General features: G+C 42.5%; 51 protein-coding genes, 2 tRNA genes and 2 pseudogenes (1 of these 55 cut by a window edge). 51 read left to right on the forward strand and 4 right to left on the reverse strand.

Features of this window, described 5'->3' with window-relative positions:
* The 19 genes and pseudogenes from FKX92_RS06690 to FKX92_RS06775 form a co-directional block, all read left to right on the forward strand.
* Positions 1-260: the end of a TIGR01440 family protein gene (locus tag FKX92_RS06690; RefSeq protein ID WP_149565874.1), read on the forward strand. The gene continues 304 nt to the left of window position 1, outside the view; the window shows 260 of its 564 coding nt (coding positions 305-564); its start codon lies off the left edge, out of view; it ends in the stop codon at positions 258-260.
* A 79-nt stretch (positions 261-339) separates the two neighbouring features.
* Positions 340-1,623: a trigger factor gene (tig, locus tag FKX92_RS06695; RefSeq protein WP_149565875.1), complete on the forward strand. Its 1,284-nt coding sequence runs from the start codon at positions 340-342 to the stop codon at positions 1,621-1,623.
* A 185-nt stretch (positions 1,624-1,808) separates the two neighbouring features.
* The gene (gene rpoE / locus FKX92_RS06700) at positions 1,809-2,399 is read left to right on the forward strand and encodes a DNA-directed RNA polymerase subunit delta (protein ID WP_002893700.1); all 591 of its coding nucleotides are present in this window, start codon (positions 1,809-1,811) and stop codon (positions 2,397-2,399) included.
* A 120-nt stretch (positions 2,400-2,519) separates the two neighbouring features.
* Positions 2,520-3,203, forward strand: coding sequence for a B3/B4 domain-containing protein (locus tag FKX92_RS06705; protein WP_149565876.1), 684 nt, complete (start codon positions 2,520-2,522; stop codon positions 3,201-3,203).
* 205 nt (positions 3,204-3,408) lie between these two features.
* Positions 3,409-4,110, forward strand: coding sequence for an ABC transporter ATP-binding protein (locus tag FKX92_RS06710; protein ID WP_149565877.1), 702 nt, complete (start codon positions 3,409-3,411; stop codon positions 4,108-4,110).
* Between the two features lies 1 nt (position 4,111).
* Positions 4,112-5,818: an FtsX-like permease family protein gene (locus tag FKX92_RS06715; protein WP_149565878.1), complete on the forward strand. Its 1,707-nt coding sequence runs from the start codon at positions 4,112-4,114 to the stop codon at positions 5,816-5,818.
* Positions 5,819-5,852: 34 nt separating this feature from the next.
* A pseudogene (locus FKX92_RS12275) lies at positions 5,853-5,945 on the forward strand (B3/B4 domain-containing protein); the annotation flags it as partial.
* Between the two features lie 198 nt (positions 5,946-6,143).
* Entirely contained in the window at positions 6,144-7,757 is a 1,614-nt protein-coding gene (locus tag FKX92_RS06720; protein WP_149565879.1) for a CTP synthase, read from the forward strand.
* A gap of 70 nt (positions 7,758-7,827) precedes the next feature.
* Positions 7,828-8,238, forward strand: a complete 411-nt coding sequence (locus FKX92_RS06725; RefSeq protein ID WP_149565880.1) for a GyrI-like domain-containing protein — start codon at positions 7,828-7,830, stop codon at positions 8,236-8,238.
* Positions 8,239-8,382: 144 nt separating this feature from the next.
* Positions 8,383-8,468: transfer RNA gene (locus FKX92_RS06730), tRNA-Leu, on the forward strand.
* A 177-nt stretch (positions 8,469-8,645) separates the two neighbouring features.
* Positions 8,646-9,527, forward strand: a complete 882-nt coding sequence (locus tag FKX92_RS06735; protein WP_002893690.1) for a class II fructose-bisphosphate aldolase — start codon at positions 8,646-8,648, stop codon at positions 9,525-9,527.
* Positions 9,528-9,765: 238 nt separating this feature from the next.
* Positions 9,766-10,572, forward strand: coding sequence for a hypothetical protein (locus FKX92_RS06740; RefSeq protein ID WP_262405251.1), 807 nt, complete (start codon positions 9,766-9,768; stop codon positions 10,570-10,572).
* 127 nt (positions 10,573-10,699) lie between these two features.
* A pseudogene (locus FKX92_RS06745) lies at positions 10,700-11,068 on the forward strand (inorganic diphosphatase).
* 62 nt (positions 11,069-11,130) lie between these two features.
* Positions 11,131-11,352, forward strand: a complete 222-nt coding sequence (locus tag FKX92_RS06750; protein ID WP_149565881.1) for a hypothetical protein — start codon at positions 11,131-11,133, stop codon at positions 11,350-11,352.
* 203 nt (positions 11,353-11,555) lie between these two features.
* Positions 11,556-12,548 (forward strand): ABC transporter ATP-binding protein, encoded by a 993-nt coding sequence (locus tag FKX92_RS06755; RefSeq protein WP_149565882.1) that lies wholly within the window; start codon positions 11,556-11,558, stop codon positions 12,546-12,548.
* A gap of 1 nt (position 12,549) precedes the next feature.
* Entirely contained in the window at positions 12,550-13,368 is an 819-nt protein-coding gene (locus FKX92_RS06760; RefSeq protein ID WP_149565883.1) for an ABC transporter permease, read from the forward strand.
* 1 nt (position 13,369) lies between these two features.
* Positions 13,370-14,155: an ABC transporter permease gene (locus tag FKX92_RS06765; RefSeq protein ID WP_002905302.1), complete on the forward strand. Its 786-nt coding sequence runs from the start codon at positions 13,370-13,372 to the stop codon at positions 14,153-14,155.
* A gap of 50 nt (positions 14,156-14,205) precedes the next feature.
* Complete coding sequence (locus FKX92_RS06770; RefSeq protein ID WP_002902392.1) at positions 14,206-14,664, forward strand: GNAT family N-acetyltransferase; 459 nt, start codon at positions 14,206-14,208, stop codon at positions 14,662-14,664.
* 51 nt (positions 14,665-14,715) lie between these two features.
* Positions 14,716-14,788 (forward strand) — tRNA-Thr (locus FKX92_RS06775).
* Between the two features lie 52 nt (positions 14,789-14,840).
* Here the strand turns inward: FKX92_RS06775 and FKX92_RS06780 are convergent.
* Positions 14,841-15,104, reverse strand: coding sequence for a SemiSWEET family transporter (locus FKX92_RS06780; protein ID WP_002902394.1), 264 nt, complete (start codon positions 15,102-15,104; stop codon positions 14,841-14,843).
* A gap of 272 nt (positions 15,105-15,376) precedes the next feature.
* Between FKX92_RS06780 and FKX92_RS06785 the strand changes: the two genes are divergently transcribed.
* The 16 genes from FKX92_RS06785 (at position 15,377) to FKX92_RS06860 (ending at position 29,618) form a co-directional block, all read left to right on the forward strand.
* Entirely contained in the window at positions 15,377-15,823 is a 447-nt protein-coding gene (locus FKX92_RS06785) for a LytTR family DNA-binding domain-containing protein (protein WP_023917202.1), read from the forward strand.
* 5 nt (positions 15,824-15,828) lie between these two features.
* Positions 15,829-16,491: a LiaF transmembrane domain-containing protein gene (locus FKX92_RS06790; protein ID WP_002905297.1), complete on the forward strand. Its 663-nt coding sequence runs from the start codon at positions 15,829-15,831 to the stop codon at positions 16,489-16,491.
* A 126-nt stretch (positions 16,492-16,617) separates the two neighbouring features.
* The gene (gene rpmB / locus FKX92_RS06795; protein WP_001140948.1) at positions 16,618-16,806 is read left to right on the forward strand and encodes a 50S ribosomal protein L28; all 189 of its coding nucleotides are present in this window, start codon (positions 16,618-16,620) and stop codon (positions 16,804-16,806) included.
* 141 nt (positions 16,807-16,947) lie between these two features.
* Positions 16,948-17,313, forward strand: coding sequence for an Asp23/Gls24 family envelope stress response protein (locus tag FKX92_RS06800; protein WP_002893676.1), 366 nt, complete (start codon positions 16,948-16,950; stop codon positions 17,311-17,313).
* Between the two features lie 2 nt (positions 17,314-17,315).
* Entirely contained in the window at positions 17,316-18,980 is a 1,665-nt protein-coding gene (locus FKX92_RS06805; RefSeq protein ID WP_125353296.1) for a DAK2 domain-containing protein, read from the forward strand.
* Positions 18,981-19,090: 110 nt separating this feature from the next.
* A complete protein-coding gene (locus FKX92_RS06810) occupies positions 19,091-19,699 on the forward strand; it encodes an SP0191 family lipoprotein (RefSeq protein WP_125445625.1) in 609 nt (202 codons plus the stop codon).
* Positions 19,700-20,116: 417 nt separating this feature from the next.
* On the forward strand, positions 20,117-20,992 hold the full coding sequence (locus FKX92_RS06815) for an ABC transporter ATP-binding protein (RefSeq protein ID WP_002902403.1): 876 nt from the start codon (positions 20,117-20,119) through the stop codon (positions 20,990-20,992).
* Positions 20,993-21,002: 10 nt separating this feature from the next.
* Positions 21,003-21,737, forward strand: coding sequence for an ABC transporter permease (locus FKX92_RS06820; protein WP_149565884.1), 735 nt, complete (start codon positions 21,003-21,005; stop codon positions 21,735-21,737).
* A 4-nt stretch (positions 21,738-21,741) separates the two neighbouring features.
* Entirely contained in the window at positions 21,742-22,842 is a 1,101-nt protein-coding gene (locus FKX92_RS06825) for a sensor histidine kinase (RefSeq protein ID WP_149565885.1), read from the forward strand.
* Positions 22,839-23,438 carry a response regulator transcription factor gene (locus FKX92_RS06830; protein ID WP_002911756.1) on the forward strand — a complete coding sequence of 200 codons (600 nt, stop codon included), beginning with the start codon at positions 22,839-22,841 and terminating at the stop codon, positions 23,436-23,438. The genes FKX92_RS06825 and FKX92_RS06830 overlap by 4 nt, the downstream gene beginning before the upstream one ends.
* Positions 23,439-23,698: 260 nt before the next feature.
* Positions 23,699-25,399 (forward strand): acetolactate synthase large subunit, encoded by a 1,701-nt coding sequence (locus tag FKX92_RS06835; RefSeq protein WP_149565886.1) that lies wholly within the window; start codon positions 23,699-23,701, stop codon positions 25,397-25,399.
* A complete protein-coding gene (ilvN, locus tag FKX92_RS06840; RefSeq protein WP_002893659.1) occupies positions 25,392-25,868 on the forward strand; it encodes an acetolactate synthase small subunit in 477 nt (158 codons plus the stop codon). Before FKX92_RS06835 ends, ilvN begins: the two co-directional genes overlap by 8 nt.
* A gap of 64 nt (positions 25,869-25,932) precedes the next feature.
* Positions 25,933-26,955, forward strand: coding sequence for a ketol-acid reductoisomerase (gene ilvC, locus FKX92_RS06845; RefSeq protein WP_002905287.1), 1,023 nt, complete (start codon positions 25,933-25,935; stop codon positions 26,953-26,955).
* A 99-nt stretch (positions 26,956-27,054) separates the two neighbouring features.
* Positions 27,055-28,305 carry a threonine ammonia-lyase IlvA gene (gene ilvA, locus FKX92_RS06850; protein ID WP_149565887.1) on the forward strand — a complete coding sequence of 417 codons (1,251 nt, stop codon included), beginning with the start codon at positions 27,055-27,057 and terminating at the stop codon, positions 28,303-28,305.
* A 56-nt stretch (positions 28,306-28,361) separates the two neighbouring features.
* On the forward strand, positions 28,362-29,294 hold the full coding sequence (locus tag FKX92_RS06855) for an SPFH domain-containing protein (protein ID WP_002898882.1): 933 nt from the start codon (positions 28,362-28,364) through the stop codon (positions 29,292-29,294).
* 108 nt (positions 29,295-29,402) lie between these two features.
* A complete protein-coding gene (locus tag FKX92_RS06860; RefSeq protein WP_002893653.1) occupies positions 29,403-29,618 on the forward strand; it encodes a capsule biosynthesis transcriptional regulator in 216 nt (71 codons plus the stop codon).
* Between the two features lie 93 nt (positions 29,619-29,711).
* Here FKX92_RS06860 and FKX92_RS06865 read toward each other — a convergent pair whose 3' ends face one another.
* Together FKX92_RS06865 and FKX92_RS06870 are read right to left on the reverse strand one after the other, a co-directional pair.
* Entirely contained in the window at positions 29,712-30,452 is a 741-nt protein-coding gene (locus FKX92_RS06865; protein WP_002893646.1) for an amino acid ABC transporter ATP-binding protein, read from the reverse strand.
* Positions 30,449-32,014 (reverse strand): ABC transporter substrate-binding protein/permease, encoded by a 1,566-nt coding sequence (locus FKX92_RS06870; RefSeq protein ID WP_149565888.1) that lies wholly within the window; start codon positions 32,012-32,014, stop codon positions 30,449-30,451. Before FKX92_RS06870 ends, FKX92_RS06865 begins: the two co-directional genes overlap by 4 nt.
* A 131-nt stretch (positions 32,015-32,145) precedes the next feature.
* Here FKX92_RS06870 and FKX92_RS06875 point away from each other — a divergent pair, with 131 nt between their 5' ends.
* The 9 genes from FKX92_RS06875 (at position 32,146) to sufB (ending at position 42,397) form a co-directional block, all read left to right on the forward strand.
* Positions 32,146-34,041, forward strand: coding sequence for a DUF2207 domain-containing protein (locus tag FKX92_RS06875; RefSeq protein WP_149565889.1), 1,896 nt, complete (start codon positions 32,146-32,148; stop codon positions 34,039-34,041).
* A 139-nt stretch (positions 34,042-34,180) separates the two neighbouring features.
* Complete coding sequence (locus FKX92_RS06880; RefSeq protein WP_149565890.1) at positions 34,181-35,023, forward strand: undecaprenyl-diphosphate phosphatase; 843 nt, start codon at positions 34,181-34,183, stop codon at positions 35,021-35,023.
* A gap of 173 nt (positions 35,024-35,196) precedes the next feature.
* Positions 35,197-35,949, forward strand: a complete 753-nt coding sequence (mecA, locus tag FKX92_RS06885) for an adaptor protein MecA (RefSeq protein WP_002911767.1) — start codon at positions 35,197-35,199, stop codon at positions 35,947-35,949.
* The gene (locus FKX92_RS06890; RefSeq protein WP_149565891.1) at positions 35,940-37,106 is read left to right on the forward strand and encodes a glycosyltransferase family 4 protein; all 1,167 of its coding nucleotides are present in this window, start codon (positions 35,940-35,942) and stop codon (positions 37,104-37,106) included. Before mecA ends, FKX92_RS06890 begins: the two co-directional genes overlap by 10 nt.
* 89 nt (positions 37,107-37,195) lie before the next feature.
* Positions 37,196-37,966, forward strand: coding sequence for a Fe-S cluster assembly ATPase SufC (sufC, locus tag FKX92_RS06895; RefSeq protein WP_002893635.1), 771 nt, complete (start codon positions 37,196-37,198; stop codon positions 37,964-37,966).
* A 41-nt stretch (positions 37,967-38,007) separates the two neighbouring features.
* A complete protein-coding gene (gene sufD / locus FKX92_RS06900) occupies positions 38,008-39,270 on the forward strand; it encodes a Fe-S cluster assembly protein SufD (protein WP_149565892.1) in 1,263 nt (420 codons plus the stop codon).
* Positions 39,271-39,310: 40 nt separating this feature from the next.
* The gene (locus FKX92_RS06905; protein ID WP_149565893.1) at positions 39,311-40,543 is read left to right on the forward strand and encodes a cysteine desulfurase; all 1,233 of its coding nucleotides are present in this window, start codon (positions 39,311-39,313) and stop codon (positions 40,541-40,543) included.
* Positions 40,530-40,967 (forward strand): Fe-S cluster assembly sulfur transfer protein SufU, encoded by a 438-nt coding sequence (sufU, locus tag FKX92_RS06910; RefSeq protein WP_149565894.1) that lies wholly within the window; start codon positions 40,530-40,532, stop codon positions 40,965-40,967. The genes FKX92_RS06905 and sufU overlap by 14 nt, the downstream gene beginning before the upstream one ends.
* Before the next feature lie 17 nt (positions 40,968-40,984).
* Entirely contained in the window at positions 40,985-42,397 is a 1,413-nt protein-coding gene (gene sufB, locus FKX92_RS06915) for a Fe-S cluster assembly protein SufB (RefSeq protein ID WP_002920147.1), read from the forward strand.
* 138 nt (positions 42,398-42,535) lie between these two features.
* On the opposite strand, the gene pbp3 is transcribed toward sufB, so the two are convergent.
* Complete coding sequence (gene pbp3, locus FKX92_RS06920; protein WP_149565895.1) at positions 42,536-43,804, reverse strand: D-alanyl-D-alanine carboxypeptidase PBP3; 1,269 nt, start codon at positions 43,802-43,804, stop codon at positions 42,536-42,538.
* Between the two features lie 292 nt (positions 43,805-44,096).
* On the opposite strand from pbp3, the gene FKX92_RS06925 reads away from it, so the two are divergent.
* From FKX92_RS06925 to FKX92_RS06960, 7 genes are all read left to right on the forward strand, one after another.
* On the forward strand, positions 44,097-46,052 hold the full coding sequence (locus FKX92_RS06925) for a peptide ABC transporter substrate-binding protein (protein WP_187759402.1): 1,956 nt from the start codon (positions 44,097-44,099) through the stop codon (positions 46,050-46,052).
* A gap of 174 nt (positions 46,053-46,226) precedes the next feature.
* Positions 46,227-48,197 carry a peptide ABC transporter substrate-binding protein gene (locus tag FKX92_RS06930; RefSeq protein ID WP_149565897.1) on the forward strand — a complete coding sequence of 657 codons (1,971 nt, stop codon included), beginning with the start codon at positions 46,227-46,229 and terminating at the stop codon, positions 48,195-48,197.
* A gap of 232 nt (positions 48,198-48,429) precedes the next feature.
* A complete protein-coding gene (locus tag FKX92_RS06940) occupies positions 48,430-50,406 on the forward strand; it encodes a peptide ABC transporter substrate-binding protein (protein WP_149565898.1) in 1,977 nt (658 codons plus the stop codon).
* A gap of 64 nt (positions 50,407-50,470) precedes the next feature.
* A complete protein-coding gene (locus FKX92_RS06945) occupies positions 50,471-51,967 on the forward strand; it encodes an ABC transporter permease (protein WP_004185477.1) in 1,497 nt (498 codons plus the stop codon).
* Positions 51,967-52,893: an oligopeptide ABC transporter permease OppC gene (oppC, locus tag FKX92_RS06950; protein ID WP_002920135.1), complete on the forward strand. Its 927-nt coding sequence runs from the start codon at positions 51,967-51,969 to the stop codon at positions 52,891-52,893. Before FKX92_RS06945 ends, oppC begins: the two co-directional genes overlap by 1 nt.
* Before the next feature lie 8 nt (positions 52,894-52,901).
* The gene (locus FKX92_RS06955) at positions 52,902-53,969 is read left to right on the forward strand and encodes an ABC transporter ATP-binding protein (protein ID WP_002902455.1); all 1,068 of its coding nucleotides are present in this window, start codon (positions 52,902-52,904) and stop codon (positions 53,967-53,969) included.
* 10 nt (positions 53,970-53,979) lie between these two features.
* On the forward strand, positions 53,980-54,906 hold the full coding sequence (locus tag FKX92_RS06960; RefSeq protein WP_002916385.1) for an ATP-binding cassette domain-containing protein: 927 nt from the start codon (positions 53,980-53,982) through the stop codon (positions 54,904-54,906).
* The last annotated feature ends 191 nt before the right edge of the window (positions 54,907-55,097 follow it).

Here is a 55,097-nt window from a genome sequence, read left to right on the forward strand (position 1 = left end):
CTCTTCATGCTGGAGGCAGCGGTCAGCTAGCGGCTTTCCAATACATGAAAGATCCTGTCGAGGTAGAGTTTATTGTCGCTCAGGCGGGGCTGGATATTGGCGATACTGCTATCGGCATGCATGTCAAGCATGTGCAGATTCCTATTCGACCGATTCTCAAGGAATTGGGAGCTGCCCATGTCACAGCTTTAGCCAGCCGTCCCAAGCTAATTGGCGGCGCCAGAGCGGCCTATATAGAGGATAAAATCAGGAAGGGATAAAAGGAAAAATAATTTTGAAAAAAACTCTAATTATGCTATAATGGGTTGTATTCAATAAATTTTAAGGAGAAATGACAGAATGTCTGTATCATTTGAAAACAAAGAAACAAATCGCGGTCTTTTGACTTTTAGCATCAGTCAAGAGAAAATCAAGCCTGCCTTGGACCGTGTATTTAACTCAGTAAAAAAAGATATTGCTGTACCAGGTTTCCGTAAAGGTCGCCTTCCACGTGCTATCTTCAACCAACGTTTTGGTGAAGAAGCCCTCTACCAAGATGCTTTGAACGCTCTTCTTCCAGAAGCATATGAAGCTGCTGTTAAAGAAGCAGGTATCGAAGTAGTTGCTCAGCCTCAGTTTGATGTAGAGTCTATGGAAAAAGGCCAAGACTGGGTCATCAAAGCTGAAGTAGTCACTAAGCCAGAAGTTAAGCTGGGTGCTTACAAAGACTTGGAAGTAACTGTTGAAGCTAGCAAAGAAGTGACTGACGCCGAAGTAGATGAGCGCATTGAGCGTGAGCGTAACAACTTGGCTGAGTTGGTTCTCAAAGAAGGTCCAGCAGCTGACGGTGATACAGTTGTGATTGACTTTGTTGGATCTGTTGACGGCGTTGAATTTGACGGCGGCAAGGGCGATAACTTCTCACTTGGACTGGGTAGCGGTCAATTCATCCCAGGATTTGAAGAGCAGTTGGTTGGCCACAGTGCAGGTGAAACAGTGGATGTTGTCGTAACCTTCCCAGAAGACTACCAAGCAGAAGACTTGGCAGGCAAGGAAGCTAAGTTTGTGACAACTATTCACGAAGTTAAAGAAAAAGAAGTTCCAGCATTGGACGACGAACTTGCAAAAGATATCGACGAAGAAGTGGAAACTCTTGACGAGCTGAAAGAAAAGTACCGCAAAGAATTGTCAGAAGCTAAGGAAACAGCTTATAAGGATGCGGTAGAAGCAGCAGCTATTGATCAAGCAGTAGCAAACGCGGAAATCGTTGACTTGCCAGCAGAAATGGTCCACGAAGAAGTGCACCGCGCTGTTAATGAATTCTTGGGCAACATGCAACGCCAAGGAATCTCACCTGACATGTACTTCCAAATCACTGGCACTACTCAGGAAGACCTGCACAAGCAATACGAAGCAGATGCTGAGTCACGGACTAAGACAAACCTTGTCGTAGAAGCTGTTGCTAAGGCAGAAGGTTTTGAAGCTAGCGCAGAAGAAATCGAAGCAGAAGTAACTTCATTGGCTACAGACTACAACATGGAAGTGGAACGTGTTCGCCAATTGCTTTCAGAAGATATGCTGAAACACGACATCGCTATCAAGAAAGCTGTTGAAGTGATTACAAGCACTGCGAAAGTGAAATAAGCTTCATCATTCAAAATGAGATCATTTGAAACTAGTGTATAAATGCACTAGTTTCTTTTTGTACTTGTTCCATGATTTTTCCTGGATTTTCTTTTGACGAAAATAGAAATTTATCGTACAATAGAAAGTAGCGAAAAATTGCAAGAGGGCGACAAGCCTTTACTTAATCTTAAAGGAGATCAACTTTGGAATTAGAAGTATTTGCTGGACAGGAAAAAAGTGAGCTTTCTATGATTGAAGTGGCGCGTGCCATTTTGGAAGCCCGCGGCCGCGACCATGAGATGTATTTTAATGATCTGGTCAATGAAATTCAAAACTATCTGGAAAAATCAAACAGTGAGATTCGTGATGCTCTGCCTTTATTCTACACAGAACTCAATGTAGACGGCAGCTTTATTCCGCTGGGAGATAATAAATGGGGCCTGCGTTCATGGTATGCTATCGACGAAGTGGATGAAGAAATCATCGCCTTGGAAGAGACTGATGAGGACGACGCACCTAAGAAACGCAAGAAGAAACGCGTCAACGCCTTTATGGATGGCGACGAGGATGCCATTGACTACAGCGATGACGATCCAGAAGATGAGGACGGCTACGAAGCAGATCCAGCTCTCTCATACGATGAGGAAAATCCAGACGATGAGAAGAATGAAGTGGAAGCTTATGATGCAGAAATCAACGAAATCGCTCCAGATGATCTAGGTGAAGAAGTCGAACTCAACGAAGAAGATGACGACTACTCTGACGAAGACTCGGAGACTGAAGAGGAAGAATAAATCAACCAAAAGAAACAAGGGACGAAATCCCTTGTTTCTTTTAATATTCCTTGAAATATAAGTTCGGAAGGTGTAGAATACTAATAAAATTTAATAAAGAATAGATGGAGGAAGACTGCTATGAAATTTGTCATTGATAAGAGTCTGGGTGAACTAGGCATAAAAAGTGTTGCTATCGGGATTGCCAAGAATGTTAATCCGCATGCAGAACTGTCACCCTCATTTCTAAAAAAGAAAAAGGAAATGGAAGACTGGGCTCTGGAATGTGACTTGGATGAGGTGCTTGAGTCGTCAGTGGTTCAAGGTTATGTGGAAATACTGCAGCGCGTAGGTCGCAGTGTCAAGAAAAATCCTCCGACGGTTCCTGCTCTGATTCGCAATATCCAGCACCGAGGCTCGCTCCCTCGTATTAATAGCATTATTGATATTTATAATGTCGAAGCCCTACATTCTCTACTGGCTATTGGTGGGCATGATTTTGATAAGATTGATGGTCAGATAGAATTCACTGTAAGCCAGAAGGAAGATGTTTTTCTGCCTATTTTGTCCAAGGAGAAGCATGTTGCCAAGACGGACTATGTCTATCGGGATGCCAAAGGCATTTTGGCTTGGCTGGATGTCCGTGACAGCGAGTATTATAAGTTTGATGAGGAGACCAAGGATGCCATTTTCATCATTCAGGGGAATGCCAATACCTCTGTCGAAATGCGTCTGGAAGCCTTGGAACGAATCCGACACGATTTAGCAGAGTGTATGCCTGATGTAGAATTTGAAACACATGTCATTAGTATTGAGGAAAATTAACTGGAAGAGGCTTTCCAATTTTGATTTTCGCTGACTAGCTGCTTCCTGTTTTTAGGGAGCTTTTTTAAATGCTTTTCGATTTCTTTTGTCAGAGTCGTGGTTGAAAAAATGAGAACGGTGGAAAATGATCTCACTTAGCTTTTCTGAAAATAGGAGACATTACTCAATAAAAAATGGTATAATAAACAAAGAAAAGGAGTGTGCCATGACAGAAGCGCTATTAGAATCTAAATCAATCAGTAAAAAATATGAGGACAAGTATGTCCTGCAGAATACGGACCTAAAAATTGATCATCAGCAGTTTGTAGCAATCTTGGGTCACAGTGGATCAGGAAAGTCAACGATGCTGAATATCCTATCTTCTCTACTGAAACCAAGTTCTGGACAGGTCTTATATAAAGGAAAGGAGATAGGTCAGCTGAGTAAATCGGCAGTGGCCAAGTTTAGGAGAGAAGACATTGGTTTGGTCTTTCAGCACTACATGCTAATTCCTAATCTGACAGTTGAGGAGAATATTCAGCTGGGCAGCAAGTATGCCGCAGAGGCAGCGGATCTAGAAGAATTGGCTTCACTACTGGGAATTGAGAAGCTTTTAAACAAATATCCTCATCAGCTGTCGGGAGGTGAGCAGCAGAGGGTCTGCATTGCCAGAGCTGTGATTAAGAAACCAACTATTTTGTTTTGTGATGAGGCGACAGGCGCTCTGGACAGCGAAAATAGTAAGAACATTATTGTTTTATTGCATACTATCAAGCAAACCTACGGAACCAGTATCCTTTTTACGACACATAATCGAGAAATTGCCAGAACAGCTGACCGAATACTGCTCTTAGAAGATGGCCGTATTGTTAGGGACGACATGAATATGGAGAAGCTGTCGCCGAATCAAATGAGTTGGGAGATTTAATATGGATTTGCTATTTAAATATCTATCCAGAGACTTTTTGGCCAAGAGGACTATGGTGTCTATTCTATCTCTGATTATAATCTTCACTTCCTTTATGTACTTCTTCGTTCATTTCGCGATTGATGCTAATTTACTTCGTTTAGGTGGAGAGCAATTATCGGGCAATGAGGCTAATTATTTCACAGCTTTGAAAAGTAATCAGGCCTTGATTCGAAACATTACTGTCTCCATGGTAGCCATTTTCTCTCTCATTTTATCCTTATTCATCAGAGGAACGCTCCAAAGAAATCAAGTACAGCTAGCCCAGCTGATGTCCCTTGGCTTTTCCTTCTCCAGTATGCTGGCAATCTATGCGCTATTAATCAGCGGGTTATCCTTGATCAGTTCCTTGATTAGCTTAGTCTTGGGTTTCTGGGGATCCGATATCCTACTTTCTGCTAATAGCCAGACCTATCTCGTTCAAGGGTTGAGTAAAGGACTTTCTCTGCAGTCGGTTATGACGGGAACCCTCTTCCTAAGTCTTTTCTTAGGAGCTCTTACTTATTTGGCAGGACTGACAGTGAGAAAGACAGACCTTGCTCTAATGATGAAACAGACTGACGGAAAAAGCATACGTCCTGGTTTGATGGAGAAGCTGATTCAAAAGCTGCCGATGAAGCATAAATTCAAATTTAAGCTAACTCTAAATCATTTCAGCACCTTAGGTCTCTTGTTGATTGCTATCGTTACGTTTAGCATCATGTTTGTCTTAAGCCTGTCTCTTACTTTTAGCTCCTCTAAAATCCTTGAATCTCAGAAGGCCGGCCGGCACTATTCTTATGATATCAGCTATGATAACTACCGAAAGGAGGAGGCTGAGTCAGCTTCAGATTCTGTAACCTATCTGAGATACGATGTTGATCTAATGATAAAAGGCGAAACTATAGCCTATCAGGCCCTTTCGCTTACAAGCCAAAATGACTTGTTTCAGCTGATTGGCAGTAAGGGAGAAATTCTAGATCCCACACAAGGTGTCTTTGTAAATCCTGAATTGCGAGAGAATTATGGTCTTAAAGTTGGGGATACTCTAGAGTTAAGAGTAAAGGGAAAGCGGCATCAGATAAAGATAGCTGGATTTGCGGAGAATGCTGATTTAAAGACGATATATATTCCAAGAGACCAAGCATCCGCTATGGTAAATGAAGCTGATGATCGTTTTAATGGCAGATTGACCAATAACGTTCAAGAAAAAGGTAGGGGAAAAACTCGCTCCCTAGAGGAAAAATTATCAGCTGTACAAAGAAGTCAGACTTCTAACAAAGCAAGCGCTATTATCAACCAAAGTATCGGTGTCATAACGGGATGTTTATTGATTTACCTAGCAGTGTTTATTGGCTTGAATGGTAATATGAAGACTCTATTGATGTTTGATTTACTAGGATATGAGGAGAAAGAGGTTTATCGTATCCTGCTTAACCCCTACATTGTGATCAGCAATCTACTTTTCTTGCTCACTCTGCCTGTAGCCATCTATGCTGCAAGGAATATCCAGATTATGACTTCTCTTCAGACAGGGGACTATATGCCATTCCAGCTCAACTGGATTACTTTTGTTTATATGTTTGTCATCTTGAATGCCCTGTGCTTTATTATTAGATTTTTATTTATTCAAAAGGTTAAAAAAATCAGAGATGATAATCGGCAGGCAGAATTCTTATCAGAATGGTGAGAAACAGCATGAAGATTCTTAAGATAGGGTGTCGGAAATTTTGAAAGGAATCCGACTCGATTTAGCAGAATGCATGCCCGATGTAGAATTTGAAACACATGTCATTAGCATTGGTGAGAATGGATGAAAACCGAATGAAAACATTTGACAATTTTTTAGGTTTGCGATATCATACTGTTCGGGCACCTCTTTTAGAGGTCAGAGCTTCCTGTGTTCAGGGAGCTATTTTTCTTTTTCAGACAGATTATGGAAAATCCTCCTATAGCTAAGTTTTCAGCAACTGTGATGCTTGCTGGAACGAATTGTTTTATGAAAAGGAGCATGTATGTCAACTAAATATATTTTTGTCACAGGCGGTGTAGTTTCTTCTATCGGGAAAGGGATTGTGGCAGCTAGCTTGGGCCGACTTTTAAAGAACCGAGGCCTCAAGGTTACGATTCAGAAATTTGACCCCTATATCAACATTGATCCCGGCACCATGAGCCCTTACCAGCATGGGGAAGTCTTTGTCACAGATGATGGAGCCGAGACGGATCTGGATTTGGGGCATTATGAGCGTTTTATTGACATTAATCTCAATAAATACTCCAATGTCACCACTGGTAAAATCTATAGCGAAGTCCTGCGCAAGGAGCGTAAAGGCGAGTATCTGGGGGCGACGGTTCAAGTCATTCCACATATTACAGATGCTCTCAAGGATAAGATCAAGCGGGCTGCACGGACGACGGACTCGGATGTGATTATCACCGAGGTCGGTGGCACAGTGGGGGATATCGAGTCTCTTCCTTTCTTAGAAGCTTTGCGCCAGATGAAGGCGGACGTCGGAGCAGACAATGTCATGTATATCCATACGACCCTCCTGCCCTATCTCAAGGCAGCCGGTGAAATGAAGACCAAACCGACTCAACATTCTGTCAAAGAGCTGCGAGGTCTGGGGATTCAGCCTAATATGCTGGTCATCCGCACAGAGAAGCCAGCTGGACAAAATATCAAAAACAAACTGGCTCAATTCTGTGATGTGGCGCCGGAGGCGGTCATTGAGTCACTGGATGTAGAGCACCTCTACCAAATTCCTCTTAATTTGCAGGCCCAAAAGATGGACCAAATTGTCTGTGACCATCTGAAGCTGGATGCGCCGGCATCGGATATGACAGAGTGGTCAGCCATGGTAGAGAAAGTAATGAGTCTGAAAAAGCAGGTCCGAATTGCTCTGGTCGGCAAGTATGTCGAGTTGCCAGATGCCTATATTTCAGTTGTCGAAGCGCTCAAGCATGCCGGCTATGCCAATGATGCGGAAGTTAAGATTGACTGGATTGATGCGAATCAGGTAACTGCCGAAAACGCCGTAGAGCTTCTTGGAAGTGCGGATGGGATTATCGTTCCGGGCGGCTTTGGTCAGAGAGGAACTGAGGGTAAGATTCAGGCAATCCGATATGCGCGTGAGCAGGATGTGCCTATGTTGGGGATTTGTTTGGGCATGCAGTTAACCTGTGTCGAATTCGCCCGTCATGTCCTAGGATTGGCAGATGCCAACTCAGCGGAGCTCAATCCAGACACACCGTATCCGATTATTGACCTCATGCGTGATCAGATTGATGTCGAAGACTTGGGTGGAACGCTGAGATTGGGGCTCTATCCTTCTAAACTTAAGAGTGGCTCTAAGGCAGCAGCGGCTTACGACTATCAAGAAGTCGTGCAGCGCCGTCACCGTCATCGTTATGAGTTTAACAATGCTTTCCGCGAGCAGTTTGAGGCAGCTGGATTTGTATTTTCAGGAGTTTCACCAGACAATCGCTTGGTCGAAATAGTGGAAATCCCAGAAAATAAATTCTTCGTGGCCTGTCAGTACCACCCAGAGCTTTCCAGCCGACCGAACCGACCTGAAGGTCTTTATACGGCCTTTGTTACGGCAGCGGTAGAAAAGAGTCAGGAGAGATAGACTAGTTTTGTCTGACCTAAGCGACTTTTTTAGAGAAATGTTATAATGAAAAACAAAAGGAGGGAAGAAGATGTTTCTAAACATTTTAGCTAGTATTCGTACTAATAATTTTCAAGATGAGCATTGTATAGAAAAAATCCAAGCTCTCTGGCAGGAACAAGAGGAAGCGGTGAAAGAAGCTTTTGCCCAAGGGGAACCGATCTATGCCGTCTATCATGACTATGCCAGTGATTACAAAGGAGACTATAGTCTCTCTATCTGCCGTTTGACAGATGGGGAAGTCTATGATTTTGACACATCTGAGCAGACCTATCAAGTATTTGAGGCTGATAAGGAGGATCCTCAAGCGATTCTTCATGCTTGGCAGAGGATTTGGCAGGCAGAAGAAACAGGTGAGCTACATCGGGACTACACTATTGACTTTGAAAAATACGATCCCGACCAAACGGTGGCTGTCTTTATTGCGACTCAGCAGCACTGAGTTTTCTGTGTTCCTGCCTTAGCTTCATTTTCGCTTAGATTTCCCAATTTTGTTGATTGAGTAGAAAGTTGATTTTTTGAAATAAACTAAAAAATTTTCTTGACAAGCCTTAGCTGTCCTGTTATACTAGTAAGGTACTCAATCGCGGGGATGGCGGAATTGGCAGACGCGCAGGACTAAGGATCCTGTGACCGCTTTAGGTCGTGAGGGTTCAAGTCCCTCTCTCCGCATCAAGTAAGCTGACTTCGGTCAGCTTTTTCTTTTTACACTAGAGACGCTTAAAAAGGCTAAGCGTCTCCCTGCAATTCTTTAAAATTTCAGGAAAAACTAGCAATTTTAGTGAAAAAGTGATAAAATAAACAATGTAAGTGGTTTAACCACAAAAAATAAGAGGAGGCCTGATAAGAATGGCAATCGTTTCAGCAGAAAAATTTGTCCAAGCAGCTCGTGACAATGGTTACGCAGTTGGTGGATTCAACACAAACAACCTTGAGTGGACTCAAGCTATCCTGCGTGCGGCAGAAGCAAAGAAAGCACCAGTGCTTATCCAAACTTCAATGGGTGCTGCTAAATACATGGGTGGCTACAAAGTTGCTCGTAACTTAATCGCTAACCTTGTAGAATCAATGGGCATCACTGTACCAGTTGCAATTCACTTGGACCATGGTCACTACGAAGATGCACTTGAGTGTATTGAAGTTGGTTACACTTCTATCATGTTTGATGGTTCACACCTTCCAGTAGAAGAAAACCTTAAATTGGCTAAAGATGTTGTTGAAAAAGCACACGCTAAAGGTATCTCAGTAGAAGCTGAAGTTGGTACTATTGGTGGTGAAGAAGACGGTATCATCGGTAAAGGTGAATTGGCTCCAATCGAAGACGCTAAAGCAATGGTTGAAACTGGAATCGACTTCTTGGCAGCTGGTATCGGTAACATCCACGGCCCATACCCAGCAAACTGGGAAGGTCTTGACCTTGACCACTTGAAGAAATTGACAGAAGCTCTTCCAGGCTTCCCAATCGTATTGCACGGTGGTTCAGGTATTCCTGATGACCAAATCCAAGCAGCTATTAAACTTGGTGTTGCCAAAGTTAACGTTAACACTGAATGCCAAATCGCATTCGCTAACGCAACTCGTAAATTTGCTCGTGACTACGAAGCAAACGAAGCAGAATACGACAAGAAGAAACTCTTCGACCCACGTAAATTCTTGGCTGACGGTGTAAAAGCTATCCAAGCATCAGTTGAAGAACGTATCGATGTATTCGGTTCAGAAGGTAAAGCTTAATTAGGCTATAGATAGAAAATCTCGCTACGGCGGGATTTTTTAGTTCGGCTTTGATGTTAGATTGACTAGAGAAAGTTTTTAAGTAGTTTGTTTAGTGAATCGATAATTTTAACTGGATTACGCTTAGATAGTTTAGAAATATATGAATTTAGTTCTTTTTTAGAATAGATATTGTTTCGAGTGATTGTGTGTGGTAAAATAAAGTAAAGTTTAGGTAATATTGGGAGGTAGTGTGAATATGAAAAACACTAAATTATTGTTAATGCTTTTTATAGCTAGTTCTATGTTGGTTGCTTGTCGTTCGAATACTGCGTCAGATACTTCTGATTCATCTAAAAATAATCCCAAAGTAGAAACAAAATCTACATCGGAAACAGAGGATGTTACTGAAGAAGAAAATTCAGGAAATGAAGATTCATCAAGTGAAAAGAATACTGTTGTTGATATCATGAATAGAGCTGCTGCGAATTCAAAATCTACAGATGAAATTTATGTAACTGGAGATGTAGTTGTAGGAGAAGAAGGAGATGTTCAACAAGGGATTTATGATTTAGAAATTACTGGCGGGAGCGGAAATATCACAGGAACTAGAGAGGCTGTCAGAACGCTTTTTATAAATTATATTGGTTCGGCTCCAGGTTCAGGGCTGGATTACCCTTCTAAAATACGACTAATTTTGTTTAGAGGAGATGTGTTGAAATTCAGTAATATCTCCAAAATTAAATTTACCGCTGTCCCAGCTAAAGTTCAAATGAGCAATGAGCTGGGCATCGGAGAGTATATTGTTGGACGTGATATTAAGCCTGGTACCTATAAGCTTAGTTCTAATGCGAATATGAATCCTGAATTGACAAGTTCAGGATGGTCCATTAATATTTTGGATACTTCAACAGGTAAAACCATTGAGCAAAGATACAATCCAGGAAATATGGATGTTGCTGTTAAACTTGAAGAAGGACAAATTGTCTCAACAAAATTTGACAATACTGATCGTAGTATGTCTAGCGATGAAGCTAGATTGATTTTTACTGAATTGAATCAATAAGTGAATTAAGAATATAGTAATTGTTTATATAAAATTATCTCTTAGAAAAATATTTTTAAAATCTCGCTACGGCGGGATTTTTCTTGTATAATGAGGCTAGAAAGTATACTACGAAGGAAATGAAAAGTTGAAATTCAAAGAGAGAATATTTAGTGGTGTCATTGATCGGCCGGTGGGGGTTGAAGATTCTTTTGGGAATGTCTATCCGATTAACTATGGCTACATACCTGAACTGATGGGGGGAGATGGCGAAGAGCAAGATGTTTATATTGTTTCTTGTAAAAAGTCAAAGCCTCTGGAAGTCTTTACTGGAAAGTTAGTTGCCATCATTCGCCGTCGTGATGATATAGAAGACAAGTGAGTTTTGGCACCCTTGGATGAGAAGGTTGATAAATGTTTGATTGCAGACCAGACCTATTTTATGGAGCAGTATTTTGACTCTTGGATTGAGATGGTGGAAGAGAAAAATGATTCAAGTAAGAGAGGGTATAAATAAGGATGAAAAATCTTCTCTTGCGGCAGATATTCTAACTGATTTGCCAGAGTGGTTTGGGATTCATGAAAGCTCTAACCTATATTGAGGCTGCTTTAACTGCAGCTTTGGCTACACTAGGTTCATTTGGAATGCTTGGTGGCATTGGATTGCTAGCTGTCATAGTTTTTTCGGTGTTTGGGTATGAGAAGATTACAGAACTTGTCATTAAAGGACAATTGAAGAACGTAAGTTTAGAAGAAATGATTAAAAGAGTTAATCAACTATGTTCAGAAGGTAAAGCTTAATCTAGCTGAAGACTACAAAACAGAAACCTGCCCGTAAGGGTGGGTTTTTTGGTGTGTGATAAAATATGATAATTATTTTTGAATTTCCTATGTTAGTTTGGAAGTAAAAGTGGTAGTATAGTGAGGAGATAAGATTCTATTTTCCTGAGTTTGGTAGGAAAATGGTTTGTAAGATGAATGAATGATAGGATATTGAGAAACGTATGGCAATGATAGAAGTAGAGCATCTTCAGAAAAATTTTGTAAAAACAGTTAAGGAACCAGGCTTGAAAGGAGCTTTGCGCTCCTTTATTCATCCTGAAAAGCAGACCTTTGAAGCGGTCAAGGATTTAACCTTTGAGGTTCCAAAAGGGCAGATTTTAGGTTTCATCGGAGCCAATGGTGCTGGGAAGTCAACAACCATTAAAATGCTGACCGGGATTTTGAAACCGACATCTGGTTTGTGTCGGATTAACGGCAAGATTCCGCAGGACAATCGCCAAGACTATGTCAAGGATATTGGAGTGGTCTTCGGGCAACGAACCCAGCTATGGTGGGATTTGGCACTGCAAGAGACCTATACAGTCTTGAAGGAAATTTATGATGTGCCAGACTCGCTCTTCCATAAACGCATGGACTTTTTGAATGAAGTCTTGGATTTGAAGGAATTTATCAAAGACCCCGTGCGGACTCTTTCACTGGGTCAACGGATGCGGGCGGACATTGCGGCTTCCTTGCTCCACAATCCCAAGGTTCTCTTTTTAGATGAGCCGACCATTGGTTTGGATGTGTCGGTCAAGGATAACATTCGTCGGGCTATCACCCAGATCAATCAGGAGGAAGAAACAACCATTCTCTTGACCACTCATGACTTGAGTGATATTGAGCAACTTTGTGATCGGATTTTTATGATTGACAAGGGGCAGGAGATTTTTGATGGAACGGTGAGCCAGCTCAAGGAGACCTTTGGCAAGATGAAGACTCTTTCCTTTGAACTGGTACCAGGGCAAAGTCATCTAGTTTCTCACTATGAAGGCTTGCCGGATATGACCATTGATAGACAAGGAAATAGCCTTAATATTGAATTCGATAGTTCCCACTACCAGTCGGCTGATATTATCAAGCAAACCCTGTCTGATTTTGAGATTCGCGATTTGAAGATGGTGGATACGGATATTGAAGATATTATCCGTCGCTTCTACCGAAAGGAGCTCTAAGATGGTCAAATTGTGGAGACGTTATAAACCCTTTATCAATGCAGGGATTCAGGAGTTGATTACCTATCGAGTAAACTTTATTCTCTATCGGATTGGCGATGTCATGGGGGCCTTTGTCGCTTTTTATCTTTGGAAGGCAGTCTTCGATTCCTCGCAGGAGTCTTTGATTCAGGGCTTCAGTATGGCGGATATTACCCTATATATTATAATGAGTTTTGTGACTAATCTTTTGGCTAGGTCTGATAGTTCTTTTATGATTGGAGAGGAGGTAAAGGACGGCTCCATTATCATGCGCTTGCTGAGACCAGTTCATTTTGCAGCTTCTTACCTCTTTACGGAACTTGGATCCAAGTGGTTGATTTTTATCTCTGTTGGACTGCCATTTTTAAGTGTTGTTGTCTTGATGAAAATCCTCTCTGGGCAAGGCATTTTAGAAGTTTTAGGACTAACCTTGATTTATCTCTTTAGCTTAACGCTAGCCTATCTGATCAACTTTTTCTTTAATATCTGCTTTGGATTTTCAGCCTTTGTGTTTAAAAATCTATGGGGCTCCAATCTGCTCAAGAATTCTCTGATTGCCTTTATGTCGGGGAGTTTGATTCCCTTGGCTTTCTTTCCTAAAATTGTTTCAAATATTCTTTCCTTTTTGCCTTTTTCATCCTTGATTTACACTCCGGTTATGATTATTGTTGGGAAATACGATGCCAGTCAGATTCATCAAGCGCTTTTGCTACAGTTTTTCTGGCTCTTAGTGATGGTGGGCTTGTCTCAGTTGATTTGGAAAAGAGTCCAGTCATTTATCACCATTCAAGGAGGTTAGTATGAAAAAATATCAGCGCATGCATCTGATTTTTATCAGACAATACATCAAGCAAATCATGGAATATAAGGTTGATTTTGTGGTTGGTGTTTTAGGTGTCTTCCTGACCCAAGGCTTGAACCTCTTGTTTCTCAATGTCATCTTTCAACACATCCCCTCGCTAGAAGGCTGGACCTTTCAAGAGATTGCCTTTATCTATGGTTTTTCCTTGATTCCCAAGGGACTGGACCATCTCTTTTTTGACAATCTCTGGGCACTGGGGCAACGATTGGTGAGAAAGGGAGAGTTTGACAAGTATCTGACTCGTCCTATCAATCCTCTCTTTCACATCCTAGTCGAGACTTTTCAGATTGATGCCTTGGGTGAGCTCTTGGTCGGTGGAATTTTACTAGCGACAACGTTCTCTAGCATTACTTGGACTATTCCCAAGTTCTTGCTTTTCCTAGTCTGCATTCCTTTTGCGACCCTGATTTATACTTCTTTGAAAATCGCGACAGCCAGTATCGCTTTTTGGACCAAGCAGTCAGGTGCTATGATTTACATTTTCTATATGTTTAATGATTTTGCCAAGTACCCGATTTCCATTTACAATTCGCTCCTTCGTTGGTTGATTAGTTTTATCGTTCCTTTTGCTTTTACAGCCTACTATCCTGCTAGCTATTTCTTGCAGGACAAAAATGGGCTCTTTAACATTGGTGGTTTGATTCTGATTTCCCTTGTTTTCTTTTTCATTTCGCTCAAACTCTGGGATAGGGGATTGGATGCCTACGAAAGTGCGGGTTCGTAAGATGGAAAATATGTTTAGTCCTAAAGCTTAAAACATGAAAGGATTTAAAGATGGTAGCGATTGAAGAAGTGAAGGAAGAAAAACAAAAGATGATAGCAGTCAGTGAAGTTTTAAAGGATCTACCAGAATGGTTTGGAATACCTGAAAGTACACAAGCTTACATTGAAGGAGCTAGGGATTTACAAGTTTGGGTTGCTTATCAGGAGAGTAAATTGGCTGGCTTTGTAAGCTTATCTTATTCTAGTGAAGATTGTGCAGAGATTGACTGCTTAGCTGTTAAGAAATTCTATCATAGAGCGGGAATTGGTAGTCAACTTCTAGAAGTTTTAGAAAAATCTGCTCGTCAAAAAGCATCCTATCTGCAAGTAAAAACGGTAGCACCAGGTTATTATCCTACCTATGACAGAACTAACGCTTTTTATCAGGCTCAGGGCTTTAAAAAGTTAGAAATTTTTCCTGAACTTTGGGATAAAAGCAACCCTTGTTTGATTTGGGTTAAGAAATTGTGAAATTCTAACTTGACAAAAAAACTCAAGATGCTAAAATAAAGGGGAAAAGACGCCGATTTAGCTCAGTTGGTAGAGCAACGCACTCGTAACGCGTAGGTCACAGGTTCGATCCCTGCAATCGGCAGAAAGAAAACCAGCAACTTTTTCATGGGTTGCTGGTTTTGTTTATCTAATTCTTATAAAGAAGTAAGAAAAGTTAGACCGCCTAATATCACTCCTGCCGCATTGGGAATGATAAGGATCCAGTCTTTTTTAGGTTCTTTGGTCCAACCATAGATTACCCAAATTAAACAAGAAACTGCTGCGAATAGTGGTTGGAATGGTTGAGCTTTTTCTCCTTGCAAGTTAGCGATAATTTGTGGAATATATGCAATAAAGACAAGAATCCCAATAAAAGCTCCAATAGATCCGACAAAGCGATTAATTTTTTGTTTAGACATATAGTACCTCCTGAGGTACTATTATATCAGAAGGAAAAAAGTTTTCAAATTTGTTTGATCATAAAATAAGACAGATATTCAATATGTGTAAGTCGTGCTTTTATACTAAACGAATCTATTGGAGAGTCTAGGATGAGAAATCAAATTTGCTTAACATTTTTTGAGAAGGGTAAGCTACCACTTAGTTATCAAAAATAACCACTTACTGAAAATGCCTTGTTTCTTTTTTGAAAATTGTTATAATGAAGTCAGAAGCAAGGAAAGGAGTGGCTATGAAGATTAGGATTGAGCTTGATACAGATATGGCAGAAACTGAAGTCGTTATCCGAACGGCTCAATATGGTGAAGAGGTGGCTCGGATTCAAGCAGCTCTTGAACAAGCCAACCGTCAACCGATAGCTTTCTATAAGGATACAAGTGAATATTTTGTCGATTTGAAGAATATTTTATTTTTTGAAACGGATGCTACCAAAATTTATGCTCATAGCAGGGATGATGCTTATGAAGTCAAATTGAAGCTATACGAATTAGAAGAGAGACTTCCGGCATATTTCTGTCGCATTTCAAAGTCTACTATTGCCAATGCCAAGGCTATTTACGCTTTGGATAAATCATTTTCGGGAACCAGTACTATCCAATTTTATGACACACATAAACAAGTGCACGTTTCCCGACACTACTATCAAATTTTAAAAGAAAAGTTAAACGAAACGAGGTAATTTTCATGAAAAAAACAATTTTTGGAATCGGCTTTTTAGTCTTGGCAGCTTGGGTTCTGCTGCAGGGGAATTTTGGGATTCCTGCCTTCAATTTTAATATTTGGCCCATGCTAGTAGTTGCAATGTTTGCCTATTTCGCCTTGGAAAATTTCTTAGAAAGAGACTTTGGCACTGGGCTGATCATGGCAGTTATTGCGCTGATTATTGCCAATGCCGTTTACCACTTTTTAGCTATTTCAACAGGAACCTTGGTTTTGGGTGGTATTCTGGCTTGCATCGGTCTCAATATGATTTTCAAGCCCCGGCGCATTTTTAAGGGGCGTATCTTCTCAACTGCCTCTTCTTCCTCAAAAGATGATATTGCTTTTGGCAGCGGCACGCGCTATATCAACTCAGATAACTTCACCTATGAAAAGTTAGACTGTGCTTTTGGCAGTGCATCGGTTTATTTTGATAATGCGACTATCGAAGGGGACTCAGCAACTTTTGAAGTGGATCTGTCTTTTGGCAGTGTGATGCTTTATGTGCCCAGCGACTGGCGTGTAGAGCTGGATGTAGATAATGCCTTTGGCTCTGTCTACAATCCCCGCAATGTCAATGAAAAGAGAAAAACTCTCTATGTCAAAGGCAACGTAGCTTTCGGTTCTTTGAAGATTAGCTATGTTTAGGAAAACGGATTAATTTCGAAACTTTGGACAAATGTACTTGTCAAACGTCAAGTTTTTTGGTAATATAGGAAGGTATGTGGTGCTAGCACATCCGTAATATTAGATCTAATAGGAGGAAACACGATAATGGCTAAAGTATGTTACTTTACTGGTCGTAAGACTGTATCAGGAAACAACCGCTCTCACGCGATGAACCAAACAAAACGCGCTGTTAAACCAAATCTTCAAAAAGTTACTGTTTTGATTGACGGTAAACCTAAAAAAGTTTGGGCTTCAGCTCGTGCCCTTAAATCAGGTAAAGTTGAACGCGTTTAATTTTTATTTAAAAGGATGGAAATTTTCCGTCCTTTTTTGCTTGTAAATTTCCGCCTAGACAGTTGATTTAGACCCTTCCTCTTTTACACCCTGTATAAAATATGGTAGAATAAACTATAAAATACTTTTGAGGTACAAATTATGACTGTGAAAATTAATACAAAAGATGGTCAAATTGAGCTGACTGATGATGTGATTGCGACAATCGTCGGCGGTGCAGCGACTGAAATTTTTGGTGTAGTTGGCATGGCCAGCAAAAATGCAATCAAGGATAATTTTCAAGCCCTTTTAGGAAAAGAAAACTATGCTAAGGGCGTGGTTGTGAAAGCGACTGATGAAGGTGATATCGCAGTTGATGTCTACACTGTGTTAAGCTATGGAGTCAAAATCAGCGAAGTTTCCAAAAACATCCAAGAGCGTGTTAAATTCAGTTTGGAAAACAAGCTCGGAATTACTGCCCATGCAGTGAATGTTTATATCCAAAATATTAAAGTCGTAGGAGAATAATCGTGGCAAATATTACTACTAGTTTATTTCAAGAAATGGTGCAGGCGGCATCTACTCGCTTAAATAAACAGGCTGAATATGTAAACTCTTTGAATGTCTTCCCGGTTCCAGATGGCGATACAGGGACCAACATGGGCATGACCATTGAAAATGGTGCCAAGGAAGTGTCAGATAAGTCTGCTTCAACAGTTGGCGAAGCGGCGGGTATCTTTGCGAAAGGCCTTTTGATGGGCGCGCGTGGTAACTCAGGAGTTATCACTTCCCAGCTTTTCCGCGGTTTTTCTCAAAGTGTGAAAGAGCATGAAGAGCTGACTGGTGAAGATCTAGCTCTGGCCTTTCAGTCTGGTGTAGAAGTGGCTTACAAGGCAGTTATGAAGCCGGTTGAGGGAACGATTTTGACTGTTTCCCGCGGTGCGGCTATCGGAGCCAAGAAGAAAGCTGAAGTCACTAATGATGCTGTAGAAGTTATGAAAGCAGCTCTTGAAGGAGCAAAGGCTGCTTTGGCTAAGACACCGGATATGCTGCCGGTTCTGAAAGAAGTCGGCGTTGTGGACTCTGGCGGTCAAGGGTTGGTCTTTATCTACGAAGGCTTCTTGTCTGCACTTACAGGCGAATATATCGCATCTGAGGACTTTGTGGCGACACCTGCGACCATGTCTGAGATGATCAATGCTGAGCATCATAAGTCTGTAGCTGGCCATGTGGCAACAGAGGACATCACTTACGGCTACTGTACAGAAATCATGGTGGCTCTCAAGACAGGTCCAACCTATGTAAAAGACTTTGATTATGATGAATTTCGCAACTACCTCAATGATTTGGGAGATTCCCTGTTGGTAGTCAACGATGATGAAATCGTCAAAGTCCATGTCCATACCGAAGATCCAGGACTGGTTATGCAGGAAGGTCTCAAGTATGGTAGTTTGGTCAAGGTCAAGGTTGACAATATGCGCAACCAGCACGAAGCACAGGTTGAAAAGGAAGAGCGCTCAGCTAAGCCGGCTCAAGAAAAAGAATTTGCGATTATTGCTGTAGTGGCTGGTGATGGTCTGGCTGAAATCTTTAAGGCTCAGGGAGTTGACTATATCATCTCTGGCGGTCAAACTATGAACCCATCAACAGAAGACTTCATCAAAGCTGTGGAGCAAGTCAATGCTCGTAATATTATTATCTTGCCAAACAATAAAAACATCTTCATGGCAGCCCAATCAGCAGCAGAAGTGATTGAACAGCCTGCAGCTGTTATTGAGACTCGCACGATCCCTCAAGGTTTGACCAGTCTCCTAGCTTTTGATGGCAGCAAGACTATTGAGGAAAACCAAGAGCGTATGACTGCAGCCTTGGCAGAAGTAGTCAGCGGCAGCGTGACGACTGCGGTTCGTGATACGACGATTGATGGCTTGGAAATTCATGAGAATGACAACCTCGGTATGGTGGATGGCAAGATTGTTGTTTCTAATCCAGATATGCTGGCAACTTTGAAAGAAACGTTCAGCAAGATGCTCAATGAAGACAGCGAGATTGTCTCTATCTATATCGGTGAAGACGGCAGCGAAGAGTTGGCTAGCAGTCTTGCTCAAGATTTGATGGAACAATTCGAGGATGTCGAAGTAGAAATTCATCAGGGCAGTCAGCCGGTTTATCCATATATTTTTAGTGTTGAATAGTATAAAAAGGCAATCGAAAGGTTGCCTTTTGTCATTTTGTAGAAAATACTTAGACAAGAAACTGGTATTATGTTATACTGTAACAAATAAAAAGTAAAAAAAGGTGAACTATGAAAAAATTTTTCATTCTTGTTATTTCTGCTTCGGTACTCTTGACGGGCTGTGTGCTTCCTAGCTTCAGCAAGCATCGTCCTAGACATTCTTCTGAATCAGCAGCTTCTTCTAGGCGGACTAAATCCAGCTCTAGCTCCAGCTCTAGCAAGTCATCCAGTTCTTCTTCTGAAAGTACAGAGATTGTCTCTAAAACCTTGGTTGGAGACATTGAAGGAATCCATCATCGTGATACAATTACCTATCAGGGCAAGAAAATCTTGAATCTTCGTATGGAATTGCTCACTTCCTTGCCAGAAGAAGCTAGTGCGGCATCAGCTACTTTGACTCCAGAGGAGATGACGACTATCATTCGTGAAGGAATGCAGTCTGATTCAAACTATGTAGCAGCTAAGAGTCTGGAAGGTGTCAATATTGATTATTCAGTTACAGCGGATAAAAAACTGCAGACCTTAATTGAAATTGATTTGCAAAAGGTCAATGTCGAAGAGGTGGAAAAGAACAGTTTCTTCCAAGGTTTTGGACTGAAGGATATTAAGGATATTACACCTGAAATGTTCATTCTGAGTCTGAAGCTCAATGGTCTCAAAGAAGAGGTGCAGAGCTAAAGTTTAAAAAGCGTTGGTCATTTCATCTTACAAATTGAGTAGCTAGTTTATTGAAAAATTTTTAGATTAGGCTGCTTTAATTCCAGTTTCTATCTAAATTGCAACAGACATACAACTAGTCGGCTCCTCTCAACGAGGGGGACCGGCTTTTTTGTGTCTTCATGCAGAGGGGAGATAAACAGATTATTCCAATATTTGCTAGCTTTGTGCTCTAAAAGCAGAATAGTGACATTTGTCATGTCAGCTGGTGACAAAATCAACTAGTAGGAAAAATTTCTTTGCCTTATAATATAGTTAACAACATGATAAAAGGTTGCTGTAAGAATTAAAAAAGCATTTGGCTTTCGTTCTTCTTTCGCCTTTGGAAAAATAAAGGAAAGATGCACATACGGTTTACCAAATCAAAGGAGGAGTAAAATGGAACTGATTGAAGTAAAGAAGCTTTCTAAAAGCATTCATGGTAAGGAGATTTTAAAGGATATTTCGTTTGGAATCTCCCAAGGTGACTGTGTGGCCTTGATTGGTCCCAACGGAGCAGGTAAAACGACTCTCATGGATTGTTTGCTGGGCGATAAGTTTCTGACAGCAGGTGAAGCAAGGATTCAGGGACTAAAGCCGACTGACAATCATCTCAAGCAGTCGGTAGCGATTTTACCACAGGAAAATACAGTGGTGGAGGATTTGAAGGTCAAGGAACTCTTGACGTTCTTCCAAGCTATTTATCCAAATAGTTTGTCCAATCAAGAAGTTGATGACTTGCTGCAATTTACAGACAAGCAAAAGAATCAGTTGGCCAGCAAGCTGTCTGGTGGACAAAAGCGTCTCTTCTCTTTTGTTCTGAGTCTGATTGGCCGTCCTAAGATTCTATTCTTGGACGAACCGACTTCTGCTATGGACACCTCTACTCGTCAGCATTTCTGGGCAATTGTTAATCAGCTCAAGCAGCAGGGAGTGACCATCGTTTATTCTTCGCACTATATCGAAGAAGTCGAGCATACGGCAGATCGGATTTTGGTGCTGCACAAGGGCGAGTTGATTCGGGACACGACGCCTTATGCCATGCGCAGTGAGGAGCAGGAAAAACACTTTACCTTGCCGCTGACTTATCAGTCTGTGCTGGAAAAGCTGGATAATGTGACTGATATAGAAATCAAGCAAAAGGCTTTATCTTTTGCTACTAGAGAAGCTGGTCAAGTCTGGCAGGTTCTTCAGGAAAACGGCTGTACAATCGAAGAGATTGAAGTACGTAACCGTACCCTCTTGGATAGTATTTTTGAAACGACACAAGAATAGGAGAGTAATCATGAAAAATATGGCAAGTCTTATGAAGATTGAGTTGATTTTAATGAAGCGGCAGGCTGCTTATTATCTCTTGTCTATTGGTCTGCCCAGCGTCTTTTACCTGATTTTCTCAGGAATGATGTCTGGAAGTGATACGCCTGAGCGTGTGCTTCGAGGATACCTTTTCTCTATGACCCTTTTTAGTATCATGTCTAGTGCTTTCTTTAGCATTCCAAGCACTTTACAGTCTGATAAAAATAATAACTGGCAAAAAATGATTCAGCACTCGCCGATTTCTATGGTAAAATATTATATATCAAAACTTTGCAGTACGCTGTTGACTTTTATGCTTTCTATTATCGTAGTCTTCTCAATTGGGCATTTTGTTCGCGGGGTTAATCTGCCAATGGTAGACTGGCTTCTTATTGCAGTGATTCTTCTGATAGGAAGTGTGGTCTTTATTGCTATGGGGGTATTGGTCAGTCTCTTGCCAAGTGCTCAGCTCATGTCTGTTGTGGGAAATATCGTCTATATGGCACTGGCTGTTCTGGGCGGTCTATGGTTTCCTCTGACTATGTTTCCAAAATGGCTCCAGCCAATCGGTAAGTTGACACCAAGTTATCAACTGATGCAGGTTGTGTCTTCTTATCTAGAACACCATCAGTTTAATGGTAAGGCAGCCTTGATTGTTCTGATTTATACGATTTTGGTCAGCATTCTTGTACTACAACTCAAAAAGCGAATTGAGGTAAAATAAATTCATGTGGGAAAAACTTAAACAAGTCCACTATATGTTTCATATTGCGCTGGTCTTTATTATCTTTCCAGTTGCGGGAGTGATTAGCGGGGAATACCCGCTTTTCGTCTTGCTCTGGACAGCTGTTTTTGTTGCGGCTTACTATGCGGTCTTGTTAAGTAACCATCGCCTTATCCAGTTTTTTTCTTGGTGGCTCTTGATTGCTTACATATATTATGGATCTGTCTGGCTAAATACAGGTTTTACCTGGTATATTTTTTATCTATCTAATCTGCTTATTTACGAACTAGATGATATTTCTTTTAAATCCTGGCGCTTTTTGACCTTTATCGCCTTGCAGCCTGCTATTGTGCTGACTAATTATTTGATGGGCAATGTTGGTCCAGCAGAGCTGCTTTCCTATATTGTAATCTTTCTCTTTTCGGATGGTTTGACTTTTGGTCTACATCGGATTCAAACGACAGAGCGAATCAAGGAAGAAAAGGTCAAGCAAAATGCCCAGCTGAATCTTTTCCTTGCAGAAAATGAGCGCAATCGGATTGGTCGAGATCTACATGATAGTCTAGGACATACCTTTGCTATGCTCAGTGTTAAAGCGGAGCTGGCTCAGCAGTTTTTGCAGATGGAAGCCTATGACAAGGCAGCAAAAGAACTGCAGGAAGTGCAAGAAATTAGTAAGAAGTCCATGGCTGATGTTCGGCGGATTATTAACGATCTAAAGAATCGTACGCTGGACGAGGAACTAGTGACCATTCGTGCCATGCTGGAGATGAGCGGTGTTCAGGTAGAAATGGATAACCAGCTCAATGTTGCCAGTATCCCACCGAGTCAGCAGTCAACGATTAGTATGATCTTACTGGAGGCAGCGACCAATATCATCAAGCATGCCAAGGCTAAAAAGAGCAATTTTTCTTTGGTAAAGAAAAACGAAAAGCTTATTTTAGACATTCAGGATGATGGTTGTGGTTTTCAAAAGCTGACTGGTCGGGAGTTGCATAGTATTCGAGAGCGACTGTCTGCCTTGTCAGGAAGGCTTGAGATTCTTAGCAGCCAAGATCCAACATGGATTCGAATTGAATTGCCATACGGAGGGAAGGAAGCATGAAAGTTTTGTTAGCAGAAGATCAAAGTATGCTAAGAGATGCCTTAGCTCAGCTCTTGCAGCTGCAGCCAGATGTCGAAGAAGTCTATCAGGCCGCAGATGGGCAGAAGGCTATTGACTGTCTTAGCTCAGAAACTGTTGATGTAGCTATTTTGGACGTGGAAATGCCCCACCAAACCGGCCTAGACGTTCTCGAATGGGTCAAGGCCAATCGACCCAACATCAAGGTCATCATCGTCACAACCTTCAAGCGGCCGGGCTACTTTGAGCGAGCTGTTAAGGCAGATGTAGATGCTTATGTGCTCAAAGAGCGTAGCATTGCGGATTTGATGAAGACCATCCATACCGTTCTAGATGGGCAAAAGGAATATTCACCGGAATTGATGGAGGTGCTAATGACCAGTAGGAACCCTCTCTCTCAGCAGGAGAGGCTAGTCCTGCAAGCTGCGGCGACTGGCCTGTCCAATAAAGAAATTGCTGAAAAACTCTACCTGTCAAATGGAACGGTTCGTAACTATATGTCTGCTATTTTGACCAAGCTAGATGCTGAAAATCGAACAGAAGCCGTCCGAATCGGGCAAGAGAAAGGCTGGTTATAGCCAGAAGAATCAGCTTTGGAGAAAAGGTGGAAGAAGGTAGTTTTTAGCTAAAGTGAACATTTGTGTGAAGAACATTCCAATGAAGTGTCGGGACTATAAATATAGTTCTGACTTTTTATCTTTTATTAGAAAAAACATTCGGATTTAGAGAAAAAATGTAGAAAAACATTCTGCATGGCTTGCAATTTTTTTCAAAAATGTTATCATAGTAGAAAGCTTTTTGAATTTTTAGAAAATTGTAAATAAATGAAAGGGGAAGAATGGAGAAAATCAAATTAGAAACTTCTAAGACAGGTTCAGAGCTTGTTTTGGAAACCTTGAAAAATCTTGGTGTTGATACGATTTTTGGCTATCCCGGCGGCGCTGTACTGCCGCTTTATGATGCTATTTATAGTTTTGAAGGCATCCGTCATATTCTAGGCCGCCATGAGCAAGGCTGTGTTCACGAAGCAGAAGGCTATGCTAAGTCTACTGGGAAAATTGGAGTTGCAGTTGTGACCAGCGGTCCGGGAGCGACTAATGCCATTACCGGCATTGCTGATGCCATGAGTGATAGCGTCCCCCTTTTAGTCTTTACTGGTCAGGTAGCCAAGGCCGGAATCGGTAAAGATGCTTTTCAGGAAGCGGATATTGTTGGGATTACGACTCCTATTACCAAGTACAATTATCAGGTTCGGGAGACGGCTGAAATTCCGCGTATTATTACAGAAGCTATTCACATTGCGACGACAGGTCGTCCTGGGCCAGTCGTTATTGATTTGCCTAAGGATGTCTCAGCTCTGGAAACAGACTTTATCTACGATAGCAAGTTGCATCTGCCGAGTTACCAGCCGACTATTGAGCCCAATGAATTGCAGATTAAGAAGATTATCAAGCAGATTTCTAAGGCTAAAAAGCCGGTTCTGCTTTCAGGAGGCGGTATTAGTTATGCCGAGGCAGCAACAGAGCTGGTTGCTTTGGCAGAGCGGTATCAGATTCCAGTAGTCACTACCTTGTTGGGGCAAGGGACCATTGCGACAGACCATCCTTTGTTCTTAGGTATGGGTGGGATGCACGGTTCTTTTGCGGCCAATATTGCCATGACTGAGGCCGACTTTATGATTAGTATCGGCTGCCGCTTTGATGACCGTCTGACTGGTAATCCGAAAACTTTTGCTAAAAACGCTAAAGTAGCACATATTGATATCGATCCAGCAGAAATTGGAAAAATTATCAGCGTAGATATTCCTATCGTAGGGGATGCTAAGAAAGCCTTGCAGATGTTGCTAAATGAAGAGCAGGTGCATAATAATACCAGCAAGTGGATTGAAAAAGTAACGCAGGACAAGGAGCGGGTTCGCTCATATGATAAGAAAGAACGTGTCGTACAGCCTCAGGCTGTCATTGAGCGCGTGGGTGAACTGACCAAGGGTGATGCCATCGTTGTAACAGACGTCGGTCAGCACCAAATGTGGGCCGCCCAATATTATCCTTATAAAAACGAACGTCAACTGGTAACTTCTGGCGGTCTGGGAACCATGGGCTTTGGTGTGCCTGCAGCGATTGGGGCTAAGATTGCCAACCCGGATAAGGAAGTGGTGCTCTTTGTCGGAGATGGTGGCTATCAGATGACAAACCAAGAGATGGCTATTCTCAATATCTATAAGATTCCGATTAAGGTCATCATGCTTAACAATCATTCGCTAGGCATGGTGCGCCAGTGGCAGGAAGCTTTCTATGACGGTCGTACCTCTGAGTCTGTCTTTGAAACTTTGCCAGATTTCCAGCTCATGGCTCAGGCTTATGGTGTTAAATCCTATAAATTTGACGATCCGGAGACTATTGTCCAGGATTTAGAAGTGCTGAAGGAAGATATACCGATGTTTATCGAGGTGGATATCTCTCGCAAGGAGCACGTTCTTCCAATGGTGCCAGCTGGCAAGAGTAATCATGAGATGTTGGGGGTGAAGTTCCATGCGTAGAATGTTGACAGCTAAACTTCAAAACCGTTCGGGGGTTCTGAACCGCTTCACGGGTGTCCTTTCCAGACGTCAGGTTAATATTGAGAGTATCTCAGTCGGAACGACGGAAAATCCGGAAGTATCCCGTATCACCATCATCATTGATGTGGCTTCATTGGCAGAAGTTGAGCAGATTATCAAGCAGCTCAATCGTCAGATTGATGTGATTCGGGTTCGAGATATCACGGACCGCCCTCATTTAGAGCGTGAAGTGATTCTGGTTAAGGTCTCGGCTCCAGCTGACAAGCGGGCAGAGATTCTGTCTATTATCCAGCCATTCCGGGCGACAGTTGTAGATGTAGCACCTAGCTCTATTACCATTCAGATGACTGGTGATGCGGAGAAGAGCGAAGCCTTGCTTCGGGTCATTCGCCCATATGGTATTAAAAATATTGCTCGGACTGGAGCGACAGGCTTTACCCGAGATTAAATCAAACCTTTAATTTGTTAAAACCGCTTAATAGGCAATAAAAATAGAAAAGAGAGTAAAACTTATGGCAGTAACAATGGAATACGAAAAAGATGTTAAAGTAGCAGCGCTTGACGGTAAAAAAATCGCCGTTATCGGTTATGGTTCACAAGGACATGCGCATGCACAAAACTTGCGTGATACAGGCCACGATGTGATTATCGGTGTTCGTCCTGGTAAGTCATTTGACAAGGCTAAAGAAGATGGCTTTGATACTTATACAGTAGCAGAAGCAGCTAAATTAGCTGATGTCATCATGATTTTGGCTCCAGATGAAATCCAACAAGATCTCTATGAAGCAGAAATCGCTCCAAACTTGGAAGCTGGAAACGCAGTTGGGTTTGCTCATGGTTTCAACATCCATTTTGAATTTATCAAAGTTCCTGCCGATGTAGATGTCTTTATGTGTGCACCGAAAGGCCCTGGTCACTTGGTTCGCCGTACTTTCGAAGAAGGTTTTGGTGTACCAGCTCTGTATGCAGTCTACCAAGACGCTACTGGAAATGCAAAAGACATCGCAATGGACTGGTGTAAAGGTGTTGGTGCGGCTCGTGTTGGTTTGCTTGAAACAACTTACAAAGAAGAAACTGAAGAAGATCTCTTTGGTGAACAAGCTGTGCTTTGTGGTGGCTTGACTGCCCTGATTGAAGCAGGATTTGAAGTTCTGACTGAAGCAGGTTATGCGCCAGAATTGGCTTACTTTGAAGTGCTGCACGAAATGAAACTGATTGTGGACTTAATCTATGAAGGTGGCTTCAAGAAGATGCGTCAATCTATCTCAAATACAGCCGAATATGGTGACTATGTATCTGGTCCGCGCGTGATTACTGAGCAAGTCAAAGAAAACATGAAGGCGGTCTTGGCTGATATCCAAAACGGTAAATTTGCGAACGACTTTGTAAATGACTACAAGGCTGGTCGTCCAAAACTCACTGCTTACCGCGAGCAAGCTGCTAATCTGGAGATTGAAAAGGTCGGTGCAGAATTACGTAAAGCAATGCCATTCGTTGGTAAAAACGACGACGATGCTTTCAAGATTTACAATTAAGATAAAGAGCATATAAGAAATTAGGGGTAGGAATGCGAATTCCCAGCCCCTTGTTTTGCTTGATAGAGAATAAACTGGAAGAATAGGGAAGGAAAAAATATGCTCAGAGCAAAAGATATCACTCATGCTCATAAAGTGTTAAAAGATGTGGTTGTCAATACTCCGCTTGACTACGACCACTATTTGTCGGAGAAGTACCAGGCCAAGATTTACCTGAAGAAGGAAAATATGCAGCGGGTACGCTCTTTTAAACTCCGCGGGGCTTATTATGCCATTTCTCAACTTAATGAAGAGGAACGTCAGCGTGGGGTTGTCTGTGCTTCTGCGGGAAATCACGCCCAAGGAGTGGCCTATACTTGTAAGGAAATGAAAATTCCAGCAACTATTTTTATGCCAATCACGACCCCGCAGCAGAAGATTGGACAGGTTCGCTTCTTTGGCGGTGAATTTGTGGATATCAAGCTGGTTGGAGATACCTTTGATGCTTCGGCCAAGGCAGCGCTTGATTATACTAAGGATGAAAACTGCACCTTTATCGATCCTTTTGACAATGATGATGTCCAAGCTGGTCAAGGAACAGTGGCTTATGAAATCTTAGACGAGGCTAAGAGAGAAGCAATCGATTTTGATTCAGTTTTAGTACCAGTTGGCGGCGGCGGACTGATATCAGGAGTCTCAACCTATATCAAAGAAAGTCAGCCATCTATCGAAGTTATTGGTGTGGAAGCCAATGGTGCCCGCAGTATGAAAGCAGCTTTTGAAGCTGGAGGTCCAGTCAAACTCAAAGAAATCGACAAATTTGCGGACGGTATCGCAGTCCAGAAAGTCGGTGCATCAACCTATGAGGTTACACAAAAGAATGTTCAAAATCTTATCGGTGTAGATGAAGGGCTTATTTCAGAGACCATCATTGACCTATATTCCAAGCAAGGGATTGTCGCAGAGCCAGCTGGTGCGGCAAGTGTTGCTGCTTTGGAAGTCCTGAGCGAGTATATCAAGGGGAAGACTATCTGTTGCATTATCTCAGGTGGTAATAATGACATCAACCGGATGCCAGAGATGGAAGAACGGGCACTTATTTATGATGGTATCAAGCACTATTTCGTGGTTAACTTCCCGCAGCGTCCAGGTGCCTTGCGTGAATTCGTAAATGATATTTTAGGACCCAATGACGATATTACTCGTTTTGAATATATCAAGCGGGCAAGCAAGGGAACAGGACCGGTTTTGATTGGTATTTCTCTGGCTGATAAGCATGATTATGCTTCTTTGATTAACCGTATTGAGCAGTTCGATCCGTCCTTTATCAATCTGAACGGGAATGAAACACTCTACAATATGCTTGTCTAATTGTAAATATATTTTAGCCTAATTTGTATGCTTTCGTTTGAAACTGCAAATTAAATATGTTAGAATATACTATAGTGAATCAAGGAGGCTTGAACATGTTTTTTATTCCATTTTTCTTTATCATATTGATCATAATCTTTATATTCTTGTTGCTTAGTGCAGTCTATGTGGTTCGTCAGCAATCTGTGGCAATCATTGAGCGTTTTGGACGCTATCACAAAACCAGCAGCAGCGGTATCAATTTCCGCCTTCCTTTAGGGATTGACAAGATAGCAGCTCGCGTTCAGCTGCGTTTGCTGCAGAGCGAGATTGTCGTTGAGACTAAGACACAGGATAATGTTTTCGTAACTATGAATGTTGCGACCCAGTATCGCGTAAATGAGAACAACGTGATTGACGCTTATTACAAACTTATGCGACCAGAAGCTCAAATTAAGTCCTATATTGAAGATGCCCTTCGTTCCTCCGTTCCAAAACTGACCTTGGACGAGCTCTTTGAAAAGAAGGACGAAATTGCCCTAGAAGTCCAAAAGCAAGTGGCAGAAGAAATGTCGACCTATGGTTACATTATTGTCAAAACCTTGATTACCAAGGTTGAGCCTGATGCTGAAGTTAAACAGTCTATGAACGAAATCAATGCGGCGCAGCGTAAGCGTGTGGCTGCTCAGGAATTGGCTGAAGCGGATAAGATTAAGATTGTGACAGCTGCCTCTGCAGAAGCTGAGAAAGACCGCCTGCATGGTGTTGGTATTGCCGAGCAGCGGAAGGCCATTGTGGATGGTTTGGCAGACTCCATCAAAGAATTGAAGGGGGCCAATATTGAGTTGACAGAAGAGCAGATTATGTCTATCCTTTTGACCAACCAGTACCTGGATACGCTGAATAATTTTGCAGATAGTTCGGGTAATAATACTATCTTCCTTCCAGCAAATCCAGAAGGTGTCGAAAGTATTCGGACTCAGATACTTTCAGCCCTCAAAGCTAAGTAAAGAAAATTCAGAATTATTTAATTTGTTCGAATTTGGTTTGTTTAAGTTGACAAACTGTATAAAAACAATTATAGTAGTTGATGTAGCTAGAATAGAGAGGAGTAAGAAATGGCTAAATCTAATTTCGAGAAAGTAGAATCTGTTGTTAGTTGGGTACGTGATAAGAAAATCACCGGTTACCGTATTAGTAAAGAAACAAATGCACGTGAAATGTCTATCATTGCTCTTGCTCAAGGACGTGCAAAAGTGAAAAATATCTCTTTTGAAACAGCTCTTGGCTTGATTGATTTCTACGACAAAAACCATGAAAAATTTGAAGACTAAACTTCAAAATTGTGCAACTGATATTGCTCATTAAATCAAAAAAGGAATCTGGATTTAGTTCCAGATTCCTTTTTGCTTTTGAAAATAAATAGTTTAGCTGAGGAAGCGTTGCAGGAATTCTTTGGTTCTTTCTTCTTTGGGATTGGTGAAGATATCCTGCGGGCTGCCAGCTTCAGCAATGACGCCTTTATCCATAAAGATGACACGGCTGGAGACATCACGGGCAAATTCCATTTCGTGGGTCACGACAATCATTGTCAGCCCTTCTTGAGCTAGTTCTTTCATGATTTTCAGAACTTCACCGACCATTTCAGGGTCGAGGGCTGAAGTCGGCTCGTCAAAGAGGATGGCATCAGGATTCATAGAGAGGGCGCGGGCAATAGCGACTCGCTGCTTCTGACCGCCTGAGAGTTGCTTAGGCTTGGCCTGCCAGTATTGCTCGCCCATTCCAACTTTGTTGAGGTTTTCTTTGGCAATTTTCTCGGCTTCGGACCGTTCTTTTTTTAGGACGGTTGTCTGAGCGACGATGGTATTTTCCAAGACATTAAGATTTTCAAAGAGATTGAAAGACTGAAAGACCATGCCCAGCTTTTCACGGTAATGGGTCAAGTCGTAATTCTCGTCCAGGACATTCTTGCCGCGATAGAAAATCTGTCCGCCAGTTGGTGTTTCCAGAAGATTAATAGATCGCAGGAAGGTTGACTTTCCACTACCGGAACTGCCGATGATGGAAATCACTTCTCCTTTATGAACGGTAAGGGAGATGTCCTTGAGGACTTGGTTTTCACCGTAGGACTTTTTGAGGTTTTTAATTTCTAAAATGGTTTCTGTCATGATTTCACTTCTCCTGTCTGCATTTGATTGGCACCTGTCGTGTAGTTGTCTGTGTCAAAGCGTTTTTCAACATAGCGCAGGATGCGTGTCACGCTGAATGTCAGGACAAAGTAGATTACAGCGATGATAGTAAAGGTTTGGAAGTACTGGTAAGTCTGGGTAGCGATGGTATTTCCAGAGAAATAAAGCTCAACCACTGAGATAACGTTCAACACGGATGTATCCTTGATGTTGATGACAAATTCGTTACCAGTTGCAGGCAGAATATTGCGGACGACCTGAGGCAGAACAATCTTGCGCATGGTCTGACCATGTGTCATACCCAGTGCTGTTGCAGCCTCGAATTGCCCTTTATCAACAGCAAAGATACCACCGCGGACAATCTCGCTCATATAAGCTCCGGTATTGATGGAGACGATGAAAATAGCAGCGATAGTTCGGTCGATAGAAATTCCGAATGCCTGAGCTGTTCCGTAGTAGATAACCATGGACTGAACAATCATTGGAGTTCCACGGAAAATCTCAATATAGACATTTAAGAACCAGCCGAAGATTTTTTGCAGTGATGCTAGGAGTTTATTCTTAGAAGCTGGTGCCGTCCGATAAACGCCAATCAGCAGTCCGATGATGAGGCCTGCGATGGTTCCTGTTATCGAAATAAGCAAGGTCAAACCAGCTCCGCGTAAAAATTGCGGCCAGTTTTCAGCCAGGATCTTAGCCACTTGACTGAAGAATGATTCATTCGTTGTTTCACTATCCGTATCAACAGGCTGTTTCTGAATCATCTCATCCATCAGCTTGACTTGGTCATTAGTAGAAATCTTAGCGATAGCTGCATTAGCTTGCTCGATGCGATTGTCATCTTTACGCATCCCAATAGCAATGGAAGCATCCTCTTCACCAACTTCAAAGCCTTTCTCAAATTGAATCATTTTGAAGTTTGAGTTGGCAGTCTCAGCAGTCAAGGCTTCTGGCCGCTCAGAGATATAGCCATCAATAACCCCAGATTCCAAGGCTTGACGCATCTGGGCAAAATCACCCATAGCTGTTTCTTTTTTGGCGCCAGGCAACTGGTCAATGAGATTGTAGAGGTAAACTCCTTGCTGGGAAGTGATTTTAGCGTCTTTGAAGTCTTCTAGAGTCTTAGCGGATGCATATTTTCCATCTTTACGAACTAGGAGAACTGGTTCGCTGGTGTAGTAACTGTTAGAAAAGGCGATTTCCTTTTTCCGCTCGGCAGTTGGACTCATACCTGCAATAATCATGTCAATTTTGCCGGAGGTCAGAGCAGGAATTAAGCCATTCCAAGAAGTCTTGACAACCAGAGGTTCCTTGCCCATCTCTTGAGCAATTTTTTTGGCAATCTGCACATCGTATCCGTTGGCATATTGGTTGGTGCCTTCGATTTTTACAGCACCGTTGGAATCGTCATCCTGAGTCCAGTTGAAGGGCGCGTAGGCTGCTTCCATACCGATCCTCAGATAGTCATCGGCCTGAATAACATGGACCGTTCCTAAGATGACCAGGAGGGCTGTAAATAAAGTGAGTAATAATTTCTTCATGGGTTTCTCCTGCTTATCTAATAATAGTTCTTCCTATTCTATCGAAAATTACCGTTCTTTTCAATCCAAGTAAGCCCTTACTTGATAAAAATGATATAATAGAACAAAATATCTGTAAAGAGAGGTTGAGTATGAAACGATATTTTTATCTCCTGTTAGTTTTATTTTCCTGCCTTTGTTTTGGTCGGGTTGTCTCGGCTGTTGACTATGATATTGAATCCTATCAAGGCGATCTGGCCTTGCGTGAGGACAATACAGCTACCTACACAGAGAAAGTGACCTACAAGTTTAATGATGACTATAACGGTCAAATTGTTTCGTTAGGATCGGCTGGGAAAATGCCCAATGGCTTTGCCATTGATGGGAATCCAACTGTCTCGGTTCTGACGAATGGTGAGCCAGATATGGACATTAACCCCCAAGTCAAAGATTTGGGAGATGGTTATGAAGTCAAAATCTATAACTCCGGAAACGACGGTGACAGAGTTGTTGTCACTGTAACTTGGCAGCTGAGAAATCTCCTTTTTCTTCACAGGGATATTGCTGAGCTCAACTGGACTCCTATCAGCGACTGGGACCAGGGTATAGGGGAAGTCGTTTTGACAGTTTCTGGCTTGAGCAATCCAGATAAGAGCGAGCTTTTTGCTCATAGTGGCTACTTTGGAACCCATCCTTTCGTGGATAAGGATGGCACCGACTATCTGGTCAAACTCAATGGAATTGGCTCGGGCGATAATGTCGAACTCCACGGCTATTGGGATCGACAAGCGGTCTCTCTTGTGTCCCAGAATGAAGACGAGAGTGACTACTTGCCAACCTTTAAAGCTCAAGAAGAAAAGATTGCCCGCAAGACGGTCTTTTACCGGCAGCTAGGAGAAATTTATATGCCCTTGCTGCTCTTATGTGCCATCCTTGTAGCGGCTATTCTTTATTTTGTCTTTACCCAGAAGGTCAAGCCTAAGCAGTCTTATCCCAAGAATGCCCGTCTATATGAGGCTCCTCAGGACTTGGCTCCTCTTGTCTTGGCGGAAAATATTTACGCGGTAGACATGGAAGATGTCGACCCGACTAGGGGCGGCAAGGCAGTGCTGAACTTTGAAAACATGGTTCAGGCGACTTTATTAGACTTGCTGGATAGGGGCAATCTCCTCCTGCAGGGAGATGCTGAAAATCCTGTTCTGCAAATAGCGACCTATGATGGACTGGCGGACTTTGAGAGACGTTTTCTGGGCATGGCTTTTAACAAGCAATCCCAAGCCAGTGTGAAAGATCTATTTTCAGCCTATCAAATTTCAGAAGATATTTATAAGCACAAGTCTTCTGCGGATGAGTCCTATATCCGTAACATTGGTAGCAATATCAAGTCCTTATTTACTAACAGTTTGCGCTCCTTATCTAAAGAAGTGCGCTCTGAGGGCAAGCGTTTGGGTCTCTTTGGTCACTACCGGCCTCTTAAAGTTCAGGAAAAGAGATTACTGATTACTGCCATTATTCTAGCTAGTGCTGTTTTGTTGTTCTCTCTTGGAGTTTTGTTTGTCTATATGGCCGCTTTTGAAAGTTTTATCTGGATATATATTCCCTTAGCACTGGTGGGACTTGTTATGATTTGCATTTTTGCTAGCAAGGCACAGCTTTATTGGCGAGATGGCGTCCTGAATGAAGAAGGCGCGCATGATTACTATCTGTGGAGAAGTTTTTCCAATATGCTACGAGATATTGCCCATCTGGACAAGACGGAAATCGAAGGCATTATCCTTTGGAACCGTCTCTTGGTCTATGCGACTCTCTTTGGCTATGCAGATCGCGTCAGCCGTGTCATGGCTCTGCGTCAGATTCGCTTGCAAAATCCATCTATGGACAGCTATGTTCAGGCTAACTTGCACTATGCCTTCTATAGCAGTATGCACAGTTTCTCAAACTACGGCCATGTAGCGACCACAGCCAGCAATTTCTCTGTCTCTTCTGGCGGAAGTTCAGGTGGTGGGTTCTCCGGTGGCGGAGGCGGTGGAGGCGGTGGAGCTTTCTGATAGATAAGCTCCCTCCTAGCCAGAAAAGTCTTAGTACTGGCTTTTCCTAGCCTTTAAATTGTGATATAATAAGACCTAATACTCTTTGGGAATTTAATTGCGACTTTCCTTGAGTAGACCCTTGTTTCAGGAGTATTCTATGTTTATCATTGAAATTTTTATCTCTATTATTTTCGGTATCATCGAAGGAATCACAGAATGGCTGCCGATTTCTAGTACAGGCCACCTGATTTTGATTCAAGACTTTATCCAGTTTAAGAATCAAAGTCCAGCCTTTATGGAAATGTTTAATGTCGTTATCCAGCTGGGAGCTATTTTGGCGGTTGTCGTTATCTATTTTGACAAGCTCAACCCTTTTAAATCAGGCAAGTCAGCACGTCAGGTTCAAAAGACCTGGCAGCTTTGGGCCAAGGTCGTCGTGGCAGCCTTGCCGGCTGCTGTTATCGGCTTATTCTTGGATGATTGGTTTGAAGCGCATTTTTATAATCTGGTCTCTGTGTCAGTGATGCTGATTGTCTATGGGGCGGCTTTTATCTATCTGGAAAGGCGTGAGCATGAGGAGCCTGCTGTGACAGATTTAGCTTCTCTTCCTTACAAGACTGCCTTGCAAATTGGTCTCTTTCAGGTTCTAGCTCTCTTTCCTGGGACTAGCCGTTCTGGTGCCACCATTGTCGGCGGTCTCCTAAATGGTGTCAGTCGTTCTGTCGTGACAGAGTTCACTTTCTATCTAGGGATTCCCATTATGTTTGGCGCTAGCGGCTGGAAAATTCTCAAGTTCATCAAGAATGGGAATGGTCTGGGATTTGGGCAAATCTTTTTGCTCTTAGTTGCCATGGGGGTGGCCTTCGGTGTCAGTCTAGTCGTGATTCGTTTTCTGACAGACTACGTCAAAAAGCATGACTTTACAATTTTTGGGAAATATCGGATTGGCCTAGGTGGTGTGCTTCTGGTTTATGCAGCAATCAAAGCCTTGATGGGTTAAAAAGGTAATTTTAATGTTCCCCTGACTCTCTCATGTAGTGAAATAAGAAGCTCTCGGAATTTTCTGAGAGTTTTTTCTTGCAACCTCCATTTTCAGAGCAATACTAGCTATTTTTTGAAATACGGGGGATTTTTTAGTATAATAGTAGGACTAGAAGTGTATGAGGTAGAGATATGGAAATGAAACAGATTAGTGATTCAACCATAAAAATCACGATTCAGCTGGAAGATTTGGAAGAGCGCGGCATGGAAATGGCTGATTTCTTGGTTCCCCAAGAAAAGACGGAAGAGTTTTTCTATACCATCTTAGATGAGTTGGAGATGCCGGATAATTTTTTGGACAGCGGTATGCTGAGTTTTCGAGTGACGCCTAAACCAGATAAGGTAGATGTTTTTGTTACCAAATCTAAGTTGGATAAGAATCTGAGTTTTGAGGATTTGGCAGATCTGCCAGACATGGACGAGCTGTCTCATATGTCTCCAGATGAATTCCTCAAGACATTGGAAAAGAGCATTTTTGAAAAGAGTAAGGAAGACATAGAAGCGGTCCAATCTTTGGAAACAGCCGAAGCAGAGGAAAGGGAGCAGCTTTCTCAGGAGGCGGCTGATGAGCAGTCGGCGGAAAATGCAGAGCGTTACATTTACTATATCCTGCGTTTTGAAGATATTAAGGCTGCTGCGGCTTTTGCCCAGACGGTGGACTATAAGATTGACTTATCAGAGCTTTATAAGTATGATTCAGCTTATTATTTGACGATTTTAGTAGATGTTGAGGGCTTTCCAGAGCGCTATCCAGCTTGGCTCTTGGCCAAGATGCGTGAATTCGCAGATGATTCAGATATCACTCGGGCAGTGCTGCAGGAACACGGTCATCTGCTTTTGGTGACAGATGCCGTCTCCGGCCTGCAGAAGGTTGAATGCCTATGATTACTTTTCCGTTAAAGTTTATCTTGGTATTGCTGGGAACTTTTTTTATCGGGGTGATTCTGACGCCCTTGGTTCGGATCTTAGCCTTTAAGATTGGTGCGGTAGATTATCCCAATGCCCGCCGCATCAATAAAAAGCCCATGCCTAGCAGTGGCGGGCTGGCGATTGTAGCGGCCTTTTCTATCTCTACTCTGCTCTTGATGCCGCAGATTGTTGCTGTAGATTTTTTTGGACAGACCTATTTTGATTATGTTTGGCCGGTCGTTCTAGGTGGTTTGATTATTGCCTTTACAGGGCTGGTTGATGATATCAAAGAACTGTCGCCTATGTTGAAAATGGGTGGAATTGTTCTAGCAGCCAGCCTAATCTGGTGGCTGACTGATTTCCGATTGGATGATTTTAAGCTTCCTTTTGGCGGACCTTTCCTGCATTTTGAGCCTTGGCTGTCCTATATTTTGACAGTGGTGTGGATTATTTCTATCACCAATGCGGTTAATTTGATTGATGGTTTGGATGGTCTGGTGAGTGGGGTGTCCATCATCTCCTTGGTGACAATGGGGATTGTTTCTTACTTCTTTTTGCCCCAGCACAATCTCTTTCTGACCTTAACTATTTTCGTCTTGGTCTTGTCAATTGCGGGTTTTTTCCCTTACAATTACCACCCAGCTATCATCTATCTTGGTGATACGGGGGCTCTCTTCATCGGCTTTATGATTGCTGTTCTGTCCTTGCAAGGATTGAAAAATGCGACGGCTGTTGCGGTGGTGACGCCTATGATTATCTTAGGAGTGCCGATTACGGATACTTTTCTGGCGATTATCCGCCGTACTCTATCTGGTCAGAAATTCTACACGCCTGACAAGCATCATCTTCATCACAGACTCTTATCCTTGGGATTGACTCATCGAGGAACAGTGTTGGTTATCTATGGGATTTCACTGGTCTTTGCCATGATTTCTCTCTTGTTGAATGTTTCCAGTCGAATTGGTGGCGTGCTCTTGATGATAGGCTTACTTCTGGGTGTTGAGCTCTTTGCTGAGCTGGTCGGAGTTTTGGGGCCTAATCGTACTCCTTTGCTCAATATTCTCCGCTTTATTGGGAACTCCTCCTACCGTGAGGAAGTTCGGCGGAAATGGCGTCAAAAGCGGAATAAATAAGAATAGCTCTAAACAAAATAAAAGCCTTTTGGGCTTTTTTTTGGTATACTAAAGTATGTAAATCAGCTAAGCAAAGAAAGGAAAAAGAAATGTCTGTCTTAGAAATCAAAGATCTTCATGTTGAAATCGAAGGGAAAAAAATTCTCAAAGGGGTGAATCTCACTCTGAAAACGGGAGAGGTTGCAGCTATTATGGGCCCAAATGGAACAGGGAAGTCTACCTTGTCTGCAGCTATCATGGGTAATCCTAACTACGAAGTGACTCAAGGAGAGGTGCTTTTTGATGGAGTCAATATCTTGGAGCTGGAAGTAGACGAGCGTGCTCGCATGGGACTCTTCCTGGCTATGCAGTACCCTAGTGAAATTCCTGGTATTACTAACGCAGAGTTTCTCCGTGCTGCTATGAATGCTGGCAAGGAAGACGAGGAAAAAATCTCTGTCCGCGACTTTATCATGAAGCTGGATGAAAAGATGGAACTGCTCAACATGAAAGAAGAAATGGCTGAGCGCTACCTTAATGAAGGTTTCTCCGGTGGTGAAAAGAAGCGCAATGAAATCCTGCAGTTGCTCATGCTTGAGCCGACTTTTGCACTCTTGGATGAGATTGACTCAGGTCTTGATATCGATGCTCTTAAGGTTGTGTCCAAAGGGGTTAATGCTATGCGCGGTGAAGGCTTTGGTGCTATGATTATCACCCACTACCAACGCCTGCTCAACTATATCACTCCAGATGTGGTTCATGTCATGATGGATGGTAAAGTCGTTCTTTCTGGCGGTCCAGAATTGGCAGTTCGCTTGGAGAAAGAAGGCTATGCTAAATTGGCTGAAGAGTTGGGCTTCACCTATACCGAAGAAGCCTAGTCAAACATTCTTTTGACTTTGATAAAAGATAGGAGAATGACATGACTAAAGAATTGATTCAAGAATTTTCACAGCTACATGCAGAGCCAGACTGGCTCTTTCAACTGCGCCAGCAGGCCTTTGATAAAATTGACCAGTTAGAATTGCCGCGTATTGAGCGGGTTAAGTTCCACCGCTGGAATCTGGGAGACGGCCGTATTTCAGAGAGTGAGCCGCTGACAAGTGTTCCAGACTTTACAGTTTTAGATGATAATCTCAAGCTTGTTCAGTTGGGAACTCAGACTGTTCTGGAGCAATTGCCGGCTGACTTGGCAGCGCAAGGTGTGGTTTTCACTGATTTCCACACTGCCTTAGAAGAGATTCCAGAGCTGGTAGAGAAGCATTTTATGTCTGCGGTCAAGTACGACGAGGATAAATTAGCGGCTTACCATACGGCTTATTTCAACAGTGGTGCGCTTCTTTATGTGCCGGACAATGTTGAGATTGACCAGCCGATTGAAGGAATTTTTTATCAGGACAGCGAAAACGATGTTCCTTTTAACAAGCATATTTTGATTATCGCAGGTAAGCATTCCAAGGTTAACTACTTGGAACGCTTGGAAAGTTACGGCGAGGGCTCTGTTCCAGTAACAGCCAATATCACTGTCGAAGTTATTGCTCAGGCTGGAGCTCAGATTAAGTTTTCCGCTATTGACCGCTTGGGCGAAAATGTAACGGCTTATATCAGCCGCCGCGGTAAGCTAGACAACGATGCTATGATTGACTGGGCTATCGGTGTTATGAACGAAGGCAATGTCGTGGCTGACTTCGACAGCGACCTCTATGGCAAGGGGAGCCATGCGGATATGAAGGTGGTAGCTCTCTCCAGCGGTAAGCAGGTTCAAGGGATTGACACCCGCGTAACTAACTATGGCTGCAACTCTATCGGAAATATCCTGCAGCACGGCGTTATCCTGGAAAAAGGAACCTTGACCTTCAATGGTATCGGTCATATTATCAAAGGGGCTAAGGGAGCAGACGCCCAGCAGGAAAGCCGTGTTCTCATGCTATCTGACCAAGCGCGCTCAGATGCTAACCCCATCCTCTTGATTGATGAAAACGATGTGACAGCTGGTCACGCGGCTTCTATCGGCCAGGTGGATCCAGAGGATATGTATTACCTCATGAGTCGGGGTCTTGATAAGGCGACAGCAGAGCGCTTGGTCGTTCGTGGCTTCTTAGGCTCAGTGATTGTAGAAATCCCTGTTAAAGAAGTCCGTGATGAAATGATTGAAAATATCGATATTATTCTCGCAAAAAGATAAAAAGCTGGGCCTTGTCCCGTAAAAGTAGATAGGAGTCTTCATGTCTGGATTTAACGCAGAAGCAATCAAGCAAGATTTTCCCATTTTGGACCAAATTGTCAATGATGAGCCTTTGGTTTATTTGGACAATGCGGCGACGACCCAGAAACCTAAGCAGGTGCTGGAAGCTATTGAAAACTACTATCTTAGAGACAATGCCAACGTCCACCGGGGTGTGCATACGCTGGCCGAGCGGGCGACGGCAGCCTATGAAGCAGCCCGAGAAAGAGTTCGTTCTTTTATCAATGCAGCTTCAAGCAGAGAAGTCCTCTTTACACGAGGAACCACGACGAGTCTCAATTGGGTGGCTCAGTTTGCGGCTGAAAGGCTGCAGCCTGGTGATGAAGTGCTGATTTCGATTATGGAGCACCATTCCAATGTCATTCCTTGGCAGGAAGCTTGTAGGAAGACTGGAGCCAAGTTGGTTTATGTTTATCTCAAAGACGGTGCTCTGGATATGGAGGATTTCCGTGCCAAGCTCAATGAGCGGACCAAGTTGGTCTCCCTGGCTCATGCTTCTAATGTCCTCGGTGTCATCAATCCCATCAAGGAGATTGCCCAGCTGGTTCATCAGCAAGGAGCGCTTTTGGTGGTGGATGGGGCTCAATCCATTCCACACATGAAGATTGATGTGCAGGATTTGGATGTGGATTTCTTCGCCTTTTCGGGACATAAGATGGCTGGGCCGACTGGTATCGGGGTTCTCTATGGCAAGGAAGAGCTGCTAGAGCAGATGTCGCCAGTTGAGTTCGGCGGCGAAATGATTGATTTCGTCTATGAGCAAGAAGCAACATGGAAGGAGCTTCCTTGGAAGTTTGAGGCCGGCACTCCAAATATGGCAGGAGCAATCGGTCTTGCGGCGGCTATTGATTATTTGGAAGACTTGGGTATGGATGCCATTGCCCAGCATGAGCAGGACCTGATTGCCTACGTATTTCCTAAGCTGCAGGCAGTGGAAGGTTTGACCATTTATGGCTCTCAGGATTTGGCCCAGCGATCAGGTGTGATTGCCTTTAACCTGGGCGGTCTCCATCCGCATGATGTCGCAACGGCTCTGGACTACGAAGGAGTGGCTGTTCGGGCGGGGCACCATTGTGCCCAGCCTTTGCTCACCTATCTGCAGGTGCCAGCGACTGTGCGGGCTAGCTTTTATATCTACAATACCTATGCGGATTGCGACAAGCTGGTAGATGCTTTAGAAAAGACAAAGGAGTTTTTCAATGGCACTTTCTAAGTTAGACAGTCTTTACAAGGCGGTTGTGACGGATCACTCGGCTCACCCCCATCATCATGGCAAGCTGGAAGATGTGGAGCAGGTAGTCCTTAATAACCCAACCTGTGGTGATGTCATCAGCCTGTCTGTGAAGTTTAATGCTGAAAATCAGATTGAAGATATTGCCTTTGTGAATTCCGGCTGTACCATCTCAACGGCTTCGGCCAGCATGATGACGGATGCGGTTCTGGGCAAGACAAAAGAGCAGGCGCTGGAATTAGCAGAAGTCTTCTCACAGATGGTTCAGGGCCAAGAAGATAGCCGCCAGAAAGAATTGGGAGATGCCGCTTTTTTAGCTGGTGTTGCCAAATTCCCGCAACGGATTAAGTGTGCGACCTTGGGTTGGAATGCCCTCAAGCGAGCAATTGAAGAAGATAAAAAGTAATAATGTGAAAGGAAATTATGTCAGAAGAAAGAGTAGAACCAAAACCGATTGATCTCGGTGAGTACAAGTTTGGTTTCCATGACGATGTTGAGCCTGTTATCTCGACAGGAAAAGGGCTGAATGAAGCGGTTATTCGTGAGCTTTCTGCAGCCAAGGATGAACCAGAGTGGATGCTGGATTTCCGCCTCAAATCCTACGAGGCTTTCAAGAAGATGCCTATGCAGACTTGGGGGCCGGATTTGTCAGAAATTAATTTTGATGACTTGATTTATTACCAAAAGGCCTCTGATAAGCCTGCTAGAAGCTGGGATGAAGTGCCTGAGAAGATCAAGGAAACCTTTGAGAAGATTGGGATCCCAGAAGCGGAGAGAGCCTACCTTGCTGGTGCGGCAGCCCAGTATGAGTCTGAAGTGGTTTATCACAATATGAAAGAAGAGTTCCAAAAGCTAGGAATCGTCTTTACGGATACCGACTCAGCTCTCAAAGAATACCCAGAGCTTTTCAAGCAGTATTTTGCTAAGCTGGTCCCTCCAACAGATAACAAGCTAGCAGCTCTCAACTCCGCCGTCTGGTCTGGTGGTACCTTTATCTATGTTCCAAAAGGTGTCAAGGTAGATGTTCCCTTGCAGACTTATTTCCGGATTAACAATGAAAATTCGGGTCAGTTTGAGCGGACTTTGATTATCGTTGATGAGGGCGCTAGTGTCCATTATGTTGAGGGATGTACTGCTCCGACTTATTCTAGCAATAGCTTGCATGCCGCGATTGTTGAAATTTTTGCCCTCGATGGTGCCTATATGCGCTACACCACTATTCAAAACTGGTCCGACAATGTCTACAACCTCGTGACCAAGCGGGCGAGGGCTATGAAAGATGCGACGGTTGAGTGGATTGACGGGAACCTTGGTGCAAAAACAACTATGAAGTATCCGTCTGTCTATCTGGACGGGCCTGGAGCGCGTGGAACCATGCTTTCTATTGCCTTTGCTAATACCAATCAGCACCAAGATACAGGGGCTAAGATGATTCACAATGCTCCGCATACCAGCTCTTCTATCGTGTCTAAGTCCATTGCTAAGGGCGGAGGTAAAGTGGATTACCGAGGTCAAGTGACCTTTGGAAAGAATTCACAGAAATCCGTCAGCCATATTGAGTGTGATACGATTATCATGGACGATATTTCAGCGTCAGACACCATTCCCTTTAATGAAATTCATAACTCCCAGGTAGCTCTGGAGCATGAGGCCAAAGTTTCTAAGATTTCCGAAGAGCAGCTCTACTATCTCATGAGCCGTGGCTTGTCCGAATCTGAAGCTACCGAAATGATTGTCATGGGCTTTGTCGAGCCATTCACCAAAGAACTGCCTATGGAGTATGCTGTTGAGCTTAACCGTTTGATCAGCTATGAAATGGAAGGATCAGTTGGGTAAGGCTTGGTCTAAGCGAAACTTTAAATCACTGCTTGAAGAACCGCATTGCGAGTTAATATTCAAAGATGTTTTTTAGTTCTAGTCCAACATTTACAAAGTATACAAAACAACCGCGAATCATTTGATTCGCGGCTTTTTTTATAATTTCTCGTTGACATAGCGGACAAAGTCATTCCACCAGACCTTGAAGAAGATACTTTTTTCTACCTCATGGCCTGCCACCATCGTGACAGAAGGTGCTTTATTTTCCAGATAACCTTGGCCGATTGGCTCAGGGTCGGTATAGGTCAGGGTACCAAGTTCAGTATTTTTTTTCAGCGGAGCTTGGAAGCCTTTTTCGTTGGTTGAAAATTCTACCTTGTGCTCAGCCTGATTGGCGATGCGCTCAATGATGGTGAAATCCTTGCTGGCAACGGCTGGAACGGTCTTTTGCTTGCCATCAATAACGGTTGACTTGCTTTTATTGTAGGCTTCCCCCTCAGCCACAATAGTCGTCTGGGTGAAGTTTTGTGAAACATAGTTCATTAAAGACGCTGTGGCTACAAAGCGTGCGTAGGGGTCGCCGTCAGTTTGCTCAACGTCCAGCACAACAGTAATCATGCGGATGCCATTTTCAGTAGTCGTCGCAACAAAGGAAGATCCTCCCTTATCCGAACTGCCGGCTTTAAGTCCGTCTACACCTGAGCGGAAGTTGGACTGGTTTTCCAACATGAAGTTATAATTTTCCAGACTCGTCCCTGCAATTTTAGCTGTGGACTTGGAAGTGATGTCTGTCACTTGAGGGAAGTCCATAATCAGATGCCGGCTGATAACAGCCAAGTCGTAGGCACTGAATTTGTTTTCAGCGTCCTTGCTTTTTTTAGCTGTGCTAGCTGAGGTGCCATACTCTGTTTCTTCAGTTGCGTATTCCAGAAGAAGAGTATTCAGCCCTGTGGAGTTCACAATAGTAGCATCTTTGATACCCCATTCTTTGAGCTTGGCCTTCATCATTTGGACGAAATTTTCTTCGCTGCCTCCAACCTTCTCAGCCAAAGCAATCGTGGCAGTGTTGGAGCTGGACATCAAGGACGCGGCAATCAAGTCCTTGACTTTGTAACGTTTGGCTTCCAAAGGGACATTGCTGATATTTGGATTAGATGTCAGATTGTAAGCATAGTCTGAAATATCAACATAGGTATCGGCAGTCAGGTCTCCTCTGTCAATGGCTTCATAGACCAGATAGACGGTCAAAAGATTAGTGATGGAGCCAACTTCAATTGGAGTATTAGCATCTTTTTCGTAGAGAATCTTTCCAGAAGTAGCGTCCACAGCCATTGCACTCTTAGCGGCAATGTTGTAATCATCTGCTGCAACCTTGCTGGCGGTCATTCCGACCAAAACTAGTAAACATAGGAATAATCGTTTCATTTCTTTCCCCTAAAACAAGATATAACCATTGTATCATAAAATTCTCTTTTCTTTTATAAATCAAGGATAATAAAAGATTACAAAATAAATGTAAAAAAAAGTAGAGCAATCTCTTTTAAAAGATTTTTGATAAAAGCATCTTTCACAAAATCTCACAAAATAGAAAAATATTTGAAAAAACACAGTTAAACGGACTGAAAAATAGAAAATTATTATTTTTCTACATAAAGCATTTGTTTTTATAAAAAAATATTGTATAATAATACAATATAAATTGAGAAGGAGAATGCTCATGAAAAAATCTAAATGGTTGGCCATTACTGGACTGACAGTCGTGTCAACACTGATTTTAGCTGCTTGTGGAAGCTCCAGTGCCAGCAATACATACTCTTATGTTTATATTGCTGATCCTGATACCTTGGACTATGTAAACTCCAATCGGGGAACGACTTCTGATGTGGCTTCAAATCTGGTTGATGGTCTTTTGGAAAATGACAAGTATGGTAATCTGGTTCCATCTATTGCGGAAGACTGGACTGTTTCAAAGGATGGTCTGACCTATACCTATAAGCTTCGTAAAGATGCTAAATGGTACACTTCAGATGGAGAGGAATATGAAAGTGTCAAAGCCCAGGACTTTGTCACTGGTTTGAAGCACGCAGCAGATGAAAAATCAGAAGCTCTTCCAATTGTTCAAAGCTCTATCAAAGGCTTGGATGCCTATGTCAAGGGTGAGTCAAATGACTTTTCAACGGTTGGCGTCAAGGCTGTCGATGACTATACGGTCGAGTACACTCTTAACCAGCCAGAAAGTTATTGGAATTCTAAGACGACTATGGGGATTCTCTTTCCGATTAACAAAGAATTCTTGGAATCAAAAGGAAAAGACTTTGGTACTGTAAAACCTTCTTCCATTCTTTATAATGGACCTTATATTCTGAAGGCTTTCACTTCTAAGTCTGTCATTGAATACGCTAAAAACCAGAACTACTGGGATAAGGACAATGTCAAGGTTGAAAATATAAAGCTGACTTACTTTGATGGTTCAGATCAGGAATCCTTGATCCGCAACTTCTCAGACGGAGCCTATTCTCAAGCACGGCTTTACCCAACAAGTTCTAACTATGCTTCTGTTGAAAAGCAGTACAAAGATAATATTATCTACACACCGCAGAACTCAACCAGCTATTTCTTTAGCTTCAATCTGAATCGTAAGGCTTATAACCATTCGTCTAAGACCACAGATGCTCAGAAGACATCGACTACAGCGGCTATTCAAAATAAAGACTTCCGTCAGGCGATTAACTTTGCCTTTGACCGGACATCTTTTGGAGCTCAGATGAATGGTAAAGATGGGGCGACTAAACTCATCCGTAGCTTGCTTGTTCCTCCTAGCTTCGTGCAGGTTGATGGCAAAGACTTTTCAGATGTTGTAGAGAGCAAACTTCCTACTTATGGCGATGAGTGGAACGGTGTCAAGCTGACAGATGCCCAAGATACCATCTACAATGCTGACAAGGCCAAGGCAGAGTTTGCTAAGGCTAAAGAAACCTTACAAGCAGAAGGCGTTGAATTCCCTATCCATATCGATGTTCCTGTGGATCAGACTGACAAAGTCTTGGTACAGCGGACCAACTCTTTCAAACAGTCTGTTGAAGCAGCGCTTGGTCAAGAAAATGTCGTTATTGATGTTCAGCAAATGTCCACAGATGACTACGATAATTCAGCCTACTTTGCAGAAACAGCAGCTCAGAAAGACTACGACCTCAACATATCTGGCTGGTCAGCAGATTATCAAGATCCATCTACTTATCTAAATATTTTCAACCCAGAAACTGGTGATATTCTGGATAATATAGGCTTAGAAAAAGGGAAAAATCAAGATATCGTCAATAAAGTCGGCTTGAACGAATACAAAGAGTTATTGGATGAGGCGGATAAGGAAAAACAAGATACTGATGCTCGTTATACCAAATACGCAGCAGCTCAAGCTTGGCTGACAGATAGCTCCATTGTTATTCCTAGTGTTTCTGCGGGTGGTTCACCAGTCGTTCAGAAGGTCGTGCCATTTACCAAGTCTTATTCTTATGTCGGAATCAAAGGAGATGTCTATGTCTTTAAGAACATGGAACTCCAAAATGATATTGTGACAGCCAAAGATTATGAAGCAGCTCTTAAGAAATGGGAAAAAGAAAAGGAAGCATCCAATAAAAAAGCCCAAGAAGGGCTAGAAAAACATATCAAATAAGGTTTTGAACAGCAAAAGTTTGTCTCATTGTGGCTGTCCTGAATTAAGTTATTTAGTTGAGAGAACATTTTTGTTCTCTCTTTTTTATATCGGCCTCCATTACATTGAAGCGTTTACATCCTGTCGCAGAAGTGCTATAATGAAAGTAATCTTAATGAAAACTGGAGGAAGTTTATGAAAACATCTAAGTTAGCTGCAGCTGCTGGGCTTGTCATTCTCTCTGCAGGAATTTTGGCTGCCTGTTCGTTTGGCGGCTCCAATTCATCTGGGAAAAACTATAGCTATGTTTATACGGCAGATCCAGATACGCTGGATTACACTGTGTCCAATAAGCGGGCAACCAATGAGATTATGGCTAATGTAGTAGATGGTTTGCTGGAAAGTGATAAGTATGGTAACTTAGTGCCTTCTCTAGCGGAAGATTGGACCGCTTCAAAAGATGGTCTGACCTATACTTATAAGCTTCGTGAGGGAGTGAAATGGTATACTTCTGATGGTGAAGAGTATGCAGATGTGACTGCTAAGGACTTTGTGACCAGTCTGAAGCATGCTGCAGACAGCAAATCTGATGGTCTCTATATCGTTCAAAAATCCATTAAAGGCTTGGACGACTATGTCAATGGTAAAATAACTGACTTCTCCCAAGTTGGTGTTAAGGCGGTGGATGATTCTACTGTTCAGTATACTTTGAATCAGCCAGAAAGTTTCTGGAATTCTAAGACAACCATGGGGATTCTTTTCCCGATAAATGAAGAATTTCTGAAATCAAAAGGTGACAAGTTTGCTCAGGGGACAGATCCGACCAGTGTCCTCTATAACGGTCCGTTTATCTTGAAATCTATCACTTCGAAATCTCAAATTAGCTTAGAGAAGAATCCAAACTATTGGGATAAGGAAAAGGTAAAAATTGACACTGTCAAATTCTCTTACTATGATGGTCAAGATACAGAATCTCTGGTGCGTGGCTTCTCTGACGGTAACTACACCATTGCTCGTCTTTTCCCAAATAGCTCCAACTTTGCCAGTGTGAAGAAACAGTATGGCGATAATATCGTCTACACTCCTCAAGGTTCAGGAACCTTCGTTGTCACAACTAATATCGATCGTCAGTCTTACGAGCATACTTCTAAGACAACGGATGCACAGAAATCTTCCACTAAGAAAGCACTGCTCAATAAAGATTTCCGTCAGGCTCTGCTTTTTGCCTTTGACCGTACTGCCTATTCTGCACAAACCAATGGCGAAGAGGCAGCAGACAAGCAACTTCGTAATACCTTTGTTCCGCCAACCTTTGTTCAAGCTAATGGTAAAGAGTTCGGCAGCATTGTAGAAGAAAATCTGGCTAGCTACGGTGATGAGTGGAAGGGAGTCAAATTAGACGACGCTCAGGATGGCCTTTATAATCCAGAAAAAGCCAAGGCAGAATTTGCCAAAGCTAAAGAAGCGCTGCAGGCAGAAGGAGTGGAATTCCCTATTCATCTGGATATTCCGGTCAGCTCAGCAGATACCAATGGCGTTAAGAGTGTTCAGTCACTGAAGCAGTCTATCGAAGCTAATCTTGGCTCTGACAATGTGGTGATTGATATTCAGCAGATGACAGATGATGAGTTGAATAACATCACCTACTTTGCGACCTCGGCATCTCAAGAAGACTGGGATTTGAATAATAATCTTGGCTGGAGTCCAGATTATAACGATCCATCTTCTTATCTGGAAATCACTGGCTCTAAGACTGGTGAGAATGTTGACAGCTACTTTGGTTTTGACCCTGGAACAGATAATGCAGCAGCTAAAGAGGCCGGCTTTGAAGAGTATGACAAGCTCTTGGAAGACGCAGCTGCGGAAAACGAGGATATTAACAAACGTTACGAAAAATATGCTGCAGCTCAGGCTTGGCTGACAGACAGTGCTCTGTTGATGCCAGCTTGGTCATCTGGTGCAACACCAAGTGTCCGTAAGGTTGTTCCATTCTCAGGACCATTTGCTTGGACTGGAAACAAGGGCGAATACAGTTTTAAATATGTTGAAATCCAAGATAAACCAATAACGACTAAAGATTATGAAAAAGCGCGTGAAAAATGGGCAAAAGAAAAGGAAGAATCCAATAAAAAGGCTCAAGAAGAACTCGCAGAACATATCAAATAAAGCAAGAAAATCCCATTGTAGCTACAATGGGATTTTTGATGATTTTAGAGGCGGAATGGGCGAGACTAAGGTTGTCTAATCCTAGATGACAGACATGCGGGAAACCTGATTACATAAACATATGAGGGTGCCAGTGAGCTAACTTAATATTCTGAAAATTTATTTTACTTTTAGTACTATCTATGCTATAATCTTAATTAAATCTAAAAATCTAAAAGATGGAGAAACCCATATGAAACAAAGCAAAGTCCTTGCGTTAGCAGGAGTTACTCTTCTTGCGGCTGGCTTTCTTGCAGCTTGCTCAGGCTCTAAGCCAAACACAAAATCAGGCAGTTCTAACACCTTTAATTATATTTACGAGACAGATCCTGAAAACTTGAACTATCTCACTTCAAGTAAAGCTGCTACAACAGACTTGACAGCAAATGTCATTGACGGTCTCTTAGAAAACGACCAATATGGAAACTTAGTTCCTTCAATGGCAGAGGAATGGACTGTATCACCAGATGGGAAGACCTATACATACAAGCTTCGCAAAGATGCTAAGTGGTATACTTCTGAAGGTGAAGAGTACGCAGATGTGACAGCAGAAGACTTTGTCACAGGTCTTAAGTATGCGGCAGACAATAAATCTGAAACAATCTACTTGGTTCAGGATTCTGTAAAAGGGCTTAAGGACTATATTTCTGGGAAGATTGATTTCTCAGAAGTAGGAATCAAAGCAGTTGATGATCATACCGTTGAGTATACTCTTAATGAGCCAGAAAGTTTCTGGAACTCTAAGACTACAATGGGAATTCTCTACCCAGTAAACAAAGACTTTTTGGAAAACCAAGGTGATAAGTTCGCTCAAGCAACTGATCCAACAAGCTTGCTTTACAACGGACCTTTCTTGCTCAAATCATTGACTTCAAAATCTGAAATCCAATTTGAGAAGAATCCTAATTATTGGGACAAAGAAAATGTTCACGTAGATGCAGTTAAACTCTCTTTCTATGATGGACAAGATCAAGGAAAACCTGCTGAGCAGTTCAGCCAAGGCGCATTGACAACAGCCAGACTTTTCCCAACTAGTGCGACTTATGAAAAGGTTGAAAAAGACTTTAAAGATAATATCGTCTATACACCTCAAGATGCCTCAACTTTCTTAGTAGGTACTAACATTGATCGCCAGTCTTATAATCATACGGCTAAGACATCAGAAGCTCAAAAGACTTCAACTAAGAAAGCCTTGCTTAACAAGGACTTCCGTCAGGCTTTGACCTTTGCCTTCAATCGTGAGTCCTATGCATCTCAGATTAATGGTAAGGACGGAGCAGACAAACTTCTTCGTAACCTTTACATCCCACCTACATTTGTGCAGGCTGGTGACAAGTCCTTCGGTGACTTAGTTAAGGAAAAAGTAGTAACTTATGGCGACGAATGGAAAGACGTTGACTTCTCAGATGGTCAAGATGGTCTCTATAACGAGAACAAAGCAAAGGCTGAATTCGCTAAAGCAAAAGAAGCTTTGAAAGCTGATGGAGTGGAATTCCCAATTCATCTGGACATTCCGGTTGATCAAACAGCTACTTCTAAAGTACAGCGCGTTCAATCCCTCAAGCAATCCATTGAGAAGACTTTGGGAACAGATAATGTTGTGATTGATGTTCACCAATTGTCTAAGGATGAAGTGACTAACATTACCTTGTTTGCTCCTTCTGCTGCTGAAGAGGACTGGGATATTTCAGATAATGTCGGCTGGTCTCCGGACTATCAAGATCCATCCACTTATCTAGATGTTATCAAACCTGGTGGTGAAAACACCAAGACCTTCTTAGGATTTGATGGCACAGATAATGCCGCAGCGAAACAAGTTGGTTTGGATGAATATACCAAGCTGGTTGACGAAGCTGGTGCAGAAAAGCAAGATTTGAACAAGCGTTATGAAAAATATGCGGCTGCTCAGGCTTGGCTGACTGATAGTGCTTTGTTGATTCCGGTAACTTCTAGAACAGGTCGTCCAACCTTGACTAAGGTAGTGCCTTTCTCAGCACCGTTTGCTTGGTCTGGTGCTAAGGCGCGTGAAGCAGCAAGTTATAAATACATGAAATTGCAGGATGAGCCTGTAACGACAAAAGATTATAATAGCGCTCAGGAAAAATGGAATAAAGAACGTGCGGAATCTAATAAAAAAGCTCAAGAAGAATTAGCAGACCACGTGAAATAAGCTTGCTAAGAGAACTTTCTCTAATAGAGGAGAAAGTTCTTTTGGAATTTAAAGGAAACGATAAATGAAAAAATATATTTTTATGCGTATCTTACGCTCAATTGTGTCGATTTTCTTGGTGACGACCCTGACTTATGCCATTATCTATACTATGGTGCCAAGAAGGTTGATTTTCAAGCAGGATCCTAACTATAATAAGATAGCGACCAATAAAGATAAAAAGACTAACTATGAAAACACTATCTTTGAGCGGATGGGCTACATTGACTATTATGATACCAAGGAACTGCAGGAGAAAGCCAGCAAGGAAGATTCTTCTGTTACCACAGAAGCTACTGAAGCAAACGAAAAGATTTATCAGAAGTATGTTGATAAACTTGGTAATGGCTGGAAATTGCAGAAATTCCCACTGAGCGGAGAATTTTACGCTGTACGCGAAGTACCTGTGTATGAACGTGTCTTTGAGTTCTATGCTAATTTGATTCAAATTGACCATCCAAATGTTATCCAAGATGAGGAAAATCCAAACCTAGAGCGTTATATCCGGTTTGAAAATGATCCTTCTGTTGGCTGGTCTCTTGTGGGTTCAGGTACCAAGCATAAGTATCTGCTTTATTTTAATGGTCAGTTCCCATTTGTCCACCAGAACTTTATCACCTTTAATTTAGGTAATTCTTATCCAACCTATGCTAATATCCCTGTTCTGCAGGTTATTACACAGGGACAAGGACAAACTAAGTCTTCTGAAGTTCAATTCCCAACAGGTAAAAAGACATCGTCTGTTAATATTTATTCTCGTACTTACAAGACGCCAAGCAAAGCTGATTCACAGGACGTTGCTAAGTTTGGTAAGGGAGATGCTTATACGGCGACTCAAAGCAACTATCAAAATCCATCCATGATTACCAGCTCAGCCATTATCGGTTTGATTGGTGTGGCTCTGTCTTATCTGATTGCTATTCCGCTCGGATCCTACATGGCTCGACTCAAGAATACATGGTTTGATAGCATTTCTACAGCGGGCTTGACCTTTATGATGTCACTGCCAACCATCGCCTTGGTCTACATTGTCCGTTTGGCTGGCTCTGCTGTTGGTCTTCCGGATTCCTTCCCAATCTTGGGAGCGGGAGATTGGCGTTCTTATGTCCTTCCGGCTGTTATTCTAGGCCTTTTGAGTGCTCCTTGGACAGCTGTTTGGATTCGTCGTTATATGATCGACCTTCAGTCTCAGGACTTTGTCCGCTTTGCCCGTGCGAAGGGGCTCTCAGAAAAAGAAATTTCTAACAAGCACATCTTTAAAAACGCTATGGTGCCGCTGGTATCTAGTATCCCAGCTTCTATCGTTGGTGTTATTGCAGGTGCGACTCTGACAGAAACTGTCTTTGCTTTCCCTGGTATGGGTAAGATGCTGATTGATTCTGTTAAGGCATCCAATAACTCTATGGTTGTTGGTCTTGTATTCATCTTCACATGTCTGTCTATCTTTGCACTCTTGCTAGGTGATATTCTGATGACAGTACTGGACCCACGTATTAAGTTAACATCAAAAGGAGGTAAATAATGGCTACAATTGATAAAAGCAAATTCCAATTTGTCAAACGTGACGATTTTGCCTCTGAAACGATTGATGCTCCAGCCTATTCTTACTGGAAATCAGTCATGCGTCAATTTCTGAAAAAGAAATCAACCATTACCATGCTGGGGATTCTGATTGCCATTATTCTCATGAGCTTCATTTATCCTATGTTTTCAAACTTCGACTTTAATGACGTGAGCAAGGTAAATGATTTTAGCATGCGTTATATCAAGCCAAGTGCCCAGTACTGGTTTGGAACAGATAGTAATGGTAAGTCTCTCTTTGATGGTGTTTGGTTTGGTGCCCGTAACTCTATTCTTATTTCGATTATTGCGACGGTTATTAATCTGGCTATCGGTGTTATCATCGGCGGTATCTGGGGAATTTCCAAAACAGTTGACCGTGTCATGATGGAAGTCTACAATATTATTTCAAATATCCCTGCCCTCTTGATTGTCATTGTCTTGACTTACTCTATTGGTGCTGGTTTCTGGAATCTTATTTTTGCCATGACGATTACTGGCTGGGTTGGTATTGCCTACACTATCCGTGTGCAGATTATGCGCTATCGGGATTTGGAATACAACCTTGCCTCTCGTACTCTTGGTACACCGACTCTCAAGATTGTTACGAAGAACATTATGCCGCAGTTGGTATCTGTTATCGTGACTACCACTTCACAGATGTTGCCAAGCTTTATCTCTTACGAAGCCTTTCTGTCCTTCTTTGGCTTAGGGCTTCCTGTAACAGTGCCAAGTTTGGGACGCTTGATTTCAGATTATTCTCAAAATGTGACGACGAATGCCTACCTCTTTTGGATTCCACTCACAACTCTGATTTTGGTATCCCTTACTTTCTTCGTAGTTGGTCAAAACTTAGCCGACGCTAGCGATCCACGTACACATAGATAGGAGTAAATATGACAAAGAATGAAAATGTAATATTGACTGCTCGCGATATTGTCGTGGAATTTGATGTTCGCGACCGAGTTTTAACAGCCATTCGCGGAGTCTCTCTGGACTTGATTGAAGGTGAAGTACTGGCTATTGTTGGTGAATCAGGCTCAGGAAAGTCTGTCTTGACCAAGACCTTTACTGGTATGTTAGAAGAAAATGGCCGTGTAGCCCAAGGAACTATTGACTACCGCGGCAAAGATTTGACAACTCTTCGTAGTAATAAGGATTGGGAGCCGATTCGCGGTGCAAAAATTGCGACTATCTTCCAAGATCCGATGACGAGCTTGGATCCCATTAATACTATTGGAAGCCAGATTACAGAAGTCATAATCAAGCACCAAGGGAAATCAGCTAAAGAAGCTAAAAAAATGGCCATTGACTATATGAGTAAGGTCGGGATTCCAGATGCGGAAAAACGTTTCGAAGAATATCCTTTCCAATACTCAGGTGGTATGCGTCAGCGGATTGTTATTGCTATTGCCTTGGCTTGCCGTCCTGATATTCTTATCTGTGATGAGCCGACAACAGCCCTCGATGTAACGATTCAAGCGCAGATTATTGACTTGCTCAAATCATTGCAGCAAGAATATCATTTCACAACTATCTTTATTACGCACGACCTTGGTGTTGTGGCTAGTATTGCAGATAAGGTTGCGGTCATGTATGCCGGTGAAATTGTAGAATACGGTACAGTTGAAGAAATCTTCTACGAGCCAAAACATCCTTATACATGGAGTTTGCTATCCAGCTTGCCTCAGTTGGCAGATGCGAATGGGGCCCTCTACTCGATTCCTGGTACTCCGCCGTCGCTCTATTCACCGATCAAAGGAGATGCCTTTGCTTTGCGTTCTGACTATGCCATGTCAATTGACTTTGAAGAAGAAGCACCGGCTTTCAAGGTCTCAGATACTCATTGGGCTAAGACTTGGTTGCTGCACGAAGATGCGCCTAAAGTTGATAAACCAGAGATTATCGAAAACCTACATGAAAAAATTCGTTCGAAAATGGGCTTCAATCAATTAGAAGCTTAGGAGGAAGGAAATGACTGAAAAATTAGTTGAAATTAAAGATTTAGAAATTTCCTTCGGCGAAGGAAGTAAGAAATTTGTAGCAGTAAAAAACGCAAATTTCTTCATCAACAAGGGGGAAACTTTCTCTCTTGTAGGAGAATCAGGCTCTGGTAAGACTACTATTGGTCGAGCTATTATCGGCCTTAATGATACCAGTGCAGGTGATATCTTCTACGAAGGCAAAAAGATTAATGGTAAAAAGTCAAAAGCAGAAGAAGCAGACTTGATTCGCAAGATTCAGATGATTTTCCAAGATCCGGCTGCCAGTCTGAATGAACGTGCAACGGTTGACTATATCATATCTGAGGGGCTCTATAATTACCATTTGTTTGATAGTGAAGAAGACCGCCAAAGAAAAGTCAAAAATATCATCAATGAAGTTGGTTTGTTGGCTGAGCATTTAACTCGCTATCCTCACGAATTCTCTGGTGGACAGCGTCAGCGGATTGGGATTGCTCGTGCTCTGGTCATGCAACCAGACTTCGTAATTGCAGATGAGCCGATTTCTGCCTTGGACGTATCTGTTCGGGCTCAGGTTCTGAATCTTTTGAAAAAATTCCAAAAAGAGTTGGGCTTGACATATCTGTTTATTGCCCATGACCTTTCGGTAGTTCGTTTTATTTCTGATCGTATCGCCGTGATTTACAAAGGTGTCATTGTAGAGGTGGCAGAGACAGAGGAATTGTTCAACCATCCTGTCCACCCTTATACACAATCCCTGCTCTCAGCTGTTCCAATTCCAGACCCAATCTTGGAGCGTAAAAAAGTGTTGAAGGTCTATGATCCTGAACAGCACGATTATTCAGTTGATAAACCAGAAATGGCAGAGATTCGTCCGGGACACTATGTCTGGGCTAATAAAGCTGAACTCGAAAAGTATAAACAAGAACAAGAATAGAAAAAATGTCCGAAAGGGCATTTTTTGCACCTTTAAAAAGAAAGAATGTAGGTCAATTACCAGCCTCGAAGGTATGCAAAACAATCCACCAATTTAAAAATAATATTTTTTTAATTTTTTTCAAAAAAGGTATTGACAGGTAGTAGGTATAGGTGATATACTAATATAGTTGTCGCGAAAGACAAAGCCCT

It is taken from the genome of Streptococcus sanguinis, assembly GCF_008329445.1.
Classification (GTDB): domain Bacteria; phylum Bacillota; class Bacilli; order Lactobacillales; family Streptococcaceae; genus Streptococcus; species Streptococcus sanguinis_O.

Coding starts and splice junctions, on each gene's coding strand:
- FKX92_RS06765 (WP_002905302.1), top strand. CDS start 13,370: ATGAAAAAATATCAGCGCATGCATCTGATTTTTATCAGACAATACATC.
- FKX92_RS06820 (WP_149565884.1), top strand. CDS start 21,003: ATGAAAAATATGGCAAGTCTTATGAAGATTGAGTTGATTTTAATGAAG.
- FKX92_RS06830 (WP_002911756.1), top strand. CDS start 22,839: ATGAAAGTTTTGTTAGCAGAAGATCAAAGTATGCTAAGAGATGCCTTA.
- FKX92_RS06790 (WP_002905297.1), top strand. CDS start 15,829: ATGAAAAAAACAATTTTTGGAATCGGCTTTTTAGTCTTGGCAGCTTGG.
- FKX92_RS06865 (WP_002893646.1), bottom strand. CDS start 30,452: ATGACAGAAACCATTTTAGAAATTAAAAACCTCAAAAAGTCCTACGGT.
- FKX92_RS06750 (WP_149565881.1), top strand. CDS start 11,131: ATGAAAGCTCTAACCTATATTGAGGCTGCTTTAACTGCAGCTTTGGCT.
- FKX92_RS06715 (WP_149565878.1), top strand. CDS start 4,112: ATGGATTTGCTATTTAAATATCTATCCAGAGACTTTTTGGCCAAGAGG.
- sufC (WP_002893635.1), top strand. CDS start 37,196: ATGTCTGTCTTAGAAATCAAAGATCTTCATGTTGAAATCGAAGGGAAA.
- FKX92_RS06785 (WP_023917202.1), top strand. CDS start 15,377: ATGAAGATTAGGATTGAGCTTGATACAGATATGGCAGAAACTGAAGTC.
- FKX92_RS06735 (WP_002893690.1), top strand. CDS start 8,646: ATGGCAATCGTTTCAGCAGAAAAATTTGTCCAAGCAGCTCGTGACAAT.
- FKX92_RS06880 (WP_149565890.1), top strand. CDS start 34,181: ATGTTTATCATTGAAATTTTTATCTCTATTATTTTCGGTATCATCGAA.
- FKX92_RS06940 (WP_149565898.1), top strand. CDS start 48,430: ATGAAACAAAGCAAAGTCCTTGCGTTAGCAGGAGTTACTCTTCTTGCG.
- sufB (WP_002920147.1), top strand. CDS start 40,985: ATGTCAGAAGAAAGAGTAGAACCAAAACCGATTGATCTCGGTGAGTAC.
- FKX92_RS06825 (WP_149565885.1), top strand. CDS start 21,742: ATGTGGGAAAAACTTAAACAAGTCCACTATATGTTTCATATTGCGCTG.
- tig (WP_149565875.1), top strand. CDS start 340: ATGTCTGTATCATTTGAAAACAAAGAAACAAATCGCGGTCTTTTGACT.
- FKX92_RS06860 (WP_002893653.1), top strand. CDS start 29,403: ATGGCTAAATCTAATTTCGAGAAAGTAGAATCTGTTGTTAGTTGGGTA.
- FKX92_RS06835 (WP_149565886.1), top strand. CDS start 23,699: ATGGAGAAAATCAAATTAGAAACTTCTAAGACAGGTTCAGAGCTTGTT.
- FKX92_RS06810 (WP_125445625.1), top strand. CDS start 19,091: ATGAAAAAATTTTTCATTCTTGTTATTTCTGCTTCGGTACTCTTGACG.
- FKX92_RS06870 (WP_149565888.1), bottom strand. CDS start 32,014: ATGAAGAAATTATTACTCACTTTATTTACAGCCCTCCTGGTCATCTTA.
- FKX92_RS06710 (WP_149565877.1), top strand. CDS start 3,409: ATGACAGAAGCGCTATTAGAATCTAAATCAATCAGTAAAAAATATGAG.
- FKX92_RS06770 (WP_002902392.1), top strand. CDS start 14,206: ATGGTAGCGATTGAAGAAGTGAAGGAAGAAAAACAAAAGATGATAGCA.
- FKX92_RS06800 (WP_002893676.1), top strand. CDS start 16,948: ATGACTGTGAAAATTAATACAAAAGATGGTCAAATTGAGCTGACTGAT.
- FKX92_RS06720 (WP_149565879.1), top strand. CDS start 6,144: ATGTCAACTAAATATATTTTTGTCACAGGCGGTGTAGTTTCTTCTATC.
- rpmB (WP_001140948.1), top strand. CDS start 16,618: ATGGCTAAAGTATGTTACTTTACTGGTCGTAAGACTGTATCAGGAAAC.
- FKX92_RS06960 (WP_002916385.1), top strand. CDS start 53,980: ATGACTGAAAAATTAGTTGAAATTAAAGATTTAGAAATTTCCTTCGGC.
- FKX92_RS06740 (WP_262405251.1), top strand. CDS start 9,766: ATGAAAAACACTAAATTATTGTTAATGCTTTTTATAGCTAGTTCTATG.
- FKX92_RS06890 (WP_149565891.1), top strand. CDS start 35,940: ATGCCTATGATTACTTTTCCGTTAAAGTTTATCTTGGTATTGCTGGGA.
- ilvA (WP_149565887.1), top strand. CDS start 27,055: ATGCTCAGAGCAAAAGATATCACTCATGCTCATAAAGTGTTAAAAGAT.
- FKX92_RS06855 (WP_002898882.1), top strand. CDS start 28,362: ATGTTAGAATATACTATAGTGAATCAAGGAGGCTTGAACATGTTTTTT.
- ilvN (WP_002893659.1), top strand. CDS start 25,392: ATGCGTAGAATGTTGACAGCTAAACTTCAAAACCGTTCGGGGGTTCTG.
- FKX92_RS06725 (WP_149565880.1), top strand. CDS start 7,828: ATGTTTCTAAACATTTTAGCTAGTATTCGTACTAATAATTTTCAAGAT.
- FKX92_RS06760 (WP_149565883.1), top strand. CDS start 12,550: ATGGTCAAATTGTGGAGACGTTATAAACCCTTTATCAATGCAGGGATT.
- FKX92_RS06705 (WP_149565876.1), top strand. CDS start 2,520: ATGAAATTTGTCATTGATAAGAGTCTGGGTGAACTAGGCATAAAAAGT.
- ilvC (WP_002905287.1), top strand. CDS start 25,933: ATGGCAGTAACAATGGAATACGAAAAAGATGTTAAAGTAGCAGCGCTT.
- sufD (WP_149565892.1), top strand. CDS start 38,008: ATGACTAAAGAATTGATTCAAGAATTTTCACAGCTACATGCAGAGCCA.
- pbp3 (WP_149565895.1), bottom strand. CDS start 43,804: ATGAAACGATTATTCCTATGTTTACTAGTTTTGGTCGGAATGACCGCC.
- FKX92_RS06905 (WP_149565893.1), top strand. CDS start 39,311: ATGTCTGGATTTAACGCAGAAGCAATCAAGCAAGATTTTCCCATTTTG.
- FKX92_RS06930 (WP_149565897.1), top strand. CDS start 46,227: ATGAAAACATCTAAGTTAGCTGCAGCTGCTGGGCTTGTCATTCTCTCT.
- FKX92_RS06945 (WP_004185477.1), top strand. CDS start 50,471: ATGAAAAAATATATTTTTATGCGTATCTTACGCTCAATTGTGTCGATT.
- FKX92_RS06875 (WP_149565889.1), top strand. CDS start 32,146: ATGAAACGATATTTTTATCTCCTGTTAGTTTTATTTTCCTGCCTTTGT.
- FKX92_RS06755 (WP_149565882.1), top strand. CDS start 11,556: ATGGCAATGATAGAAGTAGAGCATCTTCAGAAAAATTTTGTAAAAACA.
- FKX92_RS06815 (WP_002902403.1), top strand. CDS start 20,117: ATGGAACTGATTGAAGTAAAGAAGCTTTCTAAAAGCATTCATGGTAAG.
- FKX92_RS06955 (WP_002902455.1), top strand. CDS start 52,902: ATGACAAAGAATGAAAATGTAATATTGACTGCTCGCGATATTGTCGTG.
- sufU (WP_149565894.1), top strand. CDS start 40,530: ATGGCACTTTCTAAGTTAGACAGTCTTTACAAGGCGGTTGTGACGGAT.
- mecA (WP_002911767.1), top strand. CDS start 35,197: ATGGAAATGAAACAGATTAGTGATTCAACCATAAAAATCACGATTCAG.
- FKX92_RS06780 (WP_002902394.1), bottom strand. CDS start 15,104: ATGTCTAAACAAAAAATTAATCGCTTTGTCGGATCTATTGGAGCTTTT.
- oppC (WP_002920135.1), top strand. CDS start 51,967: ATGGCTACAATTGATAAAAGCAAATTCCAATTTGTCAAACGTGACGAT.
- FKX92_RS06925 (WP_187759402.1), top strand. CDS start 44,097: ATGAAAAAATCTAAATGGTTGGCCATTACTGGACTGACAGTCGTGTCA.